The organism is Streptomyces sp. NPDC034037 (assembly GCF_055575715.1).
This window is the reverse complement of record NZ_JBVISC010000008.1, coordinates 283905-339803: the sequence shown is the minus strand read 5'-3', so window position 1 is coordinate 339803 and position 55899 is coordinate 283905. Positions and strand designations below refer to the sequence as shown.

At 71.4% G+C, this 55899-nt stretch carries 55 protein-coding genes and 1 pseudogene (2 of these 56 running past the window's edge); 38 read left to right on the top strand and 18 right to left on the bottom strand.

Annotated features, from left to right (window positions below; translation table 11 throughout):
• Nucleotides 1–505, top strand: partial view of a menaquinone biosynthesis prenyltransferase MqnP gene (gene mqnP, locus ACZ516_RS27875; RefSeq protein ID WP_358581071.1) — the 3' portion only. The gene continues 401 nt to the left of window position 1, outside the view; the window shows 505 of its 906 coding nt (coding positions 402–906); its start codon lies off the left edge, out of view; its stop codon occupies nt 503–505.
• Nucleotides 506–530: 25 nt separating this feature from the next.
• A complete protein-coding gene (locus ACZ516_RS27870) occupies nt 531–1214 on the top strand; it encodes a UbiX family flavin prenyltransferase (RefSeq protein ID WP_469012103.1) in 684 nt (227 codons plus the stop codon).
• 85 nt (nt 1215–1299) lie between these two features.
• Here ACZ516_RS27870 and ACZ516_RS27865 read toward each other — a convergent pair whose 3' ends face one another.
• Nucleotides 1300–1437: a hypothetical protein gene (locus ACZ516_RS27865; protein WP_358581077.1), complete on the bottom strand. Its 138-nt coding sequence runs from the start codon at nt 1435–1437 to the stop codon at nt 1300–1302.
• A gap of 122 nt (nt 1438–1559) precedes the next feature.
• On the opposite strand from ACZ516_RS27865, the gene ACZ516_RS27860 reads away from it, so the two are divergent.
• From ACZ516_RS27860 to ACZ516_RS27840, 5 genes are all read left to right on the top strand, one after another.
• Nucleotides 1560–2015 carry an Lrp/AsnC family transcriptional regulator gene (locus ACZ516_RS27860; RefSeq protein WP_030791839.1) on the top strand — a complete coding sequence of 152 codons (456 nt, stop codon included), beginning with the start codon at nt 1560–1562 and terminating at the stop codon, nt 2013–2015.
• A 69-nt stretch (nt 2016–2084) separates the two neighbouring features.
• The gene (gene mqnE / locus ACZ516_RS27855; protein WP_468604263.1) at nt 2085–3248 is read left to right on the top strand and encodes an aminofutalosine synthase MqnE; all 1164 of its coding nucleotides are present in this window, start codon (nt 2085–2087) and stop codon (nt 3246–3248) included.
• An 87-nt stretch (nt 3249–3335) separates the two neighbouring features.
• Nucleotides 3336–3629 carry a DUF4229 domain-containing protein gene (locus ACZ516_RS27850; RefSeq protein WP_361082721.1) on the top strand — a complete coding sequence of 98 codons (294 nt, stop codon included), beginning with the start codon at nt 3336–3338 and terminating at the stop codon, nt 3627–3629.
• Between the two features lie 337 nt (nt 3630–3966).
• Entirely contained in the window at nt 3967–5334 is a 1368-nt protein-coding gene (locus ACZ516_RS27845; protein ID WP_468753115.1) for a dicarboxylate/amino acid:cation symporter, read from the top strand.
• Between the two features lie 162 nt (nt 5335–5496).
• Nucleotides 5497–7062, top strand: coding sequence for an alpha/beta hydrolase (locus ACZ516_RS27840; RefSeq protein ID WP_469012101.1), 1566 nt, complete (start codon nt 5497–5499; stop codon nt 7060–7062).
• Between the two features lie 183 nt (nt 7063–7245).
• Here the strand turns inward: ACZ516_RS27840 and ACZ516_RS27835 are convergent, their stop codons facing one another.
• The 3 genes from ACZ516_RS27835 to ACZ516_RS27825 form a co-directional block, all read right to left on the bottom strand.
• Entirely contained in the window at nt 7246–8256 is a 1011-nt protein-coding gene (locus tag ACZ516_RS27835; protein WP_469012100.1) for a molybdopterin-dependent oxidoreductase, read from the bottom strand.
• A gap of 232 nt (nt 8257–8488) precedes the next feature.
• On the bottom strand, nt 8489–9643 hold the full coding sequence (locus ACZ516_RS27830; protein ID WP_469012099.1) for a lipase family protein: 1155 nt from the start codon (nt 9641–9643) through the stop codon (nt 8489–8491).
• 86 nt (nt 9644–9729) lie between these two features.
• The gene (locus ACZ516_RS27825) at nt 9730–10806 is read right to left on the bottom strand and encodes an AraC family transcriptional regulator (RefSeq protein ID WP_361082731.1); all 1077 of its coding nucleotides are present in this window, start codon (nt 10804–10806) and stop codon (nt 9730–9732) included.
• 94 nt (nt 10807–10900) lie between these two features.
• Here ACZ516_RS27825 and ACZ516_RS27820 point away from each other — a divergent pair, with 94 nt between their 5' ends.
• Nucleotides 10901–12790 carry an AMP-dependent synthetase/ligase gene (locus ACZ516_RS27820; RefSeq protein WP_469012097.1) on the top strand — a complete coding sequence of 630 codons (1890 nt, stop codon included), beginning with the start codon at nt 10901–10903 and terminating at the stop codon, nt 12788–12790.
• Here ACZ516_RS27820 and ACZ516_RS27815 read toward each other — a convergent pair.
• Together ACZ516_RS27815 and ACZ516_RS27810 are read right to left on the bottom strand one after the other, a co-directional pair.
• Entirely contained in the window at nt 12767–13081 is a 315-nt protein-coding gene (locus tag ACZ516_RS27815) for an AzlD domain-containing protein (RefSeq protein WP_469012095.1), read from the bottom strand. The two genes, ACZ516_RS27820 and ACZ516_RS27815, sit on opposite strands and share 24 nt — an antisense overlap.
• Nucleotides 13078–13860, bottom strand: coding sequence for an AzlC family ABC transporter permease (locus tag ACZ516_RS27810; protein WP_361082735.1), 783 nt, complete (start codon nt 13858–13860; stop codon nt 13078–13080). The genes ACZ516_RS27815 and ACZ516_RS27810 overlap by 4 nt, the downstream gene beginning before the upstream one ends.
• A gap of 110 nt (nt 13861–13970) precedes the next feature.
• Between ACZ516_RS27810 and ACZ516_RS27805 the strand changes: the two genes are divergently transcribed.
• Nucleotides 13971–14582: a helix-turn-helix domain-containing protein gene (locus tag ACZ516_RS27805; RefSeq protein WP_469012093.1), complete on the top strand. Its 612-nt coding sequence runs from the start codon at nt 13971–13973 to the stop codon at nt 14580–14582.
• A gap of 167 nt (nt 14583–14749) precedes the next feature.
• On the opposite strand, the gene ACZ516_RS27800 is transcribed toward ACZ516_RS27805, so the two are convergent.
• On the bottom strand, nt 14750–14953 hold the full coding sequence (locus ACZ516_RS27800; protein ID WP_006138897.1) for a cold-shock protein: 204 nt from the start codon (nt 14951–14953) through the stop codon (nt 14750–14752).
• A gap of 371 nt (nt 14954–15324) precedes the next feature.
• Between ACZ516_RS27800 and ACZ516_RS27795 the strand changes: the two genes are divergently transcribed.
• Both ACZ516_RS27795 and ACZ516_RS27790 read left to right on the top strand, forming a co-directional pair.
• Complete coding sequence (locus ACZ516_RS27795; protein ID WP_358581118.1) at nt 15325–16179, top strand: menaquinone biosynthetic enzyme MqnA/MqnD family protein; 855 nt, start codon at nt 15325–15327, stop codon at nt 16177–16179.
• A 410-nt stretch (nt 16180–16589) separates the two neighbouring features.
• Nucleotides 16590–18245 (top strand): serine/threonine-protein kinase, encoded by a 1656-nt coding sequence (locus ACZ516_RS27790; RefSeq protein WP_469012091.1) that lies wholly within the window; start codon nt 16590–16592, stop codon nt 18243–18245.
• A 33-nt stretch (nt 18246–18278) separates the two neighbouring features.
• Here the strand turns inward: ACZ516_RS27790 and ACZ516_RS27785 are convergent, their stop codons facing one another.
• The gene (locus ACZ516_RS27785; RefSeq protein WP_469012089.1) at nt 18279–23039 is read right to left on the bottom strand and encodes an FtsK/SpoIIIE domain-containing protein; all 4761 of its coding nucleotides are present in this window, start codon (nt 23037–23039) and stop codon (nt 18279–18281) included.
• A 247-nt stretch (nt 23040–23286) separates the two neighbouring features.
• On the opposite strand from ACZ516_RS27785, the gene ACZ516_RS27780 reads away from it, so the two are divergent.
• From ACZ516_RS27780 to ACZ516_RS27760, 5 genes are all read left to right on the top strand, one after another.
• Entirely contained in the window at nt 23287–23586 is a 300-nt protein-coding gene (locus ACZ516_RS27780; protein ID WP_358577163.1) for a WXG100 family type VII secretion target, read from the top strand.
• A 109-nt stretch (nt 23587–23695) separates the two neighbouring features.
• A complete protein-coding gene (locus tag ACZ516_RS27775) occupies nt 23696–24004 on the top strand; it encodes a hypothetical protein (protein WP_469012087.1) in 309 nt (102 codons plus the stop codon).
• Nucleotides 24004–25374, top strand: coding sequence for a hypothetical protein (locus ACZ516_RS27770; protein ID WP_469012085.1), 1371 nt, complete (start codon nt 24004–24006; stop codon nt 25372–25374). The genes ACZ516_RS27775 and ACZ516_RS27770 overlap by 1 nt, the downstream gene beginning before the upstream one ends.
• The gene (locus ACZ516_RS27765) at nt 25374–26057 is read left to right on the top strand and encodes a hypothetical protein (RefSeq protein WP_469012083.1); all 684 of its coding nucleotides are present in this window, start codon (nt 25374–25376) and stop codon (nt 26055–26057) included. The genes ACZ516_RS27770 and ACZ516_RS27765 overlap by 1 nt, the downstream gene beginning before the upstream one ends.
• A gap of 1 nt (nt 26058) precedes the next feature.
• Nucleotides 26059–26655: a hypothetical protein gene (locus tag ACZ516_RS27760; RefSeq protein ID WP_358911495.1), complete on the top strand. Its 597-nt coding sequence runs from the start codon at nt 26059–26061 to the stop codon at nt 26653–26655.
• 6 nt (nt 26656–26661) lie between these two features.
• On the opposite strand, the gene ACZ516_RS27755 is transcribed toward ACZ516_RS27760, so the two are convergent.
• The 7 genes from ACZ516_RS27755 to ACZ516_RS27725 all read right to left on the bottom strand — a co-directional run bounded on the left by ACZ516_RS27755 (nt 26662) and on the right by ACZ516_RS27725 (nt 31793).
• Nucleotides 26662–27267, bottom strand: a complete 606-nt coding sequence (locus ACZ516_RS27755) for a hypothetical protein (RefSeq protein WP_469012081.1) — start codon at nt 27265–27267, stop codon at nt 26662–26664.
• On the bottom strand, nt 27264–27881 hold the full coding sequence (locus ACZ516_RS27750; protein ID WP_469012079.1) for a hypothetical protein: 618 nt from the start codon (nt 27879–27881) through the stop codon (nt 27264–27266). Before ACZ516_RS27750 ends, ACZ516_RS27755 begins: the two co-directional genes overlap by 4 nt.
• Entirely contained in the window at nt 27868–28296 is a 429-nt protein-coding gene (locus ACZ516_RS27745) for a hypothetical protein (protein ID WP_469012078.1), read from the bottom strand. The genes ACZ516_RS27750 and ACZ516_RS27745 overlap by 14 nt, the downstream gene beginning before the upstream one ends.
• 48 nt (nt 28297–28344) lie before the next feature.
• The gene (locus ACZ516_RS27740) at nt 28345–29610 is read right to left on the bottom strand and encodes a hypothetical protein (protein WP_469012076.1); all 1266 of its coding nucleotides are present in this window, start codon (nt 29608–29610) and stop codon (nt 28345–28347) included.
• A gap of 77 nt (nt 29611–29687) precedes the next feature.
• The gene (locus ACZ516_RS27735) at nt 29688–29978 is read right to left on the bottom strand and encodes a hypothetical protein (protein WP_469012074.1); all 291 of its coding nucleotides are present in this window, start codon (nt 29976–29978) and stop codon (nt 29688–29690) included.
• A 76-nt stretch (nt 29979–30054) separates the two neighbouring features.
• Nucleotides 30055–31071: a hypothetical protein gene (locus ACZ516_RS27730; protein ID WP_469012179.1), complete on the bottom strand. Its 1017-nt coding sequence runs from the start codon at nt 31069–31071 to the stop codon at nt 30055–30057.
• A 50-nt stretch (nt 31072–31121) separates the two neighbouring features.
• Nucleotides 31122–31793: a hypothetical protein gene (locus ACZ516_RS27725; RefSeq protein WP_469012072.1), complete on the bottom strand. Its 672-nt coding sequence runs from the start codon at nt 31791–31793 to the stop codon at nt 31122–31124.
• Between the two features lie 430 nt (nt 31794–32223).
• Between ACZ516_RS27725 and ACZ516_RS27720 the strand changes: the two genes are divergently transcribed.
• Nucleotides 32224–32865 (top strand): hypothetical protein, encoded by a 642-nt coding sequence (locus ACZ516_RS27720; protein ID WP_469012071.1) that lies wholly within the window; start codon nt 32224–32226, stop codon nt 32863–32865.
• Nucleotides 32866–33021: 156 nt separating this feature from the next.
• Here ACZ516_RS27720 and ACZ516_RS27715 read toward each other — a convergent pair whose 3' ends face one another.
• Nucleotides 33022–33906 carry a S1 family peptidase gene (locus ACZ516_RS27715; RefSeq protein WP_469012070.1) on the bottom strand — a complete coding sequence of 295 codons (885 nt, stop codon included), beginning with the start codon at nt 33904–33906 and terminating at the stop codon, nt 33022–33024.
• Nucleotides 33907–34581: 675 nt separating this feature from the next.
• Here ACZ516_RS27715 and ACZ516_RS27710 point away from each other — a divergent pair.
• The 13 genes from ACZ516_RS27710 (at nt 34582) to ACZ516_RS27650 (ending at nt 44849) form a co-directional block, all read left to right on the top strand.
• Nucleotides 34582–35316 carry a hypothetical protein gene (locus ACZ516_RS27710; protein WP_469012068.1) on the top strand — a complete coding sequence of 245 codons (735 nt, stop codon included), beginning with the start codon at nt 34582–34584 and terminating at the stop codon, nt 35314–35316.
• 17 nt (nt 35317–35333) lie between these two features.
• Complete coding sequence (locus ACZ516_RS27705) at nt 35334–36179, top strand: hypothetical protein (RefSeq protein ID WP_358577188.1); 846 nt, start codon at nt 35334–35336, stop codon at nt 36177–36179.
• Nucleotides 36176–37486 (top strand): CpaF family protein, encoded by a 1311-nt coding sequence (locus tag ACZ516_RS27700; protein ID WP_469012066.1) that lies wholly within the window; start codon nt 36176–36178, stop codon nt 37484–37486. Before ACZ516_RS27705 ends, ACZ516_RS27700 begins: the two co-directional genes overlap by 4 nt.
• A 7-nt stretch (nt 37487–37493) precedes the next feature.
• Complete coding sequence (locus ACZ516_RS27695; RefSeq protein WP_469012065.1) at nt 37494–38594, top strand: type II secretion system F family protein; 1101 nt, start codon at nt 37494–37496, stop codon at nt 38592–38594.
• Complete coding sequence (locus ACZ516_RS27690; protein WP_361082764.1) at nt 38591–39520, top strand: type II secretion system F family protein; 930 nt, start codon at nt 38591–38593, stop codon at nt 39518–39520. Before ACZ516_RS27695 ends, ACZ516_RS27690 begins: the two co-directional genes overlap by 4 nt.
• A gap of 105 nt (nt 39521–39625) precedes the next feature.
• Nucleotides 39626–39877, top strand: coding sequence for a hypothetical protein (locus ACZ516_RS27685; RefSeq protein WP_361082921.1), 252 nt, complete (start codon nt 39626–39628; stop codon nt 39875–39877).
• 34 nt (nt 39878–39911) lie between these two features.
• The gene (locus ACZ516_RS27680) at nt 39912–40358 is read left to right on the top strand and encodes a TadE family protein (protein ID WP_467465337.1); all 447 of its coding nucleotides are present in this window, start codon (nt 39912–39914) and stop codon (nt 40356–40358) included.
• Complete coding sequence (locus tag ACZ516_RS27675; protein ID WP_361082766.1) at nt 40358–40783, top strand: TadE/TadG family type IV pilus assembly protein; 426 nt, start codon at nt 40358–40360, stop codon at nt 40781–40783. The genes ACZ516_RS27680 and ACZ516_RS27675 overlap by 1 nt, the downstream gene beginning before the upstream one ends.
• An 11-nt stretch (nt 40784–40794) precedes the next feature.
• The gene (locus ACZ516_RS27670) at nt 40795–41253 is read left to right on the top strand and encodes a TadE/TadG family type IV pilus assembly protein (RefSeq protein WP_358911474.1); all 459 of its coding nucleotides are present in this window, start codon (nt 40795–40797) and stop codon (nt 41251–41253) included.
• Between the two features lie 496 nt (nt 41254–41749).
• Nucleotides 41750–42079 carry a hypothetical protein gene (locus tag ACZ516_RS27665; RefSeq protein ID WP_469012063.1) on the top strand — a complete coding sequence of 110 codons (330 nt, stop codon included), beginning with the start codon at nt 41750–41752 and terminating at the stop codon, nt 42077–42079.
• Nucleotides 42076–43365, top strand: coding sequence for a zinc ribbon domain-containing protein (locus ACZ516_RS27660; RefSeq protein WP_469012061.1), 1290 nt, complete (start codon nt 42076–42078; stop codon nt 43363–43365). The genes ACZ516_RS27665 and ACZ516_RS27660 overlap by 4 nt, the downstream gene beginning before the upstream one ends.
• 25 nt (nt 43366–43390) lie before the next feature.
• The gene (locus ACZ516_RS27655) at nt 43391–44080 is read left to right on the top strand and encodes a hypothetical protein (RefSeq protein WP_469012060.1); all 690 of its coding nucleotides are present in this window, start codon (nt 43391–43393) and stop codon (nt 44078–44080) included.
• Between the two features lie 46 nt (nt 44081–44126).
• A complete protein-coding gene (locus ACZ516_RS27650) occupies nt 44127–44849 on the top strand; it encodes a hypothetical protein (protein WP_469012058.1) in 723 nt (240 codons plus the stop codon).
• Nucleotides 44850–44857: 8 nt separating this feature from the next.
• Here ACZ516_RS27650 and ACZ516_RS27645 read toward each other — a convergent pair whose 3' ends face one another.
• Nucleotides 44858–45223, bottom strand: coding sequence for a hypothetical protein (locus ACZ516_RS27645; protein ID WP_469012177.1), 366 nt, complete (start codon nt 45221–45223; stop codon nt 44858–44860).
• Between the two features lie 310 nt (nt 45224–45533).
• Here ACZ516_RS27645 and ACZ516_RS27640 point away from each other — a divergent pair, with 310 nt between their 5' ends.
• The 7 genes and pseudogenes from ACZ516_RS27640 (at nt 45534) to ACZ516_RS27610 (ending at nt 55174) form a co-directional block, all read left to right on the top strand.
• The gene (locus tag ACZ516_RS27640; RefSeq protein WP_469012057.1) at nt 45534–48653 is read left to right on the top strand and encodes a BTAD domain-containing putative transcriptional regulator; all 3120 of its coding nucleotides are present in this window, start codon (nt 45534–45536) and stop codon (nt 48651–48653) included.
• A 76-nt stretch (nt 48654–48729) separates the two neighbouring features.
• Nucleotides 48730–49455 (top strand): prepilin peptidase, encoded by a 726-nt coding sequence (locus tag ACZ516_RS27635; protein WP_469012175.1) that lies wholly within the window; start codon nt 48730–48732, stop codon nt 49453–49455.
• Nucleotides 49456–49528: 73 nt separating this feature from the next.
• Nucleotides 49529–50728, top strand: a complete 1200-nt coding sequence (mqnC, locus tag ACZ516_RS27630) for a cyclic dehypoxanthinyl futalosine synthase (RefSeq protein WP_358577221.1) — start codon at nt 49529–49531, stop codon at nt 50726–50728.
• A gap of 7 nt (nt 50729–50735) precedes the next feature.
• Nucleotides 50736–51335 carry an imidazolonepropionase-like domain-containing protein gene (locus ACZ516_RS27625; protein ID WP_469012055.1) on the top strand — a complete coding sequence of 200 codons (600 nt, stop codon included), beginning with the start codon at nt 50736–50738 and terminating at the stop codon, nt 51333–51335.
• Nucleotides 51336–51468: 133 nt separating this feature from the next.
• Nucleotides 51469–52164 (top strand): demethylmenaquinone methyltransferase, encoded by a 696-nt coding sequence (locus ACZ516_RS27620; RefSeq protein WP_358577226.1) that lies wholly within the window; start codon nt 51469–51471, stop codon nt 52162–52164.
• A gap of 172 nt (nt 52165–52336) precedes the next feature.
• Nucleotides 52337–52405 (top strand): annotated as a pseudogene (locus ACZ516_RS27615) (zinc-ribbon domain-containing protein); the annotation flags it as partial.
• Between the two features lie 84 nt (nt 52406–52489).
• Complete coding sequence (locus tag ACZ516_RS27610) at nt 52490–55174, top strand: hypothetical protein (RefSeq protein ID WP_469012184.1); 2685 nt, start codon at nt 52490–52492, stop codon at nt 55172–55174.
• A gap of 27 nt (nt 55175–55201) precedes the next feature.
• Here the strand turns inward: ACZ516_RS27610 and ACZ516_RS27605 are convergent, their stop codons facing one another.
• Nucleotides 55202–55759: a GNAT family N-acetyltransferase gene (locus ACZ516_RS27605; RefSeq protein ID WP_469012172.1), complete on the bottom strand. Its 558-nt coding sequence runs from the start codon at nt 55757–55759 to the stop codon at nt 55202–55204.
• Between the two features lie 118 nt (nt 55760–55877).
• On the opposite strand from ACZ516_RS27605, the gene ACZ516_RS27600 reads away from it, so the two are divergent.
• A protein-coding gene (locus ACZ516_RS27600) for a geranylgeranyl reductase family protein (RefSeq protein ID WP_358577228.1) crosses the window boundary here: on the top strand, nt 55878–55899 show its start. The gene runs 1265 nt beyond the window's last position; 22 of the gene's 1287 nt are visible here — the first part of the coding sequence; its start codon is at nt 55878–55880; its stop codon lies off the right edge, out of view.

The following is a 55899-nucleotide window of genomic DNA, read 5'->3' as shown; positions in this document are numbered from 1 at the left end:
GGTCGTCTACCCCTACGGCAAGCGGTTCACGAACTTCCCGCAGGCGATCCTCGGCCTCGCCCAGGCGATGGGGCCGGTCGGCGCCTGGATCGCGGTCACCGGCGAGTGGTCGTGGCAGGCGGTGATCCTCGGCCTCGCGGTCGGCGTGTGGATCGGCGGCTTCGACCTGATCTACGCCTGCCAGGACGTGGAGACGGACCGCGAGGTCGGCGTGAAGTCGGTGCCCGCGCGGTTCGGCATCCCGGCCGCCATCCGGGGCGCGCGCGGCTGCCACCTGGTGACCACGGCGCTCTTCGCCTGGTACGCGCTCGACACGGACGCCGGTGTCTTCTTCTGGCTGGGCCTCGTGATCGTCGCGGGCGCCTTCCTGTACGAGCACTCCATCGTGAAGCCGCACGACCTGTCCCGCCTGAACCGCGCCTTCTTCCAGGTGAACGGTTTCATCGGAATCGCCCTGTTCGCGTGCGCGCTGCTGGACCTGCTGGTACGCGGCCTCACCGTCTGACATCCCACTCGGTAGGCTTCACAGCGTGAACCCAGGAGATACGCAGCGTAGGCCTTGGATCGTGGGGGTGTCCGGCGCGTCCGGTACGCCTTATGCCGCTGCCGTCCTGCGCGCGCTGCTCGCCGCGGGGGAGAGCGTGGACCTCGTCGTGTCGCGGGCCTCGCGGCTGACGCTGCTCGACGAGACCGGCATCTCCTTCCGGGACGCGCACTGGCGCGAGGACCTGCGGCAGTGGCTGGCGCGCGGCGCGGACGGCAAGCCGGACACGTTCGACGTCCGCGAGGAGTGGCTGGCGGACGTGCGGTACTGGGCGGCCGGGGATCTGGCCGCGGGCCCGTCCTCGGGCTCGTACCCGGCCAAGGGGATGCTGATCGTGCCGGCGTCCACGGCCGGCGTGGCCGGGGTGGCGCTCGGGCTCTCGAAGGACCTGCTGCAGCGCGCGGCGAGCGTGACGCTCAAGGAGGGCAGGCCGCTCGTGGTCTGTGTCCGCGAGACGCCGCTGAACGGGCAGACGCTGAAGCACCTGGTGAGCCTGGACGAGGCGGGCGCGATCGTGCTGCCCGCCTCACCGGCGTTCTACGCGGGGGCGACGCACATCCAGGATCTGGTGGACTTCGTCGCCGGCCGGGTGCTGGACGCGGCGGGAGTGCCGCACACCCTGTACCGCCGCTGGAAAGGGGAGCTGGGGGGCGCTTCCCGTGCCGACTGAGCGCGCCCCCGAAGGGGCGCGGGGAACTGCGCGAGCAACCACGACGAAGCCGCGGTCGGCACCGCCCCCCACCCCCACGGCGGGACTACCGCTTCTTGGCGCCCCGCGGCTTCCGGGTGGCCTTCCGCGGCGCCGCGACCTCCGCACGCGAGCGGTTGGCCAGGTCCTGGAGCTCGCGCATACGGGCGTAGGCCATCTCGATCGAGTACACGGGGTGACTCACTCCTGAAGGATCGTCGTTGATCTGCTGAGATTGAGAAAGATTCACAGGGTGCAGACCCTGTTGCGCCTTAGATTCTACACATAGACTCGCGGTATCGCTGAATAATGAAAGGCATCGCACCTATGGACGCCGTGGACAGGCAGCTCATCCAGGCCCTGCGGGAGAACGGCCGCGCCTCGTACGCCGAACTGGGGCGGCTCGTGGGCCTCTCCGGGCCGAGCGTCACGGACCGGATCAACCGTCTCGAAGCGGCCGGTGTCATCACGGGCTACCGCGCGACCGTCGACTCGGCCTCGCTGGGCCTCGGCGTCATCGCCCTCATCGGCATCTCGCTCTCCGACGCCGCCGACCACGAGGACGTGGCCCGCCGCCTGAAGGACCTGCACGAGATCGAGGACTGCTGGTTCATCGCCGGCGACGACTCGTACATGCTCAAGGTCAGGGCGAGCGACGTGGACGGCCTGGAGAAGACGATCCGCCGGCTCAGCGGCACGCGCGGGGTCTCCCGGACGCGTACGACGATCGTGCTCTCCACCAAGTGGGAGAACCGCGTCGGGGAGCTGCCCGAGGAGGAGTGAGGTCCGGGGCGTACCGTTGGCGCAGGTTTGTCGTAGGTCGTAGGTCGCTGGAGAGGTAAGGGCGAGGGCATGGACGCAGGTCTCAAGCGCGAGCTGGAGCAGAAGGTCCGGGACGGCGAGCGGCTGTCCCGCGAGGACGGCATCGCGCTCTACGAGTCGGACGACCTGGCCTGGCTCGGCGGCCTCGCCCACGAGGTGCGCACGCGCAAGAACGGCGACGTCGTGCACTTCAACGTCAACCGCCACCTCAACATGACGAACGTGTGCACCGCCTCCTGCGCCTACTGCTCCTTCCAGCGCAAGCCGGGCGAGAAGGACGCGTACACGATGCGCATCGAGGAGGCCGTCCGCCTCGCCAAGGCGATGGAGGGCGAGAACCTCACCGAGCTGCACATCGTCAACGGCCTGCACCCCAACCTGCCGTGGCGCTACTACCCGCGTTCGCTGAGCGAGCTGAAGAAGGCGCTCCCGAACGTCTCCCTGAAGGCCTTCACCGCCACCGAGATCCACCACTTCGAGACGATCTCCGGCATGTCGGCCTCCGACATCCTGGACGAGCTGATCGAGGCGGGCCTGGAGTCGCTGACCGGCGGCGGCGCGGAGATCTTCGACTGGGAGGTGCGCCAGCACATCGTGGACCACCGCACCCACTGGGAGGACTGGTCGCGCATCCACCGCCTGGCGCACGAGAAGGGCCTCAAGACCCCGTGCACGATGCTGTACGGCCACATCGAGGAGCCGCGCCACCGCGTCGACCACGTCCTTCGCCTGCGTGAGCTCCAGGACGAGACGAACGGCTTCCAGGTCTTCATCCCGCTGCGCTACCAGCACGACTTCGTGGACATGAAGGACGGCAAGGTCAGGAACCGCCTCCAGGCGCGCACGACCATGGCGTCCGGCGCCGAGGCCCTGAAGACGTTCGCGGTCTCCCGCCTGCTCTTCGACAACGTCCCGCACGTCAAGGTCTTCTGGGTCATGCACGGCCTGCAGACCACGCAGCTCGCCCTCCAGCACGGCGCCGACGACATGGACGGCTCGGTCGTCGAGTACAAGATCACGCACGACGCGGACAACTTCGGCACGCCGAACAAGCTGACCCGCGAGGACCTGCTCGACCTGATCCGCGAGGCCGGCTTCCGCCCGGTCGAGCGCAACACGCGCTACGAGGCGATCCGCGAGTACGAGGGCCCCGACCCGCTGCTGCGCGAGACCCCGCAGGCGATGCGGGTCTGACCCCCTTGCCGGGGGCGGGCTCCGCCATGCTTCACTGGAGAGGCTCGTCCAGCCAAGAGCCCTTTCGGAACGGAAGAGTGGATTGACATGCTCCGCTACACGCTGATGCGCCTCGGGATCTTCGCGGGCTGCTTCCTGGTCGTCTGGGGCCTCGTCTACTCCGGGATGCTGCCGCGCGGCCTCGGCGACTCCAACATGCTGTGGGTCGCGCTGCTCGCGCTCATCGTCTCGGCGCCCATCAGCTTCGTCGTGCTGCGCAAGGAGCGCGACCGCGCCTCGGCGGACGTCGTCGCCCGCGTGGACCGCGCCAAGGCCTCGCTGGACGCCAACCGCACGCAGGAGGACGGCGTGGACGACCTGGCCCGCGCCCAGCGCTCGTAACCTCCGTCACACTCTCCCCGGACCCCGGTCCGGAGCATCCCGCTCCGGACCGGGGTTCCGTGCGTTGCGGGGTCCCGGCCCGGCCCCGCGCCTCAAACAAGGCCTTTGATGTTCTCAAAGTACGAGTGTTAACGTGTTTGTCATGAAGACAGCAGCAGCGCACCGCAACGCCATGAGCGTCCCGCTCGTGGCGCGCCTGCATGTCGATCTCTGCCGCTGCATGTCCGCGGCCTGTCACGCCTGAGCGTGTCCCCCGACGCAGCGGCCCCGCTGACCCTTCGCGGTCGCCGCTCCCGTACGTCCCCCACCCCCTGACTTACCTCACCGGAGTGTGTCCGTGTCCGCGAACTCCGCGACGCCCGCCGACCAGGCGGGCGACACCCGAAAGCCCCAGTCCGGCTTCCGGATACCCAACTTCCTCAAGATTCCCTTCTGGGCGCAGATCCTCGGCGGTCTGGTGCTCGGCGTCCTGCTCGGCTGGCTCGCCCGCAGCCAGGACATCTCCTGGCTCGTCACCACCCTCTCCAAGGTCGGCGACACCTTCATCGGGCTGCTGAAGCTCGCGGTCGCCCCGCTCGTCTTCTTCGCGATCCTGGTGTCGATCACCAACCTGCGGAAGGTCAACAACGCCGCGCGCCTGGCCACCCGCACCCTGCTGTGGTTCATGATCACCTCGCTGATCGCGGTGGCCATCGGCCTCGCCATCGGCCTGCTGACCAACCCCGGCTCCGGCACCGGCCTCACGCCCAAGGACGGCAAGGCGCCCGATCACGCGGGCTCCTGGATCGACTTCCTGACCGGGATCATCCCGACGGACGTCATCACGCCCTTCACCGAGCTGAACGTGCTCCAGATCGTCTTCATGGCCGCCGTCGCCGGTGTCGCCGTACTGAAGATCGGGGACAAGGCCCAGCCGATCCTGGAGCTGTCCGAGTCGGTCCTCGCGCTGCTCCAGAAGGCCCTGTGGTGGGTCATCAAGCTCTCCCCGATCGGCACCATCGGCCTCATCGGCTTCGCCATCGCGGACTACGGCTGGAACCTCATCAGCAAGTACGCGACGTTCACCGCGGACATCTACGTCGGCTGCGCCCTGGTGATGTTCGGCGTCTACCCGCTGCTCCTCGCGTTCGTCGCCAAGGTCAACCCGCTCCAGTTCTTCAAGGGCGCCTGGCCCGCGATCCAGCTGGCCTTCGTCTCGCGCTCCTCGGTCGGCACCATGCCGATCACCCAGAAGGTCACCGAGCGGCTCGGCGTCCCGAAGGAGTACACCTCCTTCGCGGTGCCCTTCGGCGCCACCACGAAGATGGACGGCTGCGCCGCGATCTACCCGTCGATCGCCGCGATCTTCGTCGCGCAGATCTTCGACGTGAACCTGGGCATCAAGGAGTACCTGCTCATCGCGTTCGTGTCGGTCGTCGGCTCGGCCGCGACCGCCGGTCTGACCGGCGCCACGGTGATGCTGACGCTGACCCTGTCCACGCTCGGCCTGCCGATGGAGGGCGTGGGCCTGCTCCTCGCCATCGACCCGGTCCTCGACATGATGCGCACCGCCACCAACGTGGCCGGCCAGGCGCTGGTCCCCGTGATCGTCGCCGCCCGCGAGAGGATCCTCGACCGGGAGGCGTACGAGAGTGCCTCGGCGTCGCCGCTCGACGACGCGGACGACTTCGAGGACGCGCCGCGGGCGGTGCCCGCGGCCGCGTAACCCTCGCGAGCGCCTCCGCGCGAATGTCCCGCCCCGTCCCGGAGCTGCTCCGGGGCGGGGCTCTCGCCTGCCACGGGGCCACGGGCGGGCACGGAGAGTGAGGGGGCGCGGGGGGACGGGGGCGCTTAGGGTGGGGCGGGGGGAGACCCCTGGGAGGTTGCCGTGCGTGGAGCTTGCGCAGTCGCCGGTCTGACCGTACTGGCCGTGGTGGGAGCGGGCGTGCCGGGCGTCGCCTCGGCGGCCGGCGACGACGATCGGCCCGACCTCTCGCGGTACTACACGCAGAAGATCGAATGGGCCGCCTGCAAGGGCGGCACCAAGGCCATGGCGGAAACTTCCGGGCACATAGATGACGTCCGGTGCGGCAAGGTGAGCGTCCCGCTCGACTACGCCAGACCGGCGGCCGGCACGGTGGACCTCGCGATGATCCGCATGAGGTCGAGCGCGCGCGAGCCGCGCGGCTCCCTGCTGCTGAACTTCGGCGGCCCCGGCGGCCCCGGCGTCTCCGCGCTCGCCGGGTCGCAGAAGGAGTTCGGCTTCCTCAGCAAGGGGTACGACGTCGTCTCCTTCGACCCGCGCGGCGTCGGCCTGAGCGCCCCCGTCAGCTGCGGCGACGCCGACGGCGACACCGAGCCCGAGCTGGGGGAGAAGGACGATCCCGCCGCCGTGCTCGCCGAACTGCGCAAGGCCGCCAAGGAGTGCGAGGCCCACTCCGGTCCCGTCCTGCCGCACATGGGGACCGTGAACGTCTCGCGCGACCTGGACGTCATGCGGGCCGCCCTCGGCGACAAGAAGCTCAACTACCTCGGTTTCTCCTACGGGACGCGGATCGGCGCCGTCTACGCCGCCCAGTTCCCGAAGAAGGTCGGCCGGATGGTGCTCGACGGCGTCGACACGCTGACCGAGCCCGTCGCCGAACAGTCCCTCGTGCTCGCCGAGGGACGCCAGACCGCCCTCGACAACTTCCTCACCTGGTGCACCGGCAACGCGGGGTGCGTCTTCGGCACCGACGCGCGCGCCGCCCGGCACTCCATGGTCCAGCTCATCCAGGACATGGACGCCATGCCGCTGCGGTCCATGGAGGGCGAGGAGTTCACGGGGCAGGACGTCGTCGGCGTCCTCGGTCAGGCCCTGTACAGCAGGCAGGCGTGGCCCGCGCTGTCGCAGGCGCTGGGCGCGCTGCTCGCGGACGGCGACCCGCGCGCGCTGATCCGGATGAGCGGCGGGCTCGCGGGCGGCGTGGGCGCCGCCCAGCTCGTGGGCGACGAGGTGCCCATGGACAACATGTCCGCCGCCCTCATGGGCGTGACCTGCGCCGACGACCCCGACCGGCCGGACGCCGCGCGCGTGGCGAAGGAAGTGGGCCGGCTCAAGAAGGAGTTCGAGGAGGCGTCCCCCGTCTTCGGCAAGTCGATGCTGATGCCGGTGCTGCTCTGCTTCGGGCGTCCCCCGGGGACCCGGTACATCCGCGACGACGTCCGGGACGTGAAGACGCCGAAGCTGCTGCTCGTCGGCACGCGCGGCGATCCCGCGACGCCCTACCGCTGGACGGAGGAGACCGCCCGCCGCCTCGGCCCGCAGGCCGTCGTCCTGGACAACAAGGGGGACGGGCACACCGGTTACCTGGCCTCCACGTGCGTGCGGGACAAGGTGGACGGCTTCCTGCTGTACGGCGAGACACCGAAGAGCGGCACGTCCTGCGCGGCGGAGGCGGACTCGGCGCAGTGACGTCGGGGCACGGGGGGTCTCGTCCCGGGTGTCGTTCCCGGGACCTTCTCCCTGCCGGGGATGCGCGTGGGGCTCTTGGTGGCGGGGCTCACCCTGTGCGCGACCACCGCCCTCGCCGCGTGGCTGCTGCCGAGGGACTGACCCCGGCCGGCCTCGGCGCCGGGCAGCCGGCGGCGAGTTCCGTCACGAACGGCCACCCCGCCGCAAGGGCGGCACCGCCCCGCCCTCGACCGTGAAGGCCACCTCGTGCACGGAGTTCCGCGCCCCCGGCGGCGGCTGCACGCGGCCCGCGGCGTCCGTGGCCCGCGAGCGGACCGTGTGCGCCCCCGGTGCGAGGGTGCGGCGCAGCGAGAAGCCCTGCCAGGTGGGGTCGGCGCCCAGGGCGTCGAGGGCGGCGGGCTCCCAGGGGCCGCCGTCCACGGAGACGTCGACGCGCACGACCTCCGTGGTGCTCCAGGCCCGCCCCCGGAAGCCGACCGTGCCACGCGGCAGGCGCGCGTCGGGGGCCGGGGCCAGCAGCTTGCTGTTGACGTCCACCTCGCGCACCGGCTGCGCGGTGTCGGTGCCCGGCAGCTTCCGTGTGTAGAACGTCGTCGTGAACATGTGCTCCGGGCGCTCGTCCGTCAGGACGATCCGCGTCAGCCACTTCACGGAGTTGGTGCCGAACATGCGGGGCACCACGGCACGCAACGGGAAGCCGTGCCGAGTGCGCAAGGGTTCGCCGTTCATGCGGTGGGCGAGGAACACCTGGCGACGCGCGGTCTCCAGCGGCAGGTCCTTGACGTACGACAGGCCGTCCACGCCGTGGAAGGAGCCGGTGTCCGCGCCTTCGAGGACCACGTGCCGGGCGGCGGGCAGCGGGGCCGCGCGGTCCAGGAGCGCGGCGAGGGGGAAGCCCGTCCACTCGATGTTCGCCACCGCGCGTGTCGGCACGTCGGGCCGCAGCGGACTGCCGAAGCACTCGTGGACCGCGGTGAGCTGCCGGGCCGGCAGGGCCAGGACGGCGGACAGGTCCAGCCGCAGGGGCCGCTCGACCAGGCCCTCGACGGTCAGCGTCCAGGCGCCGGCGTCGATCTCCGGGATGCCCAGGTGCTTGCGTACGAAGAGGTTGTCGACCGGCGTCACGAAGTCGGGCCCGGGCGCGGGGTCGGCGTGCGAGGGGTCCTCGGGCGGGGGCGTCGGCGACACGGTCATCGGGCGGCCCCCGCCACCGGGAGGGCCCTGTCGGGTGTGGCCGCCGGGGCCGTCGGCTGTCGGCACGATGAGATTCCCCCTTTTCCCGAGATCCTTTCGGACGAACCTCCAGAGCCTATGAGGGACGGGGCGGAGCCGCCCACTCCTTTTCCCGCGTGCGCAAGGGGCGGTCCCCCCCATCGCGAGCGGCGGCCCCCAGGAAGCGGAGGCCGCCGCAACACAGCGCGTACGCCTAGCAGTTGCCGCGCGTCGGCTTCCCCTGGAAGCGGTCCGCCAGCCACTGTGTCGCGAGCGGCGACTGCGTGATGACACCGCTGACGTGTTCGCCGAGCGGGATGGTGTGCCACTCCACGTCCGCGCCCCGCGCGCACCAGTCGGCGCGGACCTGCTTGCCCACGCCGTAGGGGATCAGCTCGTCGGCGAGCGCGTGGTACAGGTAGACCGGGGCGTCCGGCTTCACCGTGCCGACCCGCGAGGCGCGCAGGCGCTGCTGCCAGTCGGGCTGGTCGAGCGGATCGCGCGTGGTCATCGAGTCGATCGTCTTGAACGAGCCGAGCACCGCGCCGTCCGCCACGCAGGAGTTCCGCAGCGCGCCGACGAGCGACCTGCCGAGCGGGTTCAGGTAGCTGTCGAGCCGCAGTTCGGGGAAGGCGGCGTCCTGGCCGATCGCCGCCATGAAGATCAGGCCCGAGCCGTACGAGCCGTCGTTGAAGTCCGCCACCTTCATCAGGTCGCCCGGGACGCCGCCGGTCGCCGTGCCTCTGACGTCGAGTTCGGGGGCGTACGAGCCGTGCAGTTCGGCCGCCCACGAGGAGGCCTGGCCGCCCTGCGAGTAGCCCATGATGCCGACCGGGCTGTCCTCGCCGAGGCCCGCCTCGGGCAGCCGGATCGCGGCGCGGGCCGCGTCGAGCATGGCCTGGCCGGCGGAGCGGCCGACGGTGTACGTGTGGTCGCCCGGGGTGCCGAGACCCTCGTAGTCGGTGACGGCCACCGCCCAGCCGCGCAGGGTCAGCTGCTGGATGAGATTGGCCTCCAGGCCGGTGCCCTCGGGGAAGTTCGCGCTGGGCGCGCAGCGGTCGGCGACACCGACCGTCCCCACGGCGTACGTGATCAGGGGGCGCGGGCCCGCCCTGCCGTCCTGCGGCACGATGACGGTGCCGGACACGGTGGTGGGCGCCCCCTTGGCCGTGGTCGAGCGGTAGTGGACCTTCCAGGCCTTGGTGCCGGTCGGCTGGCCCGGCAGCGGGTGGAAGGCGCTCGGCTCGGCGCTGACGATGTCGCCGGGGGACGCGTCCTGCGCTGCGTGCGCCGCCCCGAGGGGGGTGACGGCCGACAGTCCGAGCGCGGCCACCACGGCCCACGCCCGCCATCCGGTGCGTATGTGCATGCGGCTCTCCCAACGGTGCACAGGGGCTGGGGACTTCGCCGTCGACGGTAGTGACGGGCGGGTGGGCCGGGGGCTGACCGGGGCGCTCAGCTTCGTTGACCGCGCGGTGCGGGCGTCGCGGCGGACGCGGCGGGCCGTGCCGTCCCCGTGCGGTGTGCGCCCGACGCCGTGTCCGTGCGGTAGGCGCCCGGCGTCGTGCCCGTCCAGCGGCGGAACGCCCGGTGGAAGGCGGTGTCCTCGGAGAAGCCGAGGCGTGCCGCGAGGTCGGCGATCGGCTCGTGGCCCTCCATGAGGCCGGCGATCGCCGCGTCCCGCCGCACGGCGTCCTTCAGCCGCTGGTACGAAGTGGCCTCCTCGGCAAGGCGGCGGCGCAGCGTCGCCGGGCTCACCGCCAGCCGGGCCGCGACCTCGCCGAGCGAGGGCAGGCGCGGTGCGGAGCGCAGGGACCGCGCCAGGGCGCGCCGCACCTGCTCGGCGACGGTCGTGCCGTACTCGCGGCGGCTGAGCAGCTCGAAGGGCGCGCGGCGCAGCATCTCCTCCAGCGCGTCCTCGTCCCTGACCAGCGGCGCGTCCAGCCAGTGCGGGTCGAAGCGGGCGCCGGTGCGCTCGGCGCCGAACCGCACGGGGCAGCCGAAGAGCAGCTCGTACTCGTCCCGGTGCGGGGGCGGCGGATGCCCGAACTCCGCGTGGCGCAGCGGGATGCGGCGGCCGATCAGCCAGCTGCACAGGCGGTGCCAGATGATGAGCAGGCACTCGGCGAGGAAGTAGTCCTGGTCGAGGTCGCCGCGGACCCCGAACACCGCCTCCGCGCCCCGGTGTTCCAGGACGAGGTCGGGGCCGCCGGGGAACAGCCCGTAGAAGGTGACGCCCCGCTCCACGGCGGCGCCGAGATCGCGGCAGCCGAGCGAGGCCCGGCACATCATGGCGAAGGTGCCGGGCCTGCTGACGGCGGAGCCGAGGCCGAGGAACTCGTCCTGCGTGACGCGGTACAGCTCGTGGAAGAGCCGGGCGAACTGCGGGGCCGTGACGCGGGCCCGGTCGTCGCCGAGGAGCAGCGGCGGGATCTGCGCGACGCGCAGCAGCGGCACGGTGTCGACGCCGTGCCGTTCGGCGCCGCGCAGCACGGCCCGTACATGGTGCACGGTGATCGTCCGCCTCGCCATGCCATGACGGTAGCGCCGCGTTGAGCGCGTGGGCCAGCGCCGTTGACGTTTCGCGTCATCCCGCCCGCCGGGCGGGCCGCCTAGCGTCGTACGCATGCGGCAGACGCGGAAGGAACCTGTGGCGGCGGCGGAACTCCCCCAGACGCTGGCCCTGTTGACCGAGTGGGCGGCCGACCGGCACGGCGAGGGGCCTGCCCTGCGCTTCCGGCGCGGCGGGGCGTGGACCGACCTCTCCTACGTGGAGCTGCGGGAGCGCGTCCGCCGGACGGGCCGCGCCCTGATCACCCTCGGCGTCCGCCCCGACGACCGCGTGGCGATCCTGGCCGAGACGCGCCCCGAATGGACCTACGCCCACTTCGGCGCGCTCGCGACGGGCGCGGTCGTCGTCCCCGTCTACCCGACGGCGGGCGACGAGGAGACCGCGTGGGTCGTGCGCGACTCGGACGCGGGGACGGTGCTCTGCGAGAACCCCGCCCAGGCCGCGAAGATCGACCGCCTGCGGGCGGAGGGACGGCTGCCGGGTGTCCGGCACGTCGTCCTCCTGACGGAGGACCCGCAACCGGCGCCCACGCCCGCGCCCGGGGAGGCGGCCGGAGCCGCCGGCCCCCAGGACGGCGCCGGGCCTGGGTGCATGCGCCCCACGCCGTCACCCCCCGCCCGTCTCCGCGATCTCCCGCTCGCGTCGCTCGACGTGTTCCTCTCCCGGGCCGCGGGCCGTGCCGCCGGGGATCTGGCCACCGTCATCTACACGTCCGGCACCACCGGGCTCCCCAAGGGGTGTCTGCTGACGCACGGCAATCTGCTGGCCGTGCAGCGGGCCACCGTGCCGCTCGTCGACGGGGGGCCCGGGGACTCGACGTACCTCTATCTGCCGCTCGCCCATCTCCTCGCCCAGCTCATCGAGTTCACGACGCTGGCCCAGGGCGGCACCCTCACGTTCTTCGGCGGGCGCGTCGAGGACGTCGTCGCCGAACTCCAGGAGGCGCGCCCCACCCACCTGCCGTCCGTGCCCCGGCTCTTCGAGAAGGTGCGGTCCTTCGTGCTGTCCCTCGCGCAGGCGCGAGAAGGCGGCCGGGAGCGGTTCGAGGAGGCCGTCCGCATCGGGGTCATGGCCGCCGACGGCACGCTGCCGCCCGAGCTCCAGGACGCGTACGAGGCGGCCGACAAGGAGCTGTACGGCCTGGTCAGGCAGGCGCTCGGCGGCCGCCTCCGGTGGGCGCTCACCGGCGGCGCGCCCATCGCCCCGGACACCGTCGACTTCCTGCGGGCCTGCGGCATCGCGGTCTACGAGGGGTACGGGATGACGGAGTCGGCCGGGGTCCTCACCCTCAACCACCCCGGCGCCGTGCGGTACGGCACGGTCGGCCGCCCGGTCGACGGCGTCGAACTGCGCATCGCGCCGGATGGGGAGATCCTGGCCCGGGGCGCCATGGTCTTCGCCGGCTACCACAACGATCCGCGGGCGACGCGCGCGACCCTGGACGACGAAGGGTGGCTGCGCACCGGCGACTTGGGGGCCCTGGACGAGGACGGCTACCTCACCATCACCGGCCGCAAGAAGGACCTCATCATCACCTCCGGGGGCAAGAACCTCACCCCCTCGCTGAGCGAACTGGCGCTCCAGACCTCGCCGTTCGTCTCCCGGGCCGTCATGGTCGGCGACCGCCGCCCCCATCCCGTCGCCCTGATCACCCTGGACGCGGAGGAGGTCACCGGTTGGGCGGCCCGCGAGGGGAGGGAACTGGCCACGCCCCTCTCCCGCGACCCGCGCGTCCGCGCCCTGGTCCAGGAAGCCGTCGACGCCGCCAACGCCACGGTCTCGCGCCCCGCCCGCATCCGGGACTTCGCCGTGCTTGACGAGGACTTCACGGTCGAGAGCGGCCTGCTGACCCCGAGCCTGAAGGTGCGCAGGCAGGCGGTCACGGAGCGGTACGCGGACGTGCTGGAGGAGTTGTACGGGTCAGGAGAGCCCGGCGAGGCGTAGCAGCGCCGTCGTCGCCGCCGCGCCCACCACGACGAGGGCGAACGGCGCCCTGCGCCAGGCGAGGAGCCCGGCGGCCAGCACACCGGCGGGCCTGGCCCAGCCCGCGAAGTCGCCGCCGTCCATGAGCGCCCCGGTGGCGAGCAGCGCGACGAGCAGGACCGTGGCGCCCATGGCCAGCAACTCCTGCACCCGGGCCGGTAGTTCGACGCGCCCGTGCAGGACGGGCCCGGCCAGGCGCAGGACGTACGTCCCGGCGGCGAGGGCGAGGACGCAGGCGAGCGTGGCGTTCACGAGTCGCTCCCGGGGGCGGTGGTGGTGGCGCGTGGGCGGCGGCGGGGTCCGCGGCGCGCCGCGAGCAGGCCGAGCAGGGCGAGCAGCACCGGCACCCCGGCGGGCAGCAGCGGCGCCGCGACGACGGCGACGACCGCGCCGGCCGCCGCGGCCCGCCGCACCGGACCGTCGGCGCGCAGCGCGGGCAGCACCAGCGCGAGCAGCACCGCGGGGAACGCCGCGTCGAGGCCGAACCGCTCGGTGTCGCCGAGCGCCGCCCCCGCGAGGGCGCCCGCGAGCACACTGAGGTTCCACGCCACGAACAGGCCGACGCCGAATATCCAGAACGCGGCCCTGCGCTGCCGGGCCCCCCGCTGGGCGAGGACGAAGGCCGCCGACTCGTCGGTGATGAGGTGGGCGCCGATGAGCCGCGCCGGCCAGGAGCGGCCGAGGTCCTCGGCGATGGCGAGGCTGAACGCCGCGTTGCGGGTGTTGAGGAGCAGCCCGGTCGCCGCCGCGGCCACCGGCCCGCCGCCCGCGGTGAGGATGCCGACGGCGCTGAACTGGGCGGAGCCCGCGTAGACGAGCACCGACATGACCACCGGCACCCACAGCGGAAGGCCGCCCGCGACGGCGATCGCCCCGAAGGAGACGCCGACGACGGCGTCGGCGAGCCAGACGAGGGCGCAGTCGCGCAGCACGCCGGGCGGCAGGTCGGAGAGCCGTACGAGGCCGGAGGCGGCCGGCGGGCCGTCCTCCGTTCGCCCGGCAGGGTCTTCTGTTCGGTGTGGCGAACGCATGCGTCGTAGGATGAGCGGAGAGACGTATGTTCGTCAAGGCGAACGATTGGTCCGCCACAGCGAACGATCGGGTGGTGGCGGGTCGGGCCCGGAAGGTGGAGGGGCGAGCAATGACTGAGCGGACCGGCGAGGCGGGCGGGGCGGGCGGGGCCGGTGAGCGGGGCGAGGCCCCGCCCCGCATGCCCCGCGAGTGGGTGGCGACGGCGCTGCGCCGCGAGCGCGCGAGGGCCGGCCTCTCCCTGTCCGAACTGGCCAAGCGCGCCGGCATCGCGAAGTCCACCCTGTCCCAGCTGGAGGCGGCCACCGGCAACCCCGGCATCGAGACGATCTGGGCGCTGGCCGTGGCGCTCGGGGTGCCGTTCAGCGTGCTCGTGGAGTCGCCCGTACCGGCGGTCACGGTGATCCGTGCGGGGGAGGGGCCCTCCATGCGGGCCGAGAACGCGCCGTACGTGGGCACCCTGCTCTCCCCGGGCCCGAACGGCGTGCGGCGCGACATCTACCACGGGGCGATGGAGCCCGGCGCGGCGCGCGAGTCGGAGCCGCACATCCCGGGCTCCGTGGAGCACCTCGTCGTCAGCACGGGGCGCCTCGTCGCGGGCCCGCGCGACGCCACGGCGGAGCTGTCCCCCGGGGATTACATGTCGTACCGCGGTGATGTCCCGCACCTGTACCGGGCGCTGGTCCCGGGCACCACGTTCGTCCTGATCATGCAGCACACCTAGGCGGCCGCGGCGCCCCCGGGCAACCGGGACGCCCCAGGTGGCGGGAGAAAGGCAGGAGCCCCGCTTCCTCCGCTCGCGCGAAGGAGCAGGGCTCCTTGGGTACTGCATCCATGTCCGGATCAAGTCACCGGAGGAATCACACGCCCCACTCGCGTGGGACGCGTTGATCACATCGGGGTGACGTTCTCCGCCTGCGGACCCTTCGGGCCCTGCGTCACGTCGAAGGAAACGGCCTGGTTCTCCTCAAGGGAGCGGAAGCCGTTCGCGTTGATCGCGGAGTAGTGGACGAAGACGTCCGGGCCGCCGCCTTCCTGGGCAATGAAGCCAAAGCCCTTTTCAGCGTTGAACCACTTCACGGTTCCGGTAGCCATAAGCCCTCCTTGGGCCAAAGGGTTGCCCTGCTCCAGAACCAGCGATTGTTAAAACAACTGCGTAAGTCTGAAAACGACGAGAGCCTACGGAGTTACATGCTCCGCAGGCTCTGTACTGCAAGGGAAACCAAACTGCAACTTGCGGCGAGCTTAGCACGCGGGCAGGGGAATGCAATAGGGGGCAAGATCACGTCACCCGGAGGTTTGAAGGGCCCCCGACGGGGTTGACAAAGGGGCTGTCGGAGGGGTCGGCGAGGGGCCGACAGGGTCCCCGGGGGACCCGGCGCCCGCACCGTACCGCATGGGGGGCTAGCCTCCCCGATGTGGACAATTCTCCCCTGGACGCCTTCGCGGGGGCAGGCGCCGAACAGCTGCCCGACTCCCGTCGCACCCCTCGGCCGCGCGTCGGCCACATCCAGTTCCTGAACTGCGTCCCCCTGTACTGGGGGCTCGCGCGGACGGGCACGCTCCTCGACTTCGAGCTGACGAAGGACACCCCCGAGCGGCTCAGCGAACAGCTGGTGCGGGGCGAGCTGGACATCGCGCCGGTCACCCTCGTCGAGTTCCTGAAGAACGCCGACGACCTCGTCGCCTTCCCCGACCTCGCGGTCGGCTGCGACGGTCCCGTCATGTCCTGCGTGATCGTCTCGCAGGTGCCGCTCGACCGGCTCGACGGGGCGCGCGTGGCCCTCGGTTCGACCTCGCGCACCTCCGTGCGGCTCGCCCAGCTGCTGCTCGCCGAGCGCTACGGCGTGCGGCCCGAGTACTACACGTGCCCGCCCGACCTCGGCCTGATGATGCGGGAGGCGGACGCCGCCGTCCTCATCGGCGACGCGGCGCTGCGCGCCAACCTGATCGACGGGCCGCGGCTCGGCCTCGACGTGTACGACCTCGGCGCGATGTGGAAGGAGTGGACGGGCCTGCCGTTCGTCTTCGCCGTCTGGGCCGCGCGGCGCGAGTACGCCGAGCGCGAGCCGGAGGTCGTGCGCGCGGTGCACCAGGCCTTCCTCGCCTCCCGCGACCTCTCCCTGGACGAGGTCACGAAGGTCGCCGAGCAGGCCGCCCGCTGGGAGGCCTTCGACGCCGAGGTCCTGGAGCGGTACTTCACGACGCTCGACTTCCGCTTCGGCGAGGCCCAGCTGGAAGGCGTCACCGAGTTCGCCCGCCGGGTCGGCCCGACGACCGGATTCCCGGCGGACGTGCGGGTGGAGCTGCTGAAGCCGTAGGAACACCGAAAGGAATCGGCCATACGTTATCGGGCAGGCCGTCCGCCGCACCCGTACCCCCTTTCCGGCCGCCCCCGGGATATCGCCGTCGACGGCCCGGTTCCGAATGGCACCGGGCGCCCGGATTGCGTACGGGCGTAAAGGCCCAATCCGGTCATTGCCGCCCGGGGGAGGGCAAGCGGGACCGTTCGGGAGGCAATGGAGCGCCGTTCGGGCGGCAATAGCGCCCGCCCCCACCGGGCGATGCGCGCCGCCCCGCCGGGCAATGCGCCCCATCCCTGCCGGGCAATGCGCGCCGGCCCGGAGGGGAATGCGCCAGGAGCCGCTGCCCCGCCCCTTCGGGACTACGCTGATCCGCAGTGCTGAGGCGCGCGGGATGTCCGGGGGCGCGCCCGGGGGAGGCCACGCTCATGCAACCGCTCGACGCCGACGAACCCGCCGTGATCGGGCCCTACCGGCTGCTCGGCCGGCTCGGCTCGGGCGGCATGGGAAGGGTCTACCTCGGCCGCAGCGAGGGCGGCCGCACGGTCGCCGTCAAGATCGTGCACCCGCACTTCGCGCTGGACGAGGAGTTCCGCGCCCGGTTCCGGCGCGAGGTCGCGGCCGCGCGGCGGGTCGGCGGCGAATGGACCGCGCCCGTCCTGGACGCGGACCCCGACGCGGCCGTGCCCTGGGTCGCCACCGGGTACGCGGCGGGGCCCTCGCTCACCGAGGCGGTCAGGGAGGGCGCGCCGCTGCCCGCGCACTGCGTACGCGTCCTCGGCGCCGGCCTCGCCGAGGCGCTGGCCCACGTCCACGCCCTCGGGCTCGTGCACCGCGACGTGAAGCCGTCGAACGTGCTGCTCACCCTCGACGGGCCGCGCCTGATCGACTTCGGCATCGCCCGCGCCACGGACGGCACCGCCTCGCTCACCGCCACCGGCGCCTCCATCGGCTCGCCCGGCTACATGGCGCCCGAGCAGATCCTCGGCCGGGGCGTCACGGGCGCGGCGGACGTCTTCTCGCTGGGGGCCGTGTTGGTCTACGCGGCGACGGGGGAGTCGCCCTTCCCCGGCGACTCGTCGGCCGGGCTCCTCTACAAGGTCGTCCACGAGGAGCCGGAGCTGGGCGCGCTGAGCGGCGGTCTGCGCGACCTCGCGGCGGCCTGCCTCGCCAAGGACCCGGCGGCGCGGCCCGCCCCGGCGGAGCTGGCCCGCCGCCTCGCCCCCGAGGGCGCCGCGCGGCTCGTGGCGGCCGGATGGCTGCCGGGGCCCGTGGTGGAGCGGGTGAGCCGCAGCGCGGTGCGGCTGCTGGACCTGGACACGGGGGCGGGCGCGGGCGCGGCACCGGTGGACGCTCCGTCCGGGCCGGTGGCGTTCGACGCCCCTTCCGTCGACGGCACGTTCGGCCCGCCCCACCCCTCGTACGCGGACGCGGGTGCGGGCGCGAGCGTGGGCGGCGTCGCCGCACCCGGCACCGGTACCCGAGCGCCCGGCAAGCTGTCCGTGTCGGTGGCCGCGACCTCCGTCCCCGAGGGCCCGGGCGGCAGCGGCCGCAGGGTGAGCTGCACGGTGGCCCTCGCCGTGGCCGGGGCGATGGCCGCCGTCACGGTGGGCTCGGTGTTCCTCCTGGGGCTGCTGCCGAAGGACGACGACTCGACGAGCGCGGGGGACGGCAGCGGTCAGCCCCCGGCGGCGACCGGCGCGCCCCACCCCACGGCGACGGACGGCGCCGGCCAGGTCCCCGCGGCCTACCTCGGCACCTGGCGCGGCAAGGCGACCGCGAGCGGGGGCGCCATCCCCCTCGGCACCTTCGAGGTCACCCTGCGCCGGGCGGAGCGGGGGCAGCGGGTCGGCAAGGTCGTGCAGCGCGACCCGATCGGCAACACCTGCACCGACGTACTCACCCTGAAAGGGGCCTCGCCCAAGGAGCTCGTGGCGACGGGCAAGGGCGTCGCGAGCAACGGCGGCCAGTGCGCCCGGACGACCCACACCGTGTATCTGCGCCCCGACGGCAAGGACCTCGTGTACACGTCGGACGATCCGGCGGCGGGCGACCCGAAGGCCCGGCTGTCCCGGGTGCGGTGACGCGGGCGCCGGTACCGTGCCCGGCGCCCGTCCCTACAACGGCGTGGTCAGCGTGGCCAGTTCGCCGTTGCCCAGGTGCAGCATCCCCTTGCCCGGGGCCACCGGTCCGCCGACCACGCTGCGGGAGATCCGCAGGCCGATGAGGTCGCCGCTGGAACTGTCCTGCGGGGAGAGCAGGATGCCCCGGCGGCCCTTCTTCGCGTCGACCTGCCAGCCCGAGAAGCCGCTGCACACGTCCTCCTCGTCACCGGCGAGGACCAGCGCGAGACCCAGGTCGGTGCCGCGCTGGATGATGCGCTTGAACTGGCTCGCGGCGTCCGCGTCCTCCAGGATCTCGGCGTCGTCCACCAGGACGGCGACGGGGTCCTCCGGGGACGCGTCCGCCGCGTCGATCAGCTCCTCGAACTCGTCCTCGTCTATGTCGTCCCCGGTGAACACCTTCAGGACGCCCTCCTGACCCTCCAGCTGACGCAGCGGCGACTGGCGCGGGGCGGCGATCACCAGCCGGGCGCCCTGGGCGCGGAACGAACGCGCCATGTTGAGCAGCACCGTGGAGCGGCCCGACTTGGCGGGACCCGCGATGACGAACGCGGGCACTCCCTGCGCCAGGTCGGGGCCGTGGCCCATGACCTCGTCACCGCCGATGCCCACCAGCGCCCACAGCTTGGAACGCGAGGCCTGCGGGTCGCGCAGCTCCCACGCCTCCTCGAAGGAGATGCGGCTCGGCAGCGTGTCCACCCGGAACGGCCTGCGGTGGCGCGGCACGTCGGCGTCGCGCGCCAAGGCCCGCTCCCCGATCGCGGCGAGCGCGGCGGCCTGCCCCTGACCGGTGACGTCGTCGCTGAGCAGCGCGAACTGCGTCTCCGTACCCGACTCGTTGCGGAAGGCGCGGCCCGGCGCGATCTCCTCGGGCACCTTGCGCGCGGGGATGCCGAGCATCGAGAAGTCGGAGCGGTCCGCGAGGCGCAGGCCGTACTTGTCCTCGGTGAGCGAGGAGATGCGGCCCACCAGGATCTGCCGGTCGCCCGTCATCACCATGTGGATGCCGACGCTCGCGCCCTCCCGCATGATCGTGGTGATCTCGTCCGTGAGCGACCCGTGGTCGATCTCGCCGAGGGTGGGCAGCCAGCCCTCCCAGCGGTCGAGGAGCACGACGAGGTGCGGCAGCCGCTCGTCCTCGGCGGCGTCGGCGCGCTGCTCGCCGATGTCGGCATAGCCCTTGTCGGCCAACAGGTCCTGGCGGCGCGACAGTTCGCCCTTGAGCCGGCCGACGAGGCGCATGACCCGCTCGGTCTGGTTGCGGCCGACGACGGCACCGCAGTGCGGCAGCCGCGTCAGGGCGTTGAGCGCGCCGTTGCCGCAGTCGATGCCGTACAGATGGACGTCGGCGCTGGAGTGCGTACGGGCCAGGGACCCCGCGATCGTCCGCAGCACCTGCGAGCGGCCCGAGCGCGGGGCGCCGCCGATCATCAGGTGGCCGAAGGTCGCGAAGTCCACGACGACCGCGCGGCGCGCCTGGTCGGCGGGCAGGTCCTCGATGCCGTACGCGGCGGGCGCGAGGGCGCCGGGGGCCGTGCGGGGCGCGGGCACCGGGATCTCGTCCAGGAGCAGCTTGTCGGCCAGCGCGGGCAGCCAGGGACTGTGCTGGGCGGGGATGCCGAGGGTCCGGTTGGCCTCGATGACCGTGTCGACCAGGACCTTCAGGTCCGTGATCTCCTCCTCCTCGCGCGCCTCGGCCTTCGGCTTCACCAGCGAGGCACGGCCGAGCGCCGACCAGTCCAGCGCGTCGACCCAGGGCGCGAGCACCGTCGGGTCGGCGGCGCCGGGGCGGCGGCCACCGACGCGCCCGGACTGGAAGGGCACGAGCGAGGCGTGCCCGAGACGCACGTAGGCCCGCCCGGGGGTGTTCTTGGAGATGTGCCCGGCCTCGGGGGAGTCGATGACGTCGCTGGACTCGCCGCCGTCGGTCACGCGCAGCGCGATGCGCAGGTTGGTGTTGGCGCGGATCTCCGGGGAGACGACGCCGGAGGGCCGCTGCGTGGCGAGCAGCAGGTGGATGCCGAGCGAGCGGCCCCGCTGGGCGATGTTCACGAGCCCGGTGACGAAGTCGGGCAGGTCGCGGACCATGGAGGCGAACTCGTCGATGACGATGAGGAGCCGGGGCACGGGCGCGTGCGAGGGGTCGCGCCGCACGAGGTCCTGGTAGTCCTCGATGTCCTTGGCGTCGGCGTCGGCGAGGATGTGTTCGCGCCGCTTCAGCTCGGCGCCCAGCGACTCCAGGGCGCGCTCCACGAGGTGCGCGTCGAGGTCGGTGACCATGCCGACGGTGTGCGGCAGCTTCACACAGTCCTTGAAGGCCGACCCGCCCTTGTAGTCCACGAGGACGAAGGTCATGTTCTCGGGCGTGTTGGCCACGGCCAGGGCGGCGACGATCGTCTGGAGCAGCTCCGACTTACCGGAACCGGTGGTACCGGCGATCAGGCCGTGCGGACCGTCCTTGCGCATGTCGATGCCGAACGGACCGTCGTACGACTCACCGATGACCGCCATCGTCGACTGCCCGCCCGCCTGCCAGCGGGCCATGATCGCGCCGGGCGTCGGAGGTTCCAGCTGGAGCACGTCCAAAAGGCGGCTCGACGCCGGCAGCGCGGAGTCCTCGCTCTCGCCGCTGATGTCCCGCAGCGGCGAGACGGCCCGCGCCAGGCGCAGACACCAGGAGGGCGAGACGAAGTCGGGGCGTACGTCCTTCAGGCGCTCGGCACCGGTCATCTCCACGCGCAGCCGCAGCTCCCGCGGCCCGTCGCCGCCGACGGGGTCGGGCTCGCTCCGGTGCCAGGCCTGGAACGAGGGGAAGCCGCCCGCGACGGGCGGTCGGGGCAGCCCGCCCGGCTGCGGCCCGGCCGGCCGGCGCGCGGCCTCGTCCGGTTCGCGGGGCTTCGGCTCGGCGACGACGAAGGCCTGGCACTCGCCGGGCAGAAACCGTTCCTCGGTGTCGAGGCAGAGCGCGTACATGTGCACGGCCGGGCCCTCGCGCAGCAGGCGCACGACGCCGGGGAGGGAGCGCAGGCGCCGTGAGCCGTCCCAGACCACCACGATGTCCGGGTCGGAGAAGGCGGCGCCCTGGCTCTTGTTGTCCTCCACGGCCTTGGTCCGCGCGTCGAGGATCTGGGTCAGCTCACCGATGCGGGCGCCGACGGTCTCCGCGTCCGTGCCGATGAGTACGTTGATGTCCTGACCGCCCGAGGGGCGCGCGTGCGGCAGCCAGCGCACCCAGTCCCAGCTCTGTCGGGCGGAGTTCTCGGTCAGGACGTAGAACTGCACGTCCATCGGGCTGTGCAGCGTCGCGGCCTGCGCGACGGCCCAGCGGCCGAGCGCGGTCGCGCTGTCGCCGGGTCCGGCGATGCCGATGACGCCGAGGCCCTTCAGGGGGAGCGCGACGGGCGCGTCCTCTATGTGCCAGGTCACCTGGCGGCGGTGGTCGTCCTGCTCGGGGTCGTCGAGGACGACCTCGGAGGGCAGCCGGCCGGTGCCGACGCGGATCAGCAGATGGTCGGCGTCGGTCCGCCGCCGCTCCCACAGCCGGGTGCGGGGGCCGGTGCCGAGCGCGAGGACGGCCGCCGGGTCGGGGATGGCGTGGCGCCGGTCCATCCGCTCGGCGACCAGGGCGTCCTGGGCGTCCTTCTCGATCCGGGCCTTGGTCTCCTTGTACTCCCTGACCTGCTTCGCATGGGACTTGCGCCCGTGCTTCTTGTCCATGAAGTAGTTGCCGAAGAGCATGATCGGGCTGAGCCCCGCCATGATCAGGTAGTACCAGCGATTGAAGATCATCGCGGCGATAACGGCACCGACCAGCGGGAACAGCGCCATCAGCCAGGGCAGCGGCCGCGCCTCGAACTCCCGGGGCGGGCTCGGCAGCCGGAAGGTGGTCTGCCGCTCGGGCGGGCGCAGGCGCGGGGGCCGGTTGTAGTCGAGGCCCGCGCCGTCCTCGGACCACTTGAGGGCGGCGTCGGGAGGGGAGTACCGGGTGAGTTCCAGCAGGGTGTTGCCGAGGGCGAGCTGGGCGCCGAGGGGCCACCGCACGGTGTCGACCCGACCACCCCCGCCCCCCTTCGCTCTCCCCTTCTCCTGCCGGGCGCGAGCCTTCACCTGCTTGCGCCGCGCCTTCTCCCGCCGCTTGTGCCGCTTGTCCTTCTCCCGCTCGGTCAAGGAGGGGTCGAGGGCGCCGTCCGGGTCGGGTTCCGGCTCCTCCTTCTCCTCGCCGAAGGGGGCGCCGTCGAGGGTGACGCCCTCCTTGTCCTTCTCCTCGCCGTGCAGGGTGACCTGGCAGGTGCCGTCGGTTGCAACTGACAACGTCAGGGCGCGGGCGGGCAGTTCCGGGTCGTCGATGCGCAGGGATGACGCGGGGCCGCTGCCGATGTCGTAGCGCCCTATGCCGAGCCGGTGCACGGAGCCGGCCGAGGGCCCGCCGGCCACGCGCAGCTCGACGAGTCCGGCGGGCTCGCCGGGCAGGCAGCCGGCGGGGTCGTGGAGGCTGACGACGGCGCCCTCGCGCAGCGGCGAGGTCACGACGGTGGCGCCGGGATCGACGGCGTACCCGTCCACGTAGATCGTCGGGGCGTTGCCGGCGGGGGAGTGCGGGCCCTGTCCGATCGGGATGATCTGCGCGCCGCCGCGGCCGACCTGCCGGCCCAGTTCCACCGCGATGTCCCGCACGGTGGACTCGGGATCGGCGTCGAGGACCACGTCGGCAAAGTCCCCGCCGAACGGATCGACGACGGTCAGAGTCAGGCGCACGACGGTCCTCCCCGGAGCTGGACAACGGGCCCGACGATATCCGCTCCACCGTTCCCTCGGGCAACGGCCCGGACACGGTCCCACCGCCCAACGGCACGCGCGGTCATGGCAGACCTGTGACTCGACCGGACTGGGCTCCCCTCCGCCCCACCCGTAAGCTGCTGGCCCAAGAGCGGACGATCACACCATCCGCTCAACGGGAGCCACGGGGGTTGGCCCTGGGGCGAGTTGATGAGGAGAGAGCCACATGGCCAAGGACCTTGATGTCACATATCAGGACATGCGTGACGCGGCCAAGCACGTGGTCAAGGAGAAGGACAAGCTCACCGAGAAGCTGGACGGCCTGAAGAAGTACATCAAGCACCTCGTCGAGACGGGCTTCGTCACCAAGAGCGCCTCGAAGGCGTTCGACGAGAACTTCGACGAGTTCGTCGAGGGCGCGAAGAAGACCCTCGAGGGCCTGGACGGCATGGGCGACTACCTGACCAACGCGGCCGACAAGTACGAGCAGATCGACGACGAGCTGGGCAAGGCCGCGCGGAAGTAGCGGCGGGGCGTGAACGCTTCGGAAACGGGGGGACGGGCAGTGCCGACCGTCCCCCCGTTTTCGTTGCTCCCGATGGCGTGGGCGGCACGATGGACGAAGGGGGCGCCCGATGGGTGAGTACACGAGGATCGACGATCTGGACGTCATCCGTGAGATGGGCCTCGGCCTCGGACGGATCAAGGACGCTTTCGACGGCCTGGGGAAGCTGAAGGGCCAGTACGGGGACGACTTCGGCGAGCATGATCTCGCCTGGCAGTTCGGGGACTTCGTGGAGAACTGGGAGAGTCACCGCGAGGAACTGGGCGAGGAGATCAAGAGCCTGGCCGAGATCGCGAAGGGTGCCGCGAAGACGTACGAGAAGATCGACAGTGAACTGGCGAAGGCTCTTCGCGAAGCCGACAAGAGGAAGAGGTCCTGATGGGCGCCGCGCGCCCCACGGACTGGCAGCCGCTGGCGGACCAGGACCCGGTGCCGGGCGATCCCGATCGTCTGGAACAACTGGGCCGCAAGCTGCGCAAGACCGCCGATGAGTTGGAACGGCAGGTACGCCATCTCAAGGCGGCGTCCGAGGTGGAGTCCTGGGACAGTGACGCCGGGAAAAGCTTCCGTGAGAAGGCCAAGAAGTGCCGCGGCCGCCTGGAAGCCGCACACAAGCGCTACAAGACGGTGGCCGACGCGGTCGGCGACCGGATCGTGGACCACGGTCCCGGCTATGAGGCGAACGCCGCTGCCCCGCCCGGCAGCTATGCCACGGAACTCCATCGCGCCCAGCGGATAGCGGAGATCGCTCGGCGCGAGGCGCAGGAGGCCGAGGCAGACAAGAGCGCCGCGGAGAAAGGCCTTGACGGCCTGCCCGGAAAATCCGGGAAGGATGACGGCCCCAAAGGGGGCGGCAAGACCCAGAAGGAGGAACTGGAGGACCGGGCGGAAGCCGCCGGGAAGTCCTTGGAGGCGGCCCGGGAGAAGCTCCGGAAAGCGCAGAGCATCCGCGACGAGGCGGCTCGCAAGGCGCGCGAGGCCATCGACGAAGTCATCTCTCACGACGCTCTCAAGGACGGCTTCTGGGACGACTTCGCCGATGTGGTGAAGTTCGTGGCGGACTGGACCGAGAAAATTTCCAAGTGGGCCGGCATCGCGGCTCTCGCGGTCGGCTGGATCCCCGTGATCGGCCAAGGTCTCGCAGGTCTGCTGGGTGCCATCTCCATGGTCGCCACGCTCGTCAATATCGCCTGCACGGCGATCCAGGTCGGCATGGGTGACGAGTCGTGGACAGCGCTGGCCACGGCGGCGGTGGGGCTGCTGATGATGGGGGCGGGCAAGGCGATGTCCAAGGTGAGCGGCCGGTATGCCAAGGGGCTGCTGGGGCGCCTGAGGACCGCCAAGGGCGGTAAGCAAACGCCCAGGCAGAACAAGCGCAACCGCCACAAGTTCAACCGTGAAGCCGGGCACATCAAGGGCTTGCAGAAGGGTGACATCTCGAAGTCGGTCCGCGAGCCGGTCACCGAGCTCTTCAAGGGATCGACCTGGAAGGACGCGTTCAAGGGCGGTTACCGTGAGTCGGCACAGGTGCTGCGGGACCGTGGAAACGGGAGCCTGATCAAGGGCGGTATCAAGTCCGTGTCCTTGTCGGATGCCGCCGTGGCGTCGGATCTCAAGGAATTGAAGCACCTGGGCAAGAGCATGGGTGACGGGTACGCGGTGAACAAACTGTCGAGCCGAGCGACAGCGCTGAACGTTGCCGGCAGTGGAATAACCGCTGGTGGCCTTCTCATTGATGAGGTGAGCTGATGAACGAAGAAGAGACCGATCCGGCGGAGAACTCACCCGGCTTGGAAGAGGACCACGTCGTCGATTTCGATTTCGACGACGGGTGGCTGCCCCTCACCCTCCATGAAGGCACCCGGGCAGAGGCCCGACGGGTGGCTTCGGGCCTGGTGGAGCAGTTCAATCCACTCCAGCTCGGTGTCAGCAGGTCCGCGCTGCGGGAGGAGCTGGAGCAGCTCGCCCTGGACGCGTTCGAGTCGGGCCCGGTCCTGACGACCGTGGCGTACACGGAGGGCGGCATCCTGCTCGCCGAGCTGTCGGTCTTCGTACACGGAGAGGACGACGTCCGGCGGCCCTCGCCACAGGAGTATCTGCCTCACCTGATGAAGTGGTCGTACGCCGAGGTCAAGGGCGAAGCACAGGTCTCCGACGTCGAACTGCCGCTCGGCCCGGCGATCCGCATCCAGGCAGTGCTGGCCGAGAAGCGCCGCTTCGGGTGGGGCAAGAAACTCAGCGAGGTCCTCCGGTACGCGGTCTGGCCGGCTGGGCAGGAGGAGATCTTCGTCGTGGAGGCAAGGTGGCTGAATTTTGAGCGGACAGACGAATTGACCGACCTCGTGGACCGCCTCATGCCGACCATGCGCCTCCTGGCGGTCCCCGCCGAACCCGCCACGGACACCGCCATCGAATCCTCCACCGAGAGCTGACATGCCCATCCGGACCGCATGGGAGACACCTCCCAGTGACTACACGATCCTCGTTCCCGACGGCTGGTTCCAACTGCACCTCGACCCCGACGAGCGGGACCGCGGTATCGCCGCCTTGGCCAACCGGCAGTTCGCGGGCATCGACAACGCGCCCGTCCTCAAAGAACGGCTGATGCGGGACCTGCAGAAGCAGGCCAAGGCGGCCTACCGCGAGGGCGGCGTCGAGCTGTACATCTCGCTGCTGACCGTCGAGGGCCTGCCGCTGGCGTCGTCACTGCTCGTGAGCCTGCTCGCCGACGGCTGGCCCGGCTGCGCCACGGCACACGACCTGGCCCGCAGACTCGTGGACACGGGGCATCCGGCTCACGTGAGAAGGCTGGACGCCGCGGGTGACGCCGTGCGGACGGAGAAGACCGAAGCCGCCGACCCGGAGAACCAGATGGGCAACACGCTGGCGACGACGACGGTGACGTACCACGTGCCCATCCCCGCGAGTGAGCAGTGGCTGAGCCTCACCTTCTCCACGCCCCTGGCGGGACTGGCGCCGCGGATGGTCGAACTGTTCGACACGGTCGCGGGAACGCTGCACTGGGAGTAGGACGGATCAGGTGTCGAGGTTGACGAACAGGCTCCGCGCGAAGTCGTCGAACTCGTCGATGTTCGAAGTGATCCAGCCGATGTCCTCGCCGAGCGTTCTCACGATCACGTCGATGCCCAGCGACTCGATGCGCCAGGCGTAGTTGACCGACACGCACATCGCTTCGGCCTTGGCGGCGACAAAGTAGCGGATCGAACGCTTGCCGCGCCCCAGGCGCTCCGTGTCGAAGTCGATGACCTCGGGGTCCTGCGCGGCACCCGGCTCGTGCCTTTGGACCAGTTCGTCCAATGTCACGTCGACGTCACCCTCGCTCGGGCCCGCGTGGACGAGGAAGGTGAGGAACTCCCGTCGCGGGTCCGGGACGTAGAGGAAGATCTGGTGCACCGGCACCGTCCGGGGAATCAGCTCGGCCGCGGATTCGAGCTCGAAGGCCAGCATCTTGACCTGCTTCTTGTCGACCGGCTCGTCGTCGACCAGTCCCCAGAGCAGCTCCGAGGTGCGCCGCGCCCACTTCTTGCGCTCGCGCGCGGCGCCCCGCCCCTCCCCCAGAAGGGGCATGGCGGGCCAGGCGGTGGCGTCGCTGTCCGTGTCGAGAGAGAAGGTGACGGTCACTCGGTCCTCCAGCGGAACGTGGTCATGACGGCGTCGAAGAGCTCGACGAGGATCGCGGTGAAATCGCTGTCGGGATCGCCGTCCCCGACCGTGCTGAAGCTGACGACCAGCCACCCCGCTTCCTCGCCGGACGACGGCACCTGTACGACGTAGTCGACGTGCCGGGACGGCGCCTCGGCGCCCTTCTCGGGGTCGGCGGGCATCGTGCGCTCCTTGCGCATCCCCGCCGATCCGTCCAGCTCCGCCGGCTCCGAGCCGGTGAGCAGTTGTCTCAGCACATCCTGCCTGCCGATCCCCCCGCCCAGGGCGGTGTCGACCTTGGCCACGACGATGGATGCGGCGACGAGGTAGCCGTGCATCGGTTCCGTCGGCAGGTAGAGGTCCACCCCGTCGCGGTGCCGCGCTTCCTTCACCGAGGAGTTCAGCCGCCGGTACAGCTCCATGCGTGCCTCCGCCACTTTGTCCTTGGGCAGCTCCGGGGCAACCCGCTCGGCGGCGTCGTCGACGATCCTCTTGACCGCTTCCTGGGTTCCTTCTCTCAGGGGGACCCGCGTCCACCCCGGCGGTATGACGAGGGTGTATCCGACTGCGTTCTTGGTGTCAGCCGACGGCATCGCGGCGGTTCCTTCGGTTGAGCACTCCGTACCCGAGCGTGAGGGCGCCGGGCAGGAGAGGACTGACGAGTACGACGGGATGGTGGTGCATCAGCAGAAACAACGGGGCAAGCTGAGCGAGTCCACCGCCGGCGAAATAGAGGACGAATTCATTGCGCCACCCGCCGCGCTTGTGCAGCGCGACGACTCCGACGGACAGGACCGCGACCGCCAGCAACGGCAGAATCTGGGCCGGTACGCGAAAGACACCGCTGAGCGCTTTCGGAAGAGCGCCGGAGTTGATGAGCACTCCACCGATGATGGCGACGATGAGAAACGCGAGCGGAGTCACGACGGCGATCCGCGCGTTTCTGATCACCTTCCGGTCCGCGGGCGAGAGGTCGCCGGCGGATCCGGCCGGTCCGTTGTGCACCATGTGCCTGGCTCCTGCGTCTGTACGTCGTGTCCTGTTCGGACGCCCGCCTCACCAGGCGGACTGGGCCTGCGTCACGCCGTTGTTGCCCTTGAAGTCGTTGTAGGCGCCCCAGCTGGGCTTGTGCGGTACGCCGAGCCCGTCGCTCACGGCGTTCAATGAGTCATTGTCGCCGAGCAGTTTGTCGCCCCAGTCGACCGCCGTACCGGCGTACGTCGATCCGACGGCGGTGCCATAGGCGAGGTTTCCGCCCACCTTGGCGCCGGGCGAGATGCCCTCGCCGAAGAGCCGCTTGTTCTGGCTGATCCCCTTGCGCAGGGCGGCGAGTTCGCCGTCTCCGAGGTGTACCGCCTGCGACCACTTGCCGGGAGGCGGCATCTCATCGGCCACCCTGCCCGCGCGTCCGGCGATTCCCTTGCGCAGCGCGGTCATCTCCTGCCGGATGGCCGCCTTCGTCGCGTCGTCGGTCGCGCCCGCCAGACGATTGGCCAACTGGTTGCGCAGGGATTTGGTGCCCGCGAGGCCCTGCTTGAGCTTGGTGACCCTCTGCACGGTGGAAGCCGCGCGTGTCGTCTTGCTCGCGGCCTTGAGCCCGGCCATGGCACCACGACCGATCCCCATGGTGAGCAGTCCGAAGGCGTCGAACGCGACGTCCATCCAGGTGGCCTTGCCCGCCGCCACCAGCAGCATGCGGCCGAGGACGACCGCGACACCGATGCCGATGACGATGAGATTGAGACCCGGTATGAAGATCGCGGCAATGGCCAGAGCTGTTCCGATCCAGCTGAGGATGTCGAGAAACAGCTTGAATCCCTCGGCGTGCTCTTTGGCCCAGCCCACCAGATCGTCCCAGGCGCTGTCCTCCACCGCGTCGTCGATGGCATCGAGAATGTTTCTGCGGGCCGTCAACGCGTGCTCATGGAAGTGGGAGGTAGCCTTTTCTAGCTGCTTCTTCGCCTCTTTGACCGCCTCTTCGTCCTTCTCGTCGGCCTGCGCCTTGTCACGTGCCTTCGCCGCGAGTCCCTGGGCGTGTTCCAGTTCTCTGGCCCAGGTGTTCAGGTGGCCCGACACCTTCTCGTACCGGCCCTTTGTCTTGTCGAAGCGTCCGGCGAGTTCGTCGGACTCCTCCTTCAGGCCCTTCGCGTACTCGCCCTTGATGTTGTCGTCGTCACCGAGCCGGCGAAGTTTCTTCACCTGCCGGGACAGGGTTTCCGCGATGTCCGAGAGCCGCTTCGCCTCCGCACGGACCGCGACCGGGTCGCCCGGGGTCGGGTCGGATTCGGCGAGCGGGGACCAGTCGACGGGACGGCCGGCCACGTGAGTTCTCCCTTGCTCGGTGCCATGTGCTCTGTGCTGTGCCGCTGGGTACGCGCGGCCTGTTCGCTGCGTCCTTGCTACTTCTTCTTGCGCTTATTGGCCTCGGCCAGTTCCTTGTCGAGCTTCTCGAAGTTCTCGATCGACTGCTCGACCAGTTTCCCGACCTTCTCGATGTTCCCGAGCAGTTCCTTGCGGTGGTCGTCCCAGTTCGAGGTGAACTCGTCCATGGCGCCGGCGACATACGAGGACCCGTACTCGTTCCGCATGTCCTCCTGGTGCCCGGAGCACCCCTTGAACTCCTTGCGGACCGTTCCGAGATCCTTTTTGATCGTGTAGAGGTACTCGTAGTCGACCCCGAGGTCGGTCATGGGCTTCTCCTCGCGTTTTATTCGTCCAAGGGAAGGGCGTCGGCCGGCGCGGCTGCGGGGTCTCCGGGGCGTGAGATCACCGGTTGACGGACTGCACTTCCTCGACCGCGATGTCCTGTACGACCTCGATCGTGCCGTCGGGCATGCCGACCGGTCCGTCCTGGCCCGTGCCCGTCCAGCTGATCTCCCAGGTGAGGGAGGCCTTGAGGGGGAAGGTGGCGCCCTTGGACGAGCGGTTGTAGACGATGCCGCAGGGCGGGGTCTCCTTGGACTTGCCCTTCGCGTACGGCGCGCCGATCTTGCCGTCGACGATGGGGCATTCGCCGCTTGCGGGGATCATCGTGGCGTCGTCGCTGCCCGGGTTGATCGTGAGGGACTTGGGCCGTGCGGTCGTCGTCGCCTCCAGGTGGAAGCCGGGCACGTCGATCGCCGCCTTCGCGCGGACGTCGTCGAAGACGGCCTTGTCGAGCCAGGCCCAGGTGGGCAGGTTCACCTTCGTGGTGCCCTCAGGGGCGAGGGAGACCTTGGTCTTCGGCAGCTGCATCCGCTGGTAGGCGAGGTCGGCCAGCATCTTCGACGTGATGGCCTGCTCGTACTGGGGCGGCGGGGCCTCGCCCTCGTCGACCCAGAACGGGATGTCGTTGCAGGAGGAACGCTTGAGGACGTCCGGCTCGTCGGGGTTCTCGACGGCGGCCCAGAACATGCCCTTGCCGTCCTTGTCGACGTTGTAGTCCTTGTAGCCGGGGGTGTCGGTCCAGCCGTAGTCGTCCTCGTAGTGCCGCTGCAACTCGGAGAGCGCCGCGCCCGCGTGTCCGCCCATGCCGGGGGCGCTCATGGAGTCCTTGAGCTCCTTGGACATTTTCTTCTTGAAGTCCTTGGCACCGAGGTAGGGGGCGTACCAGCAGGGGGGAGGGGCCCAGGTGACGTCGGAGGAAGTGACGTTCCCCCTGCTCTTCCCCTGAGCGACGGCACCGGTGTAGTGGATCTGGGCGGCGGCGTAGATGCCGTTCTGACTGTCCTTGCCCGCGTCCGTCTTCCCCGAGCCGGGGCCGTTCCTGACGTCCTCGTCGGCATGGGCGACTGCGCTCGTCATGAGGGCGGCGGCGATCGACAGCGAAAGGCAGACTCCTGCGGTGAGGCGGTTCACCTGCACTGCCCTGCCTTCTCCGTCACGAACACGAGGGATGCGCGCCACAGGTCGTCCTTTCCGGGGAACTTGGTCATCACGACCCTGAAGAAGTCGTATGAAGCTGGCCCAGCGGCCCCTTTGCGGATCTTCTTCGTCTTGACTTCCTTCGAGTAGAACTTGCTGGAATCCACGCAGAAGGAGACCTCGACCGCGTTGCCGTTCGGGGCCTTCCGTGTCTTCTCCTGGTAGTGGCGACGCGTGCCGGTGGAGGTCAGCCCGGCGTCGACACGACTCTGGATCTGGGTACGGGCGTAACTGATACCCCTGTCCATCGCGTACTCCGCCACAGCCGGGTCGTGGACGGTCTGCTGGGCGACTCCGCGGTAGATGGACCGCACAAAGTGCTGGGCGTCATCCATCGCGGCCGCTTCGTCCTTGTCCGCCGGCCTGTCCCAGTCGAAGACCAGCTTCATGTCCTTCGGCAGGGACAGGTCCACGCCGTCCGGATTGTCGTCCGTGGATGTCGCCGGCTCCGGCGACTTCTTCGGCTTCGTCGTGCCCTGATCGGCGCCCGCGATCTTGTCCTTGTCCGGGGAACTGTCGTCACCCCCGCCGCCGCAACCCGTCAGAAGCAGAACAGCGGTCGCGGCGAGCGCGGCGGTGACGGGCAAGGTGCGGCGGTTCACGGTCGGCTCCCGGTGGGGCGAGGATGTCTCCAACAGCCCGACGTTATCCACGGGGTTGGTGGTTCCGCCAGGGTCGATAGTGGGGCAAGGTGTGCCATCCCGGCGGACTGTCATCGTGTCGTGACGCACTCGGGGCGGACTCCCCGGACGCCCTGGACAACACCGGCGGACCCGGCGGGGAACGGAGAGACGTACTCCCTGCGTCGCGTCCTCCCCGCAGAGGGTCGAGGAGTACGCCCGTCACAGCGGCCCCGCCTACCCGCTGAAGGAGCGGATCGACGGCGGCACGGGCGAGCAGCGGGCGGGCGCACCCGGGGGCGCCCGGAGCCTCGTAGGCTGGCCCCGGCCGGACCGGCGAGGAGCTGGCCGGCCGGTCCGGCACGCCGACGAACCGGCCCGGCACACGCCGACGAAGGGGACGAGAACAGCCATGGCCCGCTACACAGCACCGCAGACCATCGCGCGCGGCGGATTCAGCATCAAGGTGCCGGAGTCGTGGTGGGAGTTCGACGTACGCCCCGAATCCCGTGACGCCGCCATCCGCCAGATGATCAACGACCGCGTGCGGGCCCGCCCCGAGCTGGCCCCCCACCGCGACACCTTCGAGGGCTTCCTGCGCAAGGCCGCGAAGGACGCCTGGCAGTCCGGCGCCCTGTACTGCGGCTGCATGGCGGAGACCTTCGGCGGCGATACGCCGGTCACCGGCTCGGTCACGGTCTCCCTGGTCGGCGCGCGTACGCCGGGCGGCGACATCCTCCCGACCGACCCGGAGCGCATCGTCGCCCAGCTCGGCGTGCGCGAGGCCAAGCGGGAGGGCGACGCGTGGCGCAAGGTCACGACGGTCGACATCCCGGGGGTGGGCCTCGCGGCCCGCACCTACGGCGTCGAGGACATCTCCGTGGAGGGCGACGACCGCACCCTGCGCGTCGTCCTGATGCAGACGTTCATCCCCGTGCCGGGCCAGGAGGGCAAGGTCGCCCTGGTCTCGGGCAGCAGCCAGCTCCTCGAACTGGCGGACTCGTTCTTCGACATCTTCGACGCAGTGACGTCTACGTTCCGCTTCGCGGAGTAGCGGAGTAGCGGAGTAGCGGAGTAGGGGAGTAGGGGCAGCCGGTCCGGCCCGTCAGGTCCGAAGAAGTCCGGTCCAAAGAAGTCCGGTCCGAGGACGCCCTCGTTGACGGCGGGGCCCGTACGCGTCAACGGGGAAGCGTACGGGCCCCGCTCGTCCTCAGCGCCGGTTCAGCACCCGCTTGATCCGCTTGCCCGAGCGCGACTCGTCCAGCGTCTTCCACAGCTTCGACGAGCTGAGCGACGTGTAGACGCCGGGGGCGCCCTGCGCGCCGCAGCCGTCGCCGTAGGAGACGACGCCGATCAGGATCGGGGCCTCGCGGCCGGGGACCTTGCGGAAGATGGGGCCGCCGCTGTCGCCCTGGCAGGAGTCCTTCGCCTCCACGCCCGCGCAGAAGTTGACCTTCGCGTCGTACTCCTTGTAGCTCGTGCGGCACTCCGCGTGGGAGAGGATCGGGACCTTCACCTCGCGCAGGCGGTCAGGGGTGTGGTCCAGCTCCGTGTCCGTGTTGCCCCAGCCCGCGACCGTCGCCTTCTGGCCGGGGCGGATCAGCGCGTCGGTGCCCTGCGTGGGGAGCGCCACGGGGGAGATGCCCCGCACCGGCTTCTCCAGCTGGAGGAAGGCCACGTCGTAGGCCTCCTTGCCCTGGAGGTAGCGCGGGTGCACGACGACGCCGCCCTTGGCGATGTTCCGTATCTGGCCCTGCTTCCTGGAGAGGACCGTGCGGCCCACCGCGACCTGGAGCGTCTTCGGCCCGACAGGCTTGCCCGCGTCGTCGACCAGGCAGTGCGCCGCCGTCACGACCGTGTCGGCGGTGACCAGGCTCGCCCCGCAGAACTGCCGGTCACGCGCGCTGCCGGGGCCCTTCTCCAGTACGGCCGTCATGAACGGATAGGCATCGTTGGGGACTTCGGTGCCGCCGATGATGGCGTGCGCGGCGGGGGCCGAGGTGGCGACCATCGCGAGGGCGGCGCCGGTCGCGGCGAGGCCGGCGGCGAGGGAGGTCCGGCGGGTGGGGGTCCACAGGGGGGTTGTGCGACTCATGGGGGGTTGCTTCTCTTTCGTGTCTTGCGTGGTATCTGAATTACGGCGATCCGCCGGGCAACAGGTGGGGCCGGCACCACATTTGGTCATGCGTTCAACCAAGTGGTCATTCCTCGTGAAACCTTTCGTGCGGAAGGGGAGAGGGGGAATCCGCGGCACCGGTTCACTCCGCCACTCGCGTGGGTTGTCCCGCCACTCGCGTGGGCTGTTCCACCACTTGCGTGGGTTGTGGGGAGGACCTCGGGCGGTTCGGTGGTCGTGACCGCGGCGGAGCGCCGTGCCCCTTCGTGCGTGCGGCCGCGCATGGTGGCGGGCGGGAACCGGCCGCACCCCCGGCGACGTCCCTCTCGGGGGCCCGCGTGGGCCTCATCGCCCGTCCCGTCGCCGCCAGTTGCGCACGGCGGGCCAATTCGCGTACGCACACACCCGCCACGCCTCCGCAATCCGGCAACGGCATCGGAACCGGCGAGCGCGGATTGCGCGTGGATAACGATGAGGCCTGTGAGGTTCGCGATCTTTAACGTGCCTTGAGGGGCTTATATGCTGCTGATACGGTGCGATGACTTGACGCGGGGCCTGGGCTGAACAGCCCGCCCGAGGTGGGGCGAGAGAGTCGCGAGTGTCACAAATGATCGAAATTGACCGATTCTTCTTGGGCGTGCGGGGAGCAGTTGCGTGAAGATCCAGGAGCGTTTGGGGGCGGGCGGCAACCGTTCCGCCGCGCCGGCCCAGCCGGCGATGGGTGAGCGCCTTCCCGCGCCGCCTCGCGAGCGCAAACCCGCGCTCGCCGCCCTGGCCGTCCTCCTCATCCTCGTCGGCGCGCTCGGCGCCACCGTGCTCGTGCTGCGCGCCGGCGACCGCATCGAGGTCGTCAAGGTGACGAAGGAGATCCCGGCGGGCGAGGCGCCCGTCGAGGGCAGGAACATCACCAGCGTGATGGTCGCCGAGGACGACTCGATCCACTACGTCCCGTGGACCAAGGTCGACGCCCTCGTCAAGCTCAAGGCCAAGAGCACCATCCCCGCCGGCACCGTCGCCGTCGGCGAGATGTTCGGCGCCAAGCCCGGCCTGCCCGCCGGAAAGGCCTCCGTCGGCCTCTCCCTCAAGGAGGGCCAGTACCCCGCCGACCTGAAGCCCGGCGACACCGTCGCCGCCTACCCGGTGGTGTCCGGCACCTCGACCGGCAAGGGCTCCGCCGGCAGCGGCAGTTCGAGCAGCGGGTCGAGCGGCGATACGCCGCTGGTCGCTGCCGCCAAGGTGAGCACCATCAGCTCCAACAACGACGCCACCGTCAGCACCGGCAACCAGAACCTCACCCTCCTCGTCCCGCGGGGCGAGGTCGCGGCCTTGGCGAGCGCCGCGTCCGAGGGCAAGGTCGTCGTCGTACGCGTCACCCCCGACAGCAACTAGAGGCGAGCGGAAGAGACATGGCGCTCATCGCACTCGCCGCCGACAAAGGGTCGCCCGGCGTCACCACCGCTGCCGTCGCGCTGGCCGCCGTCTGGCCGCGCCGCGTGCTGGTCGCGGAGACCGACCCCGCGGGCGGCGACCTCGTCTACCGCAGCGCGGCCGCGCACGGCGGACCGCTCAACCCCAACACGGGCATGCTGTCCATCGCGGCCACGGCCCGCCGCGGCCTCGTGCCCGACCAACTGTGGGACCACACGCAGCCGTTGAGCGGCGGGCTCGAAGTCCTCGTCGGACTGGGCAACGCCGAGCAGGCCGCCGGGCTCGCCGGGGTGTGGCCGACCCTCGGACGCGCCTTCGCGCAGCTCGCCGACTCGCCGCACGCGCCCGCCGACGTCATCGCCGACTGCGGACGGATCAGCGGCGACACCCCGGCCGTCGAACTGTTCCCGCAGGCCGCCCTCGTCCTGCTCGTCTCGCGCACCGAACCCGAGGCGCTCGCCCGCGTCCGCGACCGCGCCGCGGCCCTCGCCGCCAAGCTGCACGGCGGATCGCGGGGCGCCGCCTCGCTCGCGACCCCGCTGATCGGCGTCCTGCTGATCGCGGACCCGTCGGCGTCGGCCAAGCTCGTCCACCAGGTCGACGACATGCTGATGGCCGCGCAGACCGGCGCCCGCGTCGTCGGCACCCTCGCCGACGACCCGACGGGCGCCGACCAGCTGGCCGGACGCAAGCGCGGACGGCTCGACAAGTCACTGCTCATCCGCTCCGCCCGCAAGGTGACCGTCGACCTGTACCAGCAGTACGGCGCCGCCTGGAGCGGCCCGGCCGCGCCGCAGCGGCACCAACACGGAGCGGGCCGATGAGCACGCCCGTCGACCACCAGCTGGTGAAGCGGTTCCGGCAGGAGGCCGGCGACCGCATCGCCGAGCAGCGCCGCCTCGACCAGATCTCCGGCGTCACCCCGATGTCGGGCGAGGACGAGCGGCACTACGCCCGCGCCGTCATCGCGCAGATCCTGGAGGAGTACGCCCGTGCGGAGATCAACGCCGGGCGCACCCCGTTCGACGCGGAGACCGAGGAGCAGTACGCGGCCGCCGTGCACGCCGCTCTCTTCGGCGTCGGCCGGCTCCAGCCGCTGCTCGACGACCCCGAGGTCGAGAACATCGACATCAACGGCTGCGACCAGGTCTTCGTCGGCTACGCCGACGGCCGCGAGACCAAGGCCGACCCCGTCGCCGAGACGGACGAGGAACTCGTCGAGCTGATCCAGGTCCTCGGCGCGTACTCGGGCCTCTCGTCCCGCCCCTTCGACTCCGCGAACCCCCAGCTCGACCTGCGGCTGCCCGACGGCTCGCGGCTGTCGGCGGTCATGGACGTCACCCGCCGCCCCGCCCTGTCCATCCGCCGCGCCCGCATGGGCAAGGTCTTCATGTCGGACTTGGTCGGCAACGGCACGCTGACGCCGGAGATCGGCCACTTCCTGGCCTGCGCGGTCCGGGCCCGCAAGAACATCATGATCGCGGGCGCGACCAACGCGGGCAAGACGACGCTGCTTCGCGCCCTCGCCAACGAGATCCCGCCGCACGAGCGCCTGGTGACCGTCGAACGCGCCCTGGAGCTGGGCCTCGACCAATTCGCCGACCTGCACCCGAACGTCGTCGCGTTCGAGGAGCGGCTGCCCAACTCCGAGGGCCAGGGCGAGATCTCGATGGCCGAGCTGGTGCGCCGCTCGCTCCGTATGAACCCCTCCCGGGTCATCGTCGGCGAGGTGCTCGGCGACGAGATCGTCACGATGCTGAACGCGATGTCCCAGGGCAACGACGGTTCGCTCTCCACGATCCACGCCAACAGCTCCAGCGAGGTCTTCAACCGCATCTCCACCTACGCGCTCCAGGCCGCCGAGCGGCTCCCCATCGAGGCGAGCCAGATGCTGGTGGCGGGCGCGGTCAACTTCGTCGTCTTCATCCAGCGGCGCAACAACTACCAGTCCGGCGGCAAGCTCCAGCGCGTGGTGACCTCGGTCCGCGAGGTCAACGGCGTCGACGGCCGCGTCCTGTCCAGCGAGGTCTTCGCGGAGGCCCCCGACGGGCAGGTCGTCGCGCACGCGCCGATCGCCTGCATGGACGACCTGGCCGCGTTCGGCTACCGCCCCGCCGGGCAATGGGGGTGAGCACGACATGAACGCATCCCACCCACTGGCAGCGGGCTCCCTCGGCTCCATGGGCGGCCTCTTCTCGCTGCCGGTCCTGTACGCCCTGCTCTGCGGCGTCGCCGCGGGCGGCGGCATCGCGCTGCTCGCCGTCGCGCTGCGGGGCCTGCCCCCGAAGCCCGAGCACGAGAAGCACAAGGCGAGCGAACGCTGGAGCGAACTGATCCGCTTCGCGGGCCGCCGCGGCTCCCTCGCCGCCGGTGTCGGCCTGGTCGTCCTCCTGCTCACCCGCTGGGCGGTGGCCGGCATCGCGGCCGGCATCCTCGTCTTCTTCTGGGACAAGCTCTTCGGCGGCGCCGCAGAGGAACGCGCCCAGATGAAGCGCGTGGAGGCCCTCGCCGCCTGGACGGAGTCGCTGCGCGACACGATCGCGGGCGCGGTCGGCCTGGAACAGGCCATCCCCGCCTCCGCCCGCGCGGCGGCCCCCGTGCTCCGGCCCCACCTGGACGCCCTGGTGGACCGCCTGCGCGCCCGCACCCCGCTCCCCGAGGGCCTGCAGATCCTCGCCGACGAGATCGACGACGCCTCGGCGGACATCATCGTCGCGGCGCTCATCCTCAACGCCAAGCTGCGCGGCCCGGGCCTGCGCCAAGTCCTCGGCGCGCTCGCCAAGTCGGCGCGCGAGGAGGTCGACATGCGCCAGCGCGTCATGGCGCAGCGCGCCTCGACCCGCCGCTCGGTGCAGATCGTGGTGGCGGTCTCGGTCGCCTTCGTCCTCGGCCTGTCCATCTTCAACCGCGAGTTCGTCGAGCCCTACGGCACACCGGTCGGGCAGCTCGTGCTGGCCCTGGTCTGCGCGCTGTTCGCGCTGGGCTTCTGGTGGCTGCGGAAGCTGTCGACGGTCGAGACGCCGGACCGCTTCCTGGTCAAGGACGAGCCGGGCGTGCAGTTCGTGCGGCCCCGGGGCGCGGCGGACGGCACCGGGCAGGGCCGGCCGGGCGCCGGTCGACCGGGCGTGGGACAGCCGGGCGTGGGACAGCCGGGCGTGGGGCAGAGCGGCCAGCAGGGCCTGCCTCTTCAGCACGGCCTGCCGGGCCAGCCCAACTCCTCCGAGGGGGTACGTCGATGAGCCTGACGATGCCGATCGTGATCGGCGCGGTGCTCGGCCTCGGCGTCTTCGCCCTCGTACGTGCCCTGCTGCCGCCCAAGCAGAGCGCGGTCGCCACGGTGGCCCGCATCGACGCGCTGCGGGCCCGCGGCGCCGCGTACGCCTCGCAGCGGGCCACCGGAGACGTGGAGAAGCCGGGCCGCATCGGTTCGCTGCGGGCCCGCGTCGGCGCGCGCGTCGCGGACCTCTACCTCCAGCAGGGCTGGGAGCAGCGCTCGCTGCGGGCCGACCTCGCGGTCCTGGACCGCAGCTGGGAGAAGTTCCTGGCGACGAAGGTGCTGCTGGGAGCGGTCGGCGTCTTCTTCGGCCCGTTCCTCTTCACCGTCGTCATGGTCCTCGGCTTCAGCCGCAGCCCGATCATCCCGGTGTGGCTCGCGCTGATGTTCGGCGCGCTCTTCTTCTTCCTGCCCGACCTGGAGGTGCGCAGGGACGCGGCGGACAAGCGGCGCGATCTGCGCCGCGTCATCGGCGCCTATCTGGACCTGGTGTCGATGAGCCTCGCGGGCGGCCGCGGTCTGCCCGAGGCCCTCATGGCGGCGGCGGAAGTCTCCGACGGCTGGGCGACGCAACGCATCCGCAGTGCCCTGGCCGACGCCCGCATCACCGGCGTCAGCCAGTGGCAGGCCCTCGGTTCGCTCGGCGAGGAGCTGGGCGTCGAGGAACTGAAGGACCTGTCGGCGTCCCTGGCGCTGGTGGCGGACGACGGCGCGAAGGTGCGCGAGTCCCTCGCCTCCCGCGCGGAGACGATGCGGCACCGCGAGCTGGCCGAGATCGAGGGCAGCGCGGGCGAGAAGTCCCAGTCGATGCTGGTCGCGCAGCTGCTGCTGTGCGCGGGCTTCCTGGTCTTCCTCATCTTCCCGGCGGCGATGCGCGTGTTCCAGGTGTAGCGGCCCGTCACGACGGTGCCGGGCGACAACGGGGCCCGGCACCACCTCCCCCCACCACTCCTGAGAGGACAACACATCATGAACGGCCTGAACGGCCTGAACGGCCTGAACGAGCGGGACTTCCGCACCGGCAACCCCGGCCTCGACCTCGTGATCACCTTCCTGCAGGGCCGCGTGCAGCGCGTCCGCTCGGGCGAGCTGGACCGGGGCGCGTCCGCGGTCGAGTGGGTCATCATCTCGGCGGTCGTCGTGGCGATCGTGGGCGCGGTGGCGGCCATCATCAACGCGGCTCTGGACAAGGGCGCCACGAAGGTCGGCGAGTGCATCGAGGGCGCGGACGCGGGCAAGACCTGCTGATCCGGTGGTGAACGGGGACAGGGAGCGGGGACGCGTGCGCGAGCGTGCGAGACGATGGGTACGCCGCAGGGTGGAGGCCGCCTCCACCCGCGGCGAATCCGGCATGACCGCGATCGAGTTCGTGCTGCTCACCCCCGTACTGTTCTTCATGATCTTCGCGACGGTGCAGTTCGGCCTGTACTTCTTCGCGGACCACGTCGCCCAGGCGGCGGCCCAGGCCGGCGCGCGCAAGGCCCGCGCCACGGCGGACGAGAACGCGGGCGGCTGGCGCGGCGAGGCCCGTGACGTGGTCGACGCCTACATCCGCCAGCTCGGCCCGCAGCTGGTGCTCGACCCGGACGTGCGCACGATCCAGCCGGAGCCGGGCACCGTCGGCGTGGAGATCACGGCGAAGGTGCCGATGGTCTTCCCCGGGCTCGACTTCACCGTGCACGCGCAGTCCTCGGGACCGGTGGAGCGGTTCGTGGAGGACGACGGCTGATGCGCTTTCGGCTGCCGCGGTGGCGGCGTGACGACCGGGGGCTCTCCACCATCGAGGTGGTGATCCTCGCCCCGGTGATGATCCTGTTCATCCTCGTCCTGGTGGCCTTCGGGCAGCTCGTGGACGGCCGGGGCGCCATCGACGGCGCGGCGCGGGACGCGGCGCGCGCCGGCTCGATCCAGAAGGAGCACGGCACGGCGATGGCGGAGGCGCGCAGGGCCGCGCGGGCGGACCTCGCGGACGTCTGCTCGGGCCCGGTCAGCGTCGTGCAGAAGAGCGCCGGCTTCGACCCCGACGTCGACCCCTTCTTCACGGTCGAGGTGAGCTGCCAGGTGCGGGGCCTGGCGATGATCGGCGTCGACGTCCCGACGACCCTGAAGGCCAGCTTCAGCTCGCCGCTGGACCCCTACCGGAGGGCGGCGTGAGAAGGAGAGCCATGACCGACGCCGTACGAGGCTGGGTCGCCGCCCGCCGGGAGGCGCTGGACGACCGGGGCTCGGGGGCGGGCGCCGTCATCATCTTCGCGATCGTGTTCCTCACGCTGTCCGCGTTCGTCATCGACGGCGGGCTGTCCATCTCCAAGCGGGAACGCGCCGCGGACATCGCGGAGCAGGCCGCGCGCTACGCGGCGCAGGACCTCGACACCGAGGGTCTGTACGAGGGGGCCGAGGGCGCCCCCATCAACTACGAGAACTGCGGCGCCCGCGTCCAGGCCTTCGTCCGGGAGGCGGGCCTGTCCGGCGCGGACGTCTCGGCGACCCACTGCGTGACGGCGAACGCCCAACGGGTGGAGGTCCAGGTCCAGATGACCTACAGCCCCGTCTTCACCGGCATGTTCTACGGCGGCGATGTCACGGTGAAAGGGAGCGCGGTAGCGGAGAACGAGGTGGGCTGAGACGGTGCCCGCCGGGGTCGTTCTTCGGCGGCACGACCCCGTTGAGCCACCGCGGGGGCATGTCTCTTCAGCGTCGCCTCATCACACGTATGGCTGACGCACCGTCCGTCCTCGTCCCCCGCGACGGCCCACGTCCATGGTCGACTTCGAGCCTGGCGCCGCTGTCGGGAGCGGGAGTCCGACTCACCGGGCTCCGCACCGGCCCCTAAGGGAGCCGGTGATGAACGCCCGGGACCGGCGTCGGCTTTTCGGCCACCGACGGGCCCGCCTCGAACCTGTGCGGTCGGCCTCGGCGGCTACGGGACATTGACGCAACGCTCCCGGTGCGGCGGCACAGCCTGGATAGCGTGAGCTCCGCTTCAGCGAACCGCACTCTCCAGGAGCTTTCAGTGAACCGCCCTGTGCACCTCGCGACCGATCCGCACTCCGACTCGGCTCCGGTCCGTCAGCCGCTGACAGAGACGCGCGTGTCTCGGCCCGAGGAGGAGAGGCCCGTATGGCAGGACGGCTGAGGGTGGACGGCACGGAGCTGGACAGGTTCGTCAGGCTCTTGGACAAGTCGAATGACGCGTTGAAGAACATGCGCAAGGCGCTGTCCCACGCCACGGTGTCGGGGCTGGGCACAGTCGATCTGGACAGCGCGTGCGAGGAATTCCAGGACGACTGGAAGTACGGCACGGAACAGATCGGCGAGCAGGCCGCGGATCTCGCGAAGATCATCAACAAGAACAAGGAGAGTTACTTCGAGGTCGACAGAGCCCTGGAAGAGGCGATCAGGAGATCCAGGGAGAAAGCTGAGCCGAAGAACGGCGGGAGCACCACGTGACCGTGTCGCTCGGGCTGGGCCACCCCAGGGGCGCCAGTAACCCCGACTTCCCGGCGCTCGGTTTCAATCCGGTCCCCGGAAGTTGCGACGCGGTCGGAGCGCTCCACAAGAAGCTGGTCAACTGCGCCAAGGTCCTCGACGACACCCATGAGGTGGTCACGAAGCTGATGGACGGCAGCTACTGGGAGGGTGACGCGGCGGTCGCCTACCGCGAACAGCTGCGGGGCGGGCCCCTGCCGAAGAACTTGCGAAACGCGGCACGGTCGATCGGCAAGGCGGCCCGGCAGTTGGCGCGCTGGCGCGAGGAGCTGGAGGAGTTCCGTGCGCGCGCGAAACGTCTGAACGAGGACGCGAAGGACGCGCGTGAAGAACTGCGCAAGGCGAAAGGCGTCGCCGACACGGCGGGTGATGGCCCCGACCTGGACGAGGAGAAGGCCTCGGGGCACGAGGGAGCGCGAAAGGCACTGAGTCGTGCCCACGCCCGCGTCGAGGAGGCCGAGGCGGAGTTGGCCCGCGTCCTCGCCAGGGCCAGGAAGCTCGCCCACGAACACGAGGAGAAGGCGCGCCTGCGGGCCACGAAGATCCGCGACGCGACGGGGAAACTCGCCCCGCATGAGCCGGGTTGGTTCGAATCAACGCTGGAATGGGTCAAGGAGAACCTCCCCGACATCCTCAGCACAGTCGCGGCGGTCGTCGGCCTCGTGGCCCTGTTCGTGGTCTCGGGCGGCACGGCTGCGGCGGTTTTGTTGTTGGCCGCGGGGGTGTTGAGTGGGGGTGCGCTTGCGCTGCGGCTCACGCAAAATCCGGAATTATCAGCATCGCTGAAGGACGGTTTGACCAGAGGCGAGTTCGACCAGGATTTCTGGAGCAACTTGGTCACTGTCGGCGGTGACGTCTTCGGTATGGTGCCGGGCATCGCGGCAGTCGGGAAAGGAACGGCGCTGGGAGTGCGAGCGGTCGGTGAGGCGGGTGACGCCCTCTCGCTCGGACAACGAATGTCCAACATCGGCAACTCGACGATGGACCAGGCAAAGGCCGTGACGCGACTGGACAACTCCCTGCTTTCTCTCACCATCCGCGGTGCACGCGCTGAGCCCGTCATCAAGACCGTGCAGACGACGTCCGCGTCGCTGGGCGCTGTGACCGCAACGTCCGGCCTCGTAATGAAGGCGGTGGACGCGGATGAAGACGGCATCAAAGGTGGCGCCGTCGCAGGCATCGACGGCGTGCGCCTAGGAGTCGACGGAGGCGGCGTCCTCGACGTCGCACGACACGTGTTCCGCTGAAACTTGCGGCAAGGAGGACGCTTAAGTGAGGCCTGAGGAATTTCCGATCGCCTGGGATCATTCGGCCACCCGGCGGGCATGGTTCGTTCATATGGCCATGATCCCGTTTCGGTTCATCGCCTGGGTTTCAGTCTGTGTCGGGGCGCTCGCAGCCTTCATTGGATTCCTGTCGGCGGGTTTCACCCCGGTCGTGATCATCCTGATCGGATATGGCGCGTATCGCGCCGTACTCCAGATCGGCTACTTCCCGTGGTCGATCAATATCAAGCGAGTGCTCCAGCAGTATCCCTGGCAATTGCTCGATGACGTCCCGCGCGGCCGGAACAAGCACCCGCGCGCGAATGAAGATGCACTCTGGTTCGAGATCCCCAACCCCGATGCGCCGGAGGACGGAGTGCCCCTCTTGTTCCTCGCCAACATGAGGGTTCTGTGGTGGGTCCGGCGGTTCGGTACGAACAAGACCAAGCCGGAGCTCAAAGCTCAGATCGAGCCTCTGTGGTTCGCGGGTGACCCCCGCTTCTATGCGGTGGTGGCGGCACCGGGACGCGGCCGTGACGTGCCGAAACGGCTTCACTTCCTGTATCAGCGCTCCGCGCGCTGGGATTCCCGTGTTCCCACGGATGGCTGGAACGCCGAGCCCGCTGCTCTGGAGCGTGCCCGTCGGGCCGGGGCACGGGTCCCCGAGGCGACGGCCCGGCAGGCGCCGCAGAGTTGAACCTCCCCCGCCATCCCTCCCTTTACTTCCTATGAGGCATCGACACATGCGGACCGACCTGCCGTCGTTAGTCGTCCACGATTCTGCCCGGGATCCAGAGGCCGACATCTGGTTCGCGGAGCCGGCCGGCTTTACCGCCGTGCCGCTTGATGTTCTGCTGAACGTGCCGGACTCACCCGAGAGTGACCCGTTCCATGTCGCCCTGGGGCCCGTGTTGGACACGGCGCCCGATGAACTCGCCCGACAACGCTTCCTGGCCCACGTCGGCGCCGCGCGACACCTGCTGTCAGCGCTCTGCGAGGCGGGAACGGTCTACTGCGCCATCGGCCTGCACCGCGATGACGCCGACGTCGACAGAGATGCTCCGGGCGAGGAAGCCACCGCCCGAGCCGGGGATGCCGGGCGGCCCCTGTTGTCCTTCCTGACGCTTTCCTGGCGTGACATCGCCATCGCCCCGCCCTCCGTGACGGCGGCCCGAGCCGTCGCATCCGGGGAAGGTGCCCCGCACACCCGCGTCGAGTACGTCGAAGGCCTCGCCTGTGGTCCGGTCAGTCTCAGTGAGACGGTGCGAACACCCGTCGCGGGCGGGCTCGGCGCGGGCCCGCTGCTCCAGATCCACGCCCACCTGCCCCATTCGGACGGCAGGCGGATCGCCGTACTGACCTTGAGTACGCGCGCGACGCACCGCCGAGACGACTACCGCCGCATCCTGCGCGGCGGCATCGAACTGGTCAGCTTCGAGAATCCCTTGCCCCCCGGTGCGGTCTGAACTCCCTGCTACTTGGCCCCGCCCGTGTCCCCCTTGCCGCCGCCCTTGCCGTTTCCGTTTCCGTTTCCGTTCACCTTCACCGCGTCGTTGACCTCCTTCGCCAAGTCGTCGTCGAGCTTCTTGAACTCGCGGACGACCGCGTCGGACAGGGAGGCGAGCTGGTCCAGTTGCTGGCCGATGTCCTCGCGGCCGTCCTCCCAGTTGGACTCGAAGTCGTCCAGGGAGTCGTAGACGCCGCCGTCGCCGATGTCGTCGCGGTAGGACTCGAAGATCTTCTTGGTGCGGTTCATGCGGTCCTTGATGGAGCGCAGCCGACGGCCGTAGTCCTCCAGGTCGGTGATCGGGACCGCGAGGTCGCTCTTGCCCTTGCCCATGGTCATGTCCCCCTCGGGTGCCTCACCGCTCCCCGCCGACAGGGAGCGACGGTCCCGACGCTACCGGGCCGGCCGGCCGTGCGCCTCGTACGCGCCTCCCCTTCGTCGGCGCCGGCCGGGGGAACCGGCCCCGCCCCCACCGCCTCGGCCAGGCGAATCGGGCCTTTGGGGCGCGGAGTTGGTAATCGGGCGGAACCCCCGCCCGTACCCCTGTCTGCCCCTCGGCGCCTTCCGTACCATCGCCTCAGTGGCTCAGTAGGCTCTTGTCACCACCATCCACTCCTCTCCACAGGACACCAGGACTTCCGCCATGGCGCGCACCACCTCACGCTCGACGAGCCCGCCTGATCCGCGGTCGCCGCGGAACCGGACGCCGCAGCCGCTGCCGGGGCGCCGGCGTTCCGTCGGGGACTTCGTCAAGGCCTTCCTCGCCTTCGTCGCCCTCGCGGTGCTCCTGGTGGGCGTGCCCGGCGCGCTGGTGGTGTTCGTGGGATGGCCGCTGCCGAGCGGGGCGCCCTCGTTGAGCTGGCTGCAGCAGGAGATCACCGTCAGCACGTTCATCAACGTGCTGACCGTCGTCGTCTGGTTCGCCTGGGCGCAGTTCACCGCCTGCGTGCTCGTGGAGATAAAGGCCGCGCTCTCCGGTGTGGGGATCCCGAGCCGCGTACCGGGCGCCGGCGGCAGCCAGCTGCTCGCGCGTCAGCTCGTCGCCGCCCTGCTCCTGGTGGGCGCCACCGCCGCGAGCTTCGCGCCGGGGCTCTCGCAGTTCGGGCAGTCGTCGGAGGGCAACCAGAAGCCCGCGTCCGCCGCCGCGCAGCAGACGCCGGGGCTCTTCGGGCAGGAGCAGCGGACCGCCGCGTCCGCCGCCCACGCGCTCGCCGCGCAGGCCGAGCAGGCCGCCCACGCGGACGGCGGCGTCGGCGCCAAGGACGGCGACACGAAGTTCTACCGGATCCAGCCGCCCGAGGGACGCCACCACGACTCCCTGTGGGAGATCGCCGAGCGGCACCTGGGCGACGGCCGCCGGTACAAGGAGATCTACCAGCTCAACAAGGACCGGGAGCAGCCCGACGGGTCCAAGCTCTCCGAGGCCAGCCTCATCCGGCCCGGCTGGATCATGGAGATGCCCGCGGACGCGCACGGCGGCGAGCTGGTCGATATGCCCGACGAGGCGCCGAAGATCTCCAAGGACGTCAAGGAGCAGATCTCCGACTACTCCCGGACCGGTGACCAGCGACAGGGCGACGACCGGCAAGGCAGTGGCGACCAGCAAGGCAGCGGCGAGCAGCAGGGCAGTGGTGACCGGCAGGGCAGCGGCGGCCGGCAAGGCGGCAACGGCCGACCGGGCAGCGGTCACGGCGCCCGTGACGGCGACAGCGGCCCAGTAGACCAGGACACCGCCCACATCGTCCTCCCCGAACAGCGCCCCGCCGCCCCCGCCGAGCCCGCCACGCCGCAGGCCCCGGCCACCCCGGAGACACCCGCGGCGGACGCGCCCGACGGCGGCCAGCTCGACGGCTCCGGCTTCGGCCTGCCCGAGGCCCTCCTCGGCGCCCCCCTCCTCGCCGCCGGCCTCCTCGGCGCCCTCGGCCGCCGGCGCCGCCACGCCCTGTGGCAGTCGGCCCTGGGAGCCGTCGGCGGGCACCGGCAGCCGTCGACGCCGACCGGTGACGCCGCCGATGTGCAGGACGCGCTGCTCGTGGGCGCCGACCCCGAGGGCGTACGCCTGCTCGACCTGTCGCTGCGCGGCCTCGCCGCCTCGCTCGCGGGGGAGAACCGCCCGCTGCCGACCGTCTACGCGGCCTGGCTGACCAACGGCGACCTGCACCTCCAGCTCGCCCAGCCGGCGGGCCGGCCGCCCGCGCCGTGGCAGCTGGGGCAGGACCAGACGTTCTGGGTGCTGGCCCGCGCCGACGCCGAGCGGTACGAGGACGCGGACACCGCCGCGCCCTACCCCGGCCTCGTCAGCCTCGGCACCCTCGACGACTCACGGCTGCTCCTCAACCTGGAGTCCGTGCCCGGCATCGTCTCGCTGAGCGGCGCCGCGAGCGACCGCGCCGCCGTCTTCGCCTCGGTCGCCGCCGAACTCGCCACCAACGGCTGGTCGGACCGCATGACCATCACCCTCGTCGGCTTCGGCCAGGACCTCTCGACGCTCGCCCCCAACCGGCTGCGGCACCTGGAGGACGTGGCAGCCCTCCTGGAGACCATGGAGGCCGAGACGCGGCAGCGGCGCGGCGCGCTCGGTGCCGCCGGGCACGACTCCGTGCTCACCGGCCGCACCGGCCCCGCCCGGCACACCCGCTGGGCCCCGCACCTCGTCCTGCTCGCCGCCGAACCGACCGGCGAGGACGCGCTCAAGCTCGCCGAACTCGCCGCCGACGCCGCCCGCCTCGGCATCGGCTACCTCGTCGGCACGGACTCCGGTGACCTGCCCGGCGCCGCCTGGGAGATGGAGATCACCCGCGAGGGGAAGCTGCTGGCGCCGCTGCTCGGCCTCGAACTGGCGGCGCAGACGCTCCCCGAGGACCAGCAGCGCGCCGTCGTGCGGCTCTTCACCGAGGCCGACCCCGACAGCGTGGACGACCGGGGCCCCACCGGCCCCGACGACGGTCCCGCGGGCGCCGCGCCGCCGTTCCTCGTCGACGTCACCGAGCAGGGGCGGCCCGCGGTCTACGCCCGCCTCGTCGGCACGTACGAGATCATCGGCCTCGACAGCCCGGACGGGGAGCGCAGCGCGCTGATGCACGAGGCCCTCGCGCTGCTGCTCCTGCACCGCGAGGGAGTGCACCCCCGGGTGCTCTCCTCCGCGCTGTGGCCGCGCGGCGTCACCGAGGACGTGCGCGACGCGCTGGTCGAGCGGCTGCGCGAGTGGCTCGGCACCGACCCCGACGGCTCGCCCCGGCTGCGGACCGACCGGAACGGCCGGCTCACGCTCGCCAAGTCCGTCGTCTGTGACCTGGACGTGCTGCGGTCCCTGTACTACGAGGCCACGCAGGGCCGGGGCGCGGGCAACCGTGCCGTGCGCGGGCGGATGCTCACCGACGCGCTGGTGCTCGTACGAGGGCAACTGCTCGCCGACCGGCCGCGCGGGCGGTACGCGTGGCTCACGCACGAGATCATCGACGCGCAGCTGCCGTTGCTCGTCGCCGACATCGGGCTCGCCCTGTCCGAGTTCCACCTGGAGAAGGGGCGCGCGGAGAAGGCGATCGAGGCGCTGAACGCCGCGCTCGGCTCCGCGCCGGGCGATGAGCGGCTCTGGAACGAGTTGCTTCGGGCGACGGCCGCGACGGAGGACCCCACTCGCTTGCGGCAGGTGGCGGCCGACCTGGTTGCCCGCAGCGGCGCGCGCGGGTTGCCGCCCCGCACCGAGGCCTTGCTGGACGAGCTGTTCCCCGCCTGGCGCAGTGAGGCGTCCGCGGCCGGGTGAGGGTCTGGAACCGCCGCTTCGCGGCGGATGTCTCCCACCCACCCGCCCGTGAACCCGCGTCGAACAGGTGAACGTTTTGGTCGCTCTCCTCGCCGTCCTCGGCGGCGCGCTCTGGGGCGTTCTCGCCGGCGCCCTCGTCCCCCGCGCCGCCTACCGGCTCTCCGTCCCGCCCGAGGAGAACCGGCGCCGTGCGTGCCCCGAGGGACACCCCCTAGGGGGGTGGCTGGGGCTCGCCAGGTGCGGGGTGGACGGGGAGTGGTACGGGCCCCGCACCGCCACCCTCGCCGCCGCCACCGCGATCGTCTGCGCGGCCCTCGCCGCCGCCACCGGCGCCCGCCCCGAACTGGGCGCGTGGCTGCTGCTGGCGCCCGTCGGTGTGCTGCTGGCCGTGGTCGACTTCCGGGTGCACCGGCTGCCCGACGTGGTGACCCTGCCGCTCGCCGGGGCGGCGCTCGCGCTGCTGGGGGGCGCGGCGCTGCTGCCCGAGCACGCGGGGGAGTGGACCGGCGCGCTCTACGGGGCGCTCGCGCTGGCCGGCGCGTACTTCGTGCTCTTCCTCGTCAACCCCGGCGGCATGGGCTTCGGCGACGTGAAGCTCGCCCTCGCGCTGGGCGCGGTGCTCGGCTGGTACGGGTGGGGGGTGCTGCTCCTCGGGACCTTCGCCGGGTTCGTCCTCGCCTCGCTGTACGGCATCGGGCTCGTCGCCGCCCGCCGCGCCGGGCGCAGGACCGCGATCCCCTTCGGCCCCTTCCTGATCGGCGGCGCCTTCGTGGGAGTGCTGCTCGGGGCGTACTCCGCCTGACGTCGGGGGCTCCCGGGGGCTGGCGTACGCTGGCTGGCAGTCCGTCCACAACCCTTACGAAAGGGACGCCCCGGTGACCGAGAAGGCCGACCTTCAGTCCGTCCTCGACCGTGCCGCCGCAGGTGGCCGGATCACCCCCGAGGAGGCGCTCGCCCTCTACCGGGACGCCCCGCTGCACGCGCTCGGCGCCGCCGCCGACGCCGTGCGCCGCCGCCGCTACGCCGGTACGGAGCACATCGCGACGTACATCATCGAGCGCAACATCAACTACACGAACGTCTGCGTGACGGCCTGCAAGTTCTGCGCCTTCTACGCCGCCCCGAAGGACACCAAGAAGGGGTGGAGCCGCGACCTCGACGACATCCTGCGCCGCTGCGCGGAGACCGTCGAGCTGGGCGGCACGCAGGTCATGTTCCAGGGCGGACACCACCCCGACTACGGCGTCGAGTACTACGAGAAGCACTTCGCGGCGATCAAGGAGAACTTCCCGCAGCTGGTCATCCACTCCCTCGGCGCGTCCGAGGTCGAGCACATGGCCCGCATCTCGAAGGTCCCCGTCGAGGAGGCCATCCAGCGGATCAACGCCGCCGGCCTCGACTCCTTCGCGGGCGCCGGCGCCGAGCTGCTGCCGGAGCGGCCGCGCAAGGCCATCGCCCCGCTCAAGGAGAGCGGCGAGCGCTGGCTGGAGATCATGGAGATCGCCCACAACCTCGGCGTGGAGTCCACCTCCACGATGCTCATGGGGACGGGCGAGACCAACGCCGAGCGCATCGAGCACCTGCGGATGATCCGTGACGTGCAGGACCGGACCGGGGGCTTCCGGGCCTTCATCCCGTACACGTACCAGCCCGAGAACAACCACCTCAAGGGCCGTACGCAGGCGACGATCTTCGAGTACATCCGCATGATCGCCATCGCGCGGATCTTCCTGGACAACGTCGCCCACATCCAGGGCTCCTGGCTGACCACCGGCAAGGAGGCGGGCCAGCTGACGCTGCACTACGGCGCGGACGACCTCGGCTCGGTGATGCTGGAGGAGAACGTCGTCTCCTCGGCCGGGGCCAAGCACCGCTCGAACCTGCGCGAGATGATCGACATGATCCGCACGGCGGACCGGGTGCCGGCCCAGCGCGCCACCACGTACGAGCACCTCGTCGTCCACGACGACCCGGCGAACGACCCGGTCGACGACCGCGTCGCCTCGCACATCTCGTCCACCGCGATCGAGGGCGGCACGGCACATCCCGAGCTGAAGCTCCTCGCCACCAACTGAGGCCGCCTTGCTGACACTTCACGTCGCTGAGGGCACGCCGGAGACGGCGGTCCTGGTCGAGGGGGCGAGCGTCGCCGCCGTCGGGCCGTACGAGGAGCTGGCCGCCGCGCATCCCGCCGCCCGGGTCCGCCGCTGGCCCGGCATCCTCACGCCGGGCCTGCTCAACCCCTACGGGCCCGAGCTGCTGGAGGCCACCTACCACCCCGATCCGCGCGAGGCCGGGTGGCTGGGCACCGAGCCGATCGGCGGCGAGCGGGCGAAGGCGCTGTTCCGCAAGGACCCGGCCCGGCTCGGCGCGAGCGCGCGGCGCGGGGTGCAGCGGCTCCTCGCGCACGGCACGGTGGCCCTCGCGGGCGAGCTGCGGGCCCGCCCCGTCCTGGACGCGGTCCGCAGGGCCGGCCTGGCGATGGCCGCCCGCCCGCCCCACCTCGCGGGCCCCCCGTCCCTCTCCCCGACCCCGCTGGTCCTGCTGCCCCCCTTGCAGCCGGGCGCCCCCGCCCGCTTCGCCGTCTTCGACGTCCCCGACCGCCAAGCCCTGGTGGAACAGGGCGCGGCAACCTGCGCGGCAACGATCCTCGCCGGCCGCCTACTCCACAGAACAACCTGACCCACCCCGCCCCCCAAGGGGGCGCGAGGAACGGCGCGAGCAACCACAACGCGCCCGCACCGCCAAGAGCCCCCGGCTCCCCACGGCGCCGCCCCCGCCAGGGGAAGAAGACCGGCCTGACACAATGGGCCGGGTGACCCGAGCCACCCTGGACAAGCAGCCGCACGAAGTCGCCACGATGTTCGACGACGTCGCGGAGCGATACGACCTCACCAACGACGTGCTTTCCCTCGGCCAGGCCCGCCTCTGGCGCAAGGAGGTCGCCAAGGCCGTCGACGCGCGCCCCGCGCAGAAGGTCCTCGACCTCGCCGCCGGTACCGCCACCTCCTCCCAGCCCTTCGCCCGCGCCGGCGCGTACGTCGTGCCCTGCGACTTCTCCCTCGGCATGCTCCGGGTCGGCAAGGCGCGCCACCCCTGGATGCCGTTCACGGCCGGCGACGGGACGCGGCTGCCGTTCAAGGACGACACCTTCGACGCCGTCACCATCTCCTTCGGGCTGCGCAACATCCAGGACACCGACGCGGCCCTGCGCGAGCTGTACCGCGTGACGAGGCCCGGCGGACGCGTCGTGATCTGCGAGTTCTCCAGCCCGACCTGGGCGCCGTTCAGGACGGTCTACACCGAGTACTTGATGCGCGCCCTGCCGCCGGTCGCCCGCGCCGTCTCGTCCAACCCGGACGCGTACGTGTACCTCGCCGAGTCGATCCGCTCCTGGCCCGACCAGCCCGCGCTCGCCGCCCGGCTGCGCGACGCGGGCTGGTCGAAGGTCGCCTGGCGGAACCTGACGGGCGGCGTCGTGGCGCTGCACCGGGGATACAAGCAGGCCTGAACGACAAGCGCTCCGTAACGCTTGAGTGGAGAACGCGCATCTGGGCCGGCGGGGAACCGGCCACGGGGCAAGATGTGTCCGTTGATACGACCCGTGCCGGAACTTATCTGGTTCTTATAGGGTCGGTCCTTCCCGCTCGCGGGTGATCTCCTGGACTGTGACGGAGCGTTTGATGGCGTCGTACTGCCCGCACTGTGGGGCATCTGCCCCCGATGAGGCCCGCTTCTGCATGAAGTGCGGCAAGGAACGCCCCCCGGAGCCGACGGCACCGAAGGAACCGCCCGCCTCGACCGAGACCCCGGAAGACGGAGTTCCCGCAGCCCCGGTGCCGCCGCCTCCGCCCGCCCACACCCCCGCGCTCACTCCCGCCCACACCCACACCCCCGCGCCCGCCCACACCCCCGCGCCCGCGCACGCGCCCGCCGGGCCCTCGCCCGTCGGCGCCTTCCTCGGGCGTACGTTCCGCGGCGACTGGGCCGGCGCCGCGCAGGCCGCGCTCTGGCCCCTCGCGCTGCTGCTCATCGGCGCCATCGGCATCGCCATCCCCTCGTACGGCCAAGAGGACGAGGTCGTCGTCGGGTTCGTCGCCCGGCTGCGGGTCGGTCTGGCGCTGCTCCTCCAATCGGTGGGCGGCGGCTTCGAACTGACGGGCAGTGAGCGGGGTCCCGGCCTCGGCGGCTCGAACGGCACCGGCTCGGGCAGCTTCGGCTCCAGCGACCTCGGCTCCGACGGTCTCGGCTCCGACGGCCTCGGCTCGGGCGGCGGATTCGGTTCGGGCGGCGGATTCGGCTCGAGTGGCGGGTTCGGTTCGGGCGGACTCGGCTCGGACTCCTCCGGGTCCGTGTTCGAAGGCACCGCCTCCCTGCACTTCGTCCCGCTCACCGTGACCGTGCTGTGGCTCCTGGCGCTGTTCATCGGCGTACGCGTCCTGCGGGGCCGCCTCGCCGCGCGGGGCCACGGCGGGCGCGGCGGGGGCACGGCGGGCCTCGAAGCGGCCCTGCGCGTCACGCTGTTGGTGACCGTGGGCGTCCTGGCGCTCGCGCTCTTCGCGCAGCCCGAGATCGAGGGCATCGAACTGTCGTCGTCCCCGGCGCTCGCCGCGCTCGGCGCGCTGGTGCTCACGCTCGTCGTCTCCTGCGCGGTGCTGCAAGGGCTCCCCGCGCACCCCGGCGCGCGGTTGGTCGCCCGCGCCGCGGGCACCGCGCTGCGCGCCCTGGTGGTCGTCCTCGTGCTCTGCTCGCTCGTCGCCTTCATCAGCCTGGCCCAGATCGACGACCTGGACCGGGCCACCGACCTCGACGACACCGACATCTCACCGCTTCTGATCGCCCTGCTCCTCCTGCCGAACCTCGCCGTCGCCGCGCTCGGCATCGGCTGGGGAGCGGGCGCGCAGGCGTCGGTGCGGGGCAGCAGCTCGCTGTACGGCGGCGGGCACGAGAGCCGGTCCTTCGGCCTCTCCGAGCTGGGTGACGTCACCAACGACTGGGCGATCGTGGGCGCGTTGGCGCTCGGCCTGGTCTGCGCGCTGACGATCGGCGTGCTCGCCGCGCGGCGCTGCGCGAGCCGGGGCGAGCAACTGCTCTCCGCCGCGCTCTTCTTCGGGCTCGTCCTGCTGCTCGCCGGGGCCGGCGGGATCGGCGTCGAGGCGTCGGGCTCGGCGGCCGCCGGCGGCTCGGGCTTCGGCGGTCTCAGCGGCAACGGCGGTGTGGAGGTCGGACTCGACGTCCCCGAAGTACTGCTGTTCGGCCTGCTGTGGGTCTTCGCGGCGACGCTGCTCGGGCCGTACCTGCTGAGGATGACGGGCCGGCCGACGGCTGTGGCCGCGCCCGCGTACGCCCCCGGAGCGCCGCCGTACGCCGCCCCTGCGGGGATCGCCCCTACGGGGGACGCGGTTGCCGCAGACGTGCCGGTAGGGGTCGCGGCCATGGGCGCCACGCCCACCGGGGCCGAGTCCGGGTCGTCCGGAGCCGCTGAGCCCGCGACCGACGGACCCGCATCCTCCGGTTCCACCGGGGCCGGTTCCACCGGGGCCGGTTCCGCCGGCACCACCCCCCGCGCACTCACTCCCGCCGAAGCCGCCGCCTACGTCACCCAGCGCGCCCCCGGCACACCGGCTCCCGGCACATCGGCCCCCGGCAACCCCGGCCCCGGCAACCCCGGCCCCGGCAACCCCGGCCCCGGCAATCCCGGGCCCGGCACCCACGCCCCGCCCGCCCTGTACCCCGCGTACACCCCCCAGGCAGTCCACATCGGTCCGCAGCAGGCGCCCGCCGAGTCCAAGCGCCGCGGGCGCGCCGGGGTCTGGGCGGGGACGCTCGCCGCCGCCTTCGTCATCGGCGGGGGCGCCACGGCCGGAATCCTGCTCTGGCAGGACAACGCCGACGACAAGGCGGGCGACGCGGGCAAGAACGGCAAGCCCGCCGCCAGTCGTTCGGGGGAGCCGAGCCAGGAACCCAGCCCGGTCGTCTCGCAGGAACCCCCGGGCCCGGAGTCGAGCGACAGCTCGGACACCGAGGCCTCCGGGGGCGGCGAGGACGGTGAGGTCCCCGCGGGCTCCGAACGGGTGACCGACTCCGAGGGGTTCTCCTTCGCGGTCCCGACGGGCTGGACGCGGCAGACCGTGAACCCGGAGCGGCCGGGGCAGATCACGTACGCGGATCCGACCGGGCGCGAGCAGTTCCTCGTCGGCGTCGTCGTGGACGCGCCCTACACCTCGTACGAGAACTTCACGAACATCGAGGATCACACCAAGTCCGCCTCGGACAAGTCGGACTACCGGCGGATCCAGCTGGAGCGGAACACCTTCCGGGGGCGGGACGGCGCCCTGTGGGAGTACACCTACACCGACGAGGTGGGCCGCACGATCCACGCCCTCAACCAGAGCTACATCGCCGAGAACGGCACCGAGTACGCCATCCAGCTGTCCTGGCGCGAGGACTTCTGGTCCGCGGGCGAGGGCGCCCAGACGCACCGGACGGCGCTGCGGACCTGGCGGCTCACGGGGGACTGACCCCCGCCCCGGCCGCGCCCCGCCGCGCTACAGCGTGAGCCGGAAGCAGTACGCCACGCGCCGCGCCCCCTCGCCCTCGGGCGGCGGGGGCGTGGTGAAGGTCTCGCCCAGCTCCATGCCGAGCCGCCGGGTCACCGCGACGGAACGTTCGTTGCCGGCGTCGACCATCGCCACCACGCTCGGCACCCCCCGCTCGCGCAGCCGTTCGACGGTGAGGGTGGCGGCGGCGGTCGCGTACCCCTTGCCCCAGGCCGCGCGCCCCAGCCGCCAGCCGATCTCGGTCTCCCCGACCGGCCCCCAGGGCCGGGTCCAGGGCTGGGCGCCCGTGAAGCCGACGGGCTCACCGGCCTCGTCCAGCAGGGTCCACAGGCAGTACCCCAGTTCGGCGTCGTGTCTGCGCTGCCGGGCGGTCAGCTCCTCGTACACGGACAGCTCCGCGGGCGCGCCCCCGTGGAACTCCATGACCTCGGGGTCGCGGAAGAGCCGGTGCCAGGCGAAGGCGTCCTCGTGGGTCGGGACCCGCAGCCGCACGGCGGGCGGGCGTGCGGCGGAAGGCCGGACGGCGGGAAGCTGTCCGGTCGGCAGGGTGTCGGTCTGCTCGGTCACGTGTGGCCCTTCGGCTGGCTGGTCGCTACCGCCTCATAGACTGCCCATATCCCGTGCCGGTCGGCACACAGATTTCGAGCCTTGGGGAGAACCCGCCGTGACCGAGCCCCTCTCCGAAC

Coding starts and splice junctions, on each gene's coding strand:
- ACZ516_RS27830 (WP_469012099.1), bottom strand. CDS start 9,643: ATGCACATACGCACCGGATGGCGGGCGTGGGCCGTGGTGGCCGCGCTC.
- ACZ516_RS27770 (WP_469012085.1), top strand. CDS start 24,004: ATGGGCGCCGCGCGCCCCACGGACTGGCAGCCGCTGGCGGACCAGGAC.
- ACZ516_RS27735 (WP_469012074.1), bottom strand. CDS start 29,978: ATGACCGACCTCGGGGTCGACTACGAGTACCTCTACACGATCAAAAAG.
- ACZ516_RS27715 (WP_469012070.1), bottom strand. CDS start 33,906: ATGAGTCGCACAACCCCCCTGTGGACCCCCACCCGCCGGACCTCCCTC.
- ACZ516_RS27805 (WP_469012093.1), top strand. CDS start 13,971: ATGACTGAGCGGACCGGCGAGGCGGGCGGGGCGGGCGGGGCCGGTGAG.
- ACZ516_RS27835 (WP_469012100.1), bottom strand. CDS start 8,256: ATGACCGTGTCGCCGACGCCCCCGCCCGAGGACCCCTCGCACGCCGAC.
- ACZ516_RS27720 (WP_469012071.1), top strand. CDS start 32,224: ATGGCCCGCTACACAGCACCGCAGACCATCGCGCGCGGCGGATTCAGC.
- ACZ516_RS27820 (WP_469012097.1), top strand. CDS start 10,901: ATGCGGCAGACGCGGAAGGAACCTGTGGCGGCGGCGGAACTCCCCCAG.
- ACZ516_RS27730 (WP_469012179.1), bottom strand. CDS start 31,071: ATGACGAGCGCAGTCGCCCATGCCGACGAGGACGTCAGGAACGGCCCC.
- ACZ516_RS27745 (WP_469012078.1), bottom strand. CDS start 28,296: ATGGTGCACAACGGACCGGCCGGATCCGCCGGCGACCTCTCGCCCGCG.
- ACZ516_RS27645 (WP_469012177.1), bottom strand. CDS start 45,223: ATGGGCAAGGGCAAGAGCGACCTCGCGGTCCCGATCACCGACCTGGAG.
- ACZ516_RS27790 (WP_469012091.1), top strand. CDS start 16,590: ATGCAACCGCTCGACGCCGACGAACCCGCCGTGATCGGGCCCTACCGG.
- ACZ516_RS27850 (WP_361082721.1), top strand. CDS start 3,336: ATGCTCCGCTACACGCTGATGCGCCTCGGGATCTTCGCGGGCTGCTTC.
- ACZ516_RS27860 (WP_030791839.1), top strand. CDS start 1,560: ATGGACGCCGTGGACAGGCAGCTCATCCAGGCCCTGCGGGAGAACGGC.
- ACZ516_RS27800 (WP_006138897.1), bottom strand. CDS start 14,953: ATGGCTACCGGAACCGTGAAGTGGTTCAACGCTGAAAAGGGCTTTGGC.
- ACZ516_RS27750 (WP_469012079.1), bottom strand. CDS start 27,881: ATGCCGTCGGCTGACACCAAGAACGCAGTCGGATACACCCTCGTCATA.
- ACZ516_RS27640 (WP_469012057.1), top strand. CDS start 45,534: ATGGCGCGCACCACCTCACGCTCGACGAGCCCGCCTGATCCGCGGTCG.
- ACZ516_RS27650 (WP_469012058.1), top strand. CDS start 44,127: ATGCGGACCGACCTGCCGTCGTTAGTCGTCCACGATTCTGCCCGGGAT.
- ACZ516_RS27775 (WP_469012087.1), top strand. CDS start 23,696: ATGGGTGAGTACACGAGGATCGACGATCTGGACGTCATCCGTGAGATG.
- ACZ516_RS27695 (WP_469012065.1), top strand. CDS start 37,494: ATGAACGCATCCCACCCACTGGCAGCGGGCTCCCTCGGCTCCATGGGC.
- ACZ516_RS27825 (WP_361082731.1), bottom strand. CDS start 10,806: ATGGCGAGGCGGACGATCACCGTGCACCATGTACGGGCCGTGCTGCGC.
- ACZ516_RS27810 (WP_361082735.1), bottom strand. CDS start 13,860: ATGCGTTCGCCACACCGAACAGAAGACCCTGCCGGGCGAACGGAGGAC.
- ACZ516_RS27670 (WP_358911474.1), top strand. CDS start 40,795: ATGACCGACGCCGTACGAGGCTGGGTCGCCGCCCGCCGGGAGGCGCTG.
- ACZ516_RS27700 (WP_469012066.1), top strand. CDS start 36,176: ATGAGCACGCCCGTCGACCACCAGCTGGTGAAGCGGTTCCGGCAGGAG.
- ACZ516_RS27690 (WP_361082764.1), top strand. CDS start 38,591: ATGAGCCTGACGATGCCGATCGTGATCGGCGCGGTGCTCGGCCTCGGC.
- mqnE (WP_468604263.1), top strand. CDS start 2,085: ATGGACGCAGGTCTCAAGCGCGAGCTGGAGCAGAAGGTCCGGGACGGC.
- ACZ516_RS27665 (WP_469012063.1), top strand. CDS start 41,750: ATGGCAGGACGGCTGAGGGTGGACGGCACGGAGCTGGACAGGTTCGTC.
- ACZ516_RS27675 (WP_361082766.1), top strand. CDS start 40,358: ATGCGCTTTCGGCTGCCGCGGTGGCGGCGTGACGACCGGGGGCTCTCC.
- ACZ516_RS27780 (WP_358577163.1), top strand. CDS start 23,287: ATGGCCAAGGACCTTGATGTCACATATCAGGACATGCGTGACGCGGCC.
- ACZ516_RS27760 (WP_358911495.1), top strand. CDS start 26,059: ATGCCCATCCGGACCGCATGGGAGACACCTCCCAGTGACTACACGATC.
- ACZ516_RS27705 (WP_358577188.1), top strand. CDS start 35,334: ATGGCGCTCATCGCACTCGCCGCCGACAAAGGGTCGCCCGGCGTCACC.
- ACZ516_RS27765 (WP_469012083.1), top strand. CDS start 25,374: ATGAACGAAGAAGAGACCGATCCGGCGGAGAACTCACCCGGCTTGGAA.